The sequence below is a fragment of the Paenibacillus sp. LHD-38 genome (assembly GCF_031157315.1).
Lineage (GTDB): Bacteria > Bacillota > Bacilli > Paenibacillales > Paenibacillaceae > Pristimantibacillus.
Window position 1 is genome coordinate 173,015 of the sequence record NZ_JAVIFU010000006.1, and the last position, 57,671, is coordinate 230,685.

Below are 57,671 nucleotides of genomic sequence, written 5' to 3' on the forward strand. Positions count from 1 at the left end.
TATCGCGAACTTTCATATTGAGGGAATATTGGCAAGCGAGAGTGCAGAACTATGGGCGATTTGCGACTGTAATCCAGCAGCGCTTTTGGCCAAAGGAGAGGAACTGAATATTTCTCCTGAACGGCGTTATGAGGATCATTTGGAAATGTTAAAGGATCCGGAGCTGGACGCCGTTACAATCGGCACGCCAAACAGCAATCATTTTCAAATCGCGTTTGATGCCATTACGTATCGCAAGCCGTTTGCGCTGGAGAAACCAATTGCCCTTCATGCTAATGAAGCGAGTATATTGCGGGAAAAATTAGCGGGTGATCCCATCCCTCATATGGTTTGTTTCACGTATCGCTACAAGTCTGCGGTTCGGTATGCCAAGCATTTGATTGAGCAAGGAGCACTCGGCAAAATCAATCATGTATACAGCCAGTATTTACAAAGCTGGAGCATTAATGAGGAGATTCCGCTCTTTTGGCGTTTCCGTAAGGAACTGTCCGGATCGGGTGCGCTCGGTGATTTGGGCTCTCATATTTTGGATCTCAAACGCTTCCTCGTAGGAGAAACGGTCCGGGTCTTCGCCGATGCGGGAACGATTGTGAAGGAGCGCAGCCTGCTGAGCGGCGAGGGGAAAGGGCTTGTGGATGTAGATGATTTCTGTCATGTGCTGGCACGCTTCGAGGATGGCGCCTCCTCCTCCATGAGCATATCCCGGTTTGCTTTTGGCCGCGGAAATTATCAACAGGTCGAGATTTTCGGTACGCGGGGAGCTCTCGTCTACAACCTTGAAGAAGAGGACAGCCTTCACGTTAAGCTTGGCGAGGATCAAAAATTCCAAAAAATTGAAATTCCAGACGCGTTCGCAGCGAATCAAATGCAGTCTTTTTTTGATATGTTGAACGGCAGGGGAGATGGACTCGATGCCACCATCGAGGATGGTTACCGTAATCAAGTAACGCTGGATGCAATTATACAATCCTCTGTGGAAGAACGCTGGATTAGGATCGAACAGGAGGCTTCTAAAAATGGCTGATCATATAAAAGTGACGGTTTGGAACGAATATCGGCATGAAAAGCAAAACGAACGGGTTGCAAGCATTTATCCCGAGGGTATCCATAACGCCATAGGCGGATACTTGAAGACAGTGGACGGCTTTGAGGTGAAGACTGCTGTCCTTGATGAGCCTGAGCACGGATTAACTGACGATGTGCTGAGCAATACGGATGTCCTTATCTGGTGGGGACATCTGGCTCACGCGGAGGTGCGGGATGATATTGTCGAGAAGGTACGCGCACGCGTCATGGAAGGCATGGGGCTTATCGTTCTGCACTCCGGCCATGGCTCCAAAATATTCGAGCGTCTGCTCGGAACGAAAACGGGCGATCTCAAATGGCGAGACGACGGTGAGAAAGAGCGGATTTGGGTCATTGAGCACGGCCATCCGATTGCTGACGGCCTAAATGATTATATTGAAATTCCAATGGAAGAAATGTATGGCGAGCGCTTTGATATTCCGGCTCCCGATGAGCTGGTGTTCATCTCGTGGTTCGAGGGCGGGGAAGTGTTTCGAAGCGGCTGCTGCTATCGAAGAGGGAAAGGAAAGCTGTTTTATTTCCGTCCCGGACATGAGACATTCCCGATCTACCATCATCAAGATGTCCTGCGCGTCATTGCGAACAGCGTGAAATGGGCAGCTCCCGTTCAAGGAGCCCAAATATCATTAGGGAGGGTAGCGCCTCTCGAGGCGATTAGAAAGTAAAATGACGGCATAGGCGATTTGCGGAAATCATGAGTAAACCGGATTATCTATTATGAAGCGAGAGTGTTTATGCTTGCTTAACCGTGCAAAAAGGTGTCTTATTTTTCTGGATTTACAGAAAAATAAGACACCTTTTTTTTCGTTCCAATCGTTTAACAATAAAAAAGGAGTAAAATACGACACCATCATCGCAATGAAAACGGTTTCTTGGCGAACCCGTTATCCGCATAATGAAGGAGCAGCACAAATAAAAGGAGGGTCAAAGACATGAAATGGTACAAATCAATTTCTTATGGGGTTCTAGCAGCTGTGATGGCTTTTACGATTACGGCTTGCTCAGGCGGCAATAACGCACCTGCAAATAACGGAGTTAATGCTCCGGCAAATGAAAGCGGTAACGCTCCGGCGGCTGACGGCAAGAAAGTGTCGATCGAGTACTGGCATACCTACAGCGACCAAGAGGAGAAGGTGCTCACGGAAGAGATTAAGCCTCTCTTTGAGAAAGAAAATCCGGGTATCGAGCTGAAGCTGACGAGAATGCCTTATGAGGGCTTGAAAGAGCAGGTTATTGCCGGGGTAGCGGGCGATGCAGCACCTGATCTCATGCGTATGGACATTATCTGGGTTCCTGAATTCGCAAAAATGGGAGCGCTTCAAGATATCAGCAAGAACGATGGCTTTGATGAATTGAAAGCCAATATGTTCGAAGCGCCGATGGAAACGAATGCCTATAACGGCGGCTACTATGGCGTACCGGTTAACACGAATACAAAAATCGCGATTTACAACAAAGCGGTATTGGATGAAATCGGAGTAAAAGAAGCTCCAGCGACAATGGATGAGCTTGTAGCTGCTGCGAAGCTAGCCGTCGCAAAAGGCAAGCCAGGCGGCATTAGCATCGGCGGAGCAAACGTATGGGCAGCATCTCCATACTTCTGGAGCCTTGGCGGGTCTTTAACGAACGAGGATTATACAAAGGTAGAAGGCTATCTGAACAGCCCGGAGAGCGTAAAGGCACTTGAAACCATCGTGCAATGGAACAAAGAAGGAATTGTAACGCCTACGATTCTCGGCGGCGAGCCAGGCGCTTGGGACGGCATGAAAAACAATGAGTACATGATGATTGATGACGGGCCTTGGTTCTACAGCATTCTTATGAACGAAGCAGAATCCGCATTCAAGCCGCTCGAGCAAACGGTTCGCGGCTTGATTCCGGCAGGCGCGGGCGGCAGCCGTTCCGTTGTAGGCGGCGAGGATCTTGTTATCTTTACAAATTCAAAGCACCCGCAAGAAGCCTGGACATTCGCGAAATGGATGCTTGGCGACGAGCCGCAGAAGATTATGAGCAAGCTTGGTCTTATCCCTACGAACAAAAATGCAGCAAACGACCCTGCATTCCTTGCGCAGCCATTCGTTGCCGAGTACGTGAAACAGCTTGAAACGGCATTGCCGCGTACACCGATTCCGCAATACGGCGAAATGGAAGGCATCGTTAACCTTGCTTTTGAGAAAGCGATTCGCGGAGAACTTGAGCCCAAAGCGGCGCTTGACGAAGCAGCCAAAAACATTGAAGCCATTTTAACGAAGTAAACATTATACCGAGGCCTTCTTCCTTTTATCTTTATTGGAAGGAGGCCTCCCAAATGAAAGATTGGGAAGGAGCATGAACATGTCTATACCAGTGGCGGGACAACCGGAACCCAGGCAGAAGCCTCGGGCGGGTTTGCAGTTAAAAAAGGGCATGCAGCAGTGGATCAAGGTGCTGCCTTTTATCTTCCTCGGCGTTGTGGGTACGGCTGTATTCGTCATTTACCCGATGATTAAAAACATCATCATCAGCTTCCAGGATTACAGTATCATGCCGAATGCGGAAAATCCTTTTGTCGGATTCGAGAACTACGTTACGGCTTTTACCGATCCAAATAATAAGGTACTGATGGCCATTCGCAATACATTTTTGAACGTCGCGGTAACCGTGCCGATCAACTGGTTCCTCGCGATCATCTTTGCCGTACTGATCAATTTGCACTTCGTGAAGCACAAGATCGTGTTCCGAACGGTGTATTACCTGCCGATCATCACCTCTTGGATCGTTGTAGCGTTTCTGTTCCGCTTCTTGTTTGCCGGAGGCGAATACGGCCTAATCAATTTTATTTTCTATAAGCAGCTTGGCCTATTCCATGAACCGATCAACTTTCTCTCGAATTATTGGTCAGCTATGATCGTCATTTGGTTATTTCATATTTGGAAAACAGTAGGCTGGGGCGTCGTGATTTATTTGGCAGCGCTGCAGGGCATTTCGAAGGAATATTACGAAGCGGCATCTATCGACGGCGCGAACGGCACGAGACAGTTTTGGAGCATCACGGTACCGATGCTGGGACCGGTAACCGCATTCGTCATTATTAACCTGGTAAACGGCGCATTTAACTTTTTCCCGCAGGTTTACTTCATTACACGCGGCGGTCCGATGGATCAGACGCAAACGCTTCCGAGCCTTATGTATTTGCAGGCATTTAAGAACTTTAACTTTGGTTATGCATCCGCGGTCGCTGTCATGATGGGAATTGCAGTGTTTCTGCTGACGTATTCCCAGATGAAAAAATTCGGCAACCAGCGGTTTTTGTAGGAGGGGGACGCAATGAAAACGAAATGGCATCTTCAGCTTCTGGTCTACAGCATTATCGTGCTTGGAGCATTGGCTTTCCTATTCCCCTTCGTATATATGATAATGACCAGCTTTATCAAGGGAGCGTATTCACTGCCAAGGCCTAAGGAAGTATTTTCAGTGGTACCCAATCTTTACAACTATCAGCTCGTATGGGGCAAAAACAACTTTGCGAGGTACTTTCTAAACAGCTCGCTCGTTACGCTCGTATCGATGGCGGGAAGCCTGTTTCTCGGCTGCTTGACCGCATACGGCTTTGCCAGGTTCACGTTCCCGGGCAAGGAATTTCTGTTCCGAATGTTTCTGCTTACGATGATGATTCCCGGCGTGATCAACATTATTCCGCAGTTCCTGATCATCAAATCATTCGGTCTGGTTAACACGTACTGGGGCCTATGGTTGATTTATATCGGCGGCGGCGTCGTCGGAAGCACGTTTTTTCTACGCGGCTTCTTCCAGAGCATTCCGAAGGAATACGAGGAGTCCGTGCTGATCGACGGCGGCGGCAATTGGCGCATTTTCTGGAATATTTACCTGCCGCAATCAATGCCGGCTATCGCGACGCTTGCGGTTCTATCCTTCCAAGGGACATGGGAAGAGTATTTTACGGCGCTCGTTATTATTAAAGACGAGGCGCTGCGCACGCTGCCGGTCGCGCTGCTTATGTTTAACGACAAGTATGCAACAAACTATTCTTGGGTATTTGCAGCATCCATTATCGCGCTTATACCGACCGTGCTGCTCTATATTGTTTTCCAGAAGAGATTCGTACAGGGCGGCTTTAACGAGGGCGGAGTAAAAGGATAACTAGACGACTTGGGAAGGAAAGATGTCGTGATACACCAAAAAGTAAAGTCGACTGCGCTTGCAGCGATGAGCTGCCTGCTTATTTTGGCAGCAGGCTGCAGCAAAGAGAGGGAGATTGCGGCAGAATCGGTGGTCAGCCAAGGCATTATGAGCGGACTGTCCACCGACAAAGCGGCTTATCGTCCCGGCGAGAAAGTTAGCTTTAAGCTCGATTTGAGCACGGCGGAGCCGAAAGCGAAGGTCATCGTCCAGTATCGTCATCTCGGTGAGATAGTCAGCGAGCAGGAGCTAAAGGCCGAGGGCGAACAAATCGCTTGGAGCTGGACGCCTCCGCAGGAAGACGGCAAGGGTTATATGGCTGAAGTATTCTTAACGGCTAAGGGAGAGATTAAGGATCATCAGAACATAGCGGTCGATGTATCCGCCGACTGGAGCAAGTTCCCGCGATACGGTTATTTAGCCGATTTCCACAAGATGGGCGAGGAAGAATTAGCGGCCGTCATTGAACGGCTGAATCGCTTCCACATTAACGGCATCCAATTTTATGATTGGCAATATAAGCATCATGATCCGCTAAAAATGGATGGAAACAAACCGGCTTCAGTGTGGCCGGATATTGCAAACCGCGAGGTCTCTTACGATACGATTAAAGGTTATATCGACCTCGCGCACAGCAAGAACATGATGGCGATGAACTATAACTTGCTGTTCGGCGCCTATGAGGGCGCGGAAGCGGACGGCGTGAAGAAAGAGTGGGCGCTGTACAAGGACCCCGCGCAAACGAATCAGGATAAACATCCGCTGCCAGACAGCTGGGCCAGCGACATTATGTTGTATGACCCAAACAATACGGAGTGGCAGAACTATTTGATTAATAAAGAAATCGACGTATTTAAGCAGCTTCCGTTTGATGGCTGGCATGTCGACCAATTGGGCGATCGCGGCTCGTTGTGGAATGCCAAGGGAGAAAGCGCGAAGCTGGCGCAAGGTTACGTGTCCTTCCTGAAAGCAGCTAAGGAGAAGCTGGATGTCGACTATGTGATGAACGCGGTTGGACAGTATGGGCAGGCCTTTATGGCGCCTCAGGCTCCGCTCGAGTTCCTTTATACAGAAGTATGGGACGGGCATCCGAAGTATGGAAACCTGAAGGATATCATCGACCAGAACAGCAAATATAGCAAAAACAAGTTAAATACGGTGCTTGCAGCTTATATGAACTATGATTTGGCTAACGCGAGCGGAGAGTTTAATACGCCGGGCGTTCTGCTTACGGATGCCGTTATTTTTGCCTCGGGCGGCTCTCACTTAGAGCTAGGCGAGAACATGCTTGCCAAAGAGTATTTTCCGAATAAAAATCTTGCGATTCCAGCAGAGCTCGAGGAACAGCTTACCCGCTATTACGACTTCCTTGTCGCGTACCAAAACATTTTGCGGGATGGACTTGAAGAAACGGAAGCCGTCGTCTCCGGCACGGGAGCAACATCCGTTAGCGCAGATCCAGAGCAAGGCAAGATCTGGTCCTTTGCGAAGCACAAGAACGGAAGCGACATCGTTCATTTCATTAATTTCTCGGATGCGAAGACAATGAATTGGAACGACAGCAAAGGTGAGCAGGCGACGCCGGCAGAGCGCGAGGATGTAGAGATTTCTATTCAAACGGACCGCGAGGCAGCCAGCATAATGTTCGCTTCGCCGGACTACTATAACGGCTCGCCCGTTAAGCTGAGCTTTGAGCAGAAGGACGGCAAGATCACGCTTAAGCTTCCAAGCCTGAAGTACTGGGATCTTCTCATGATCGATTACAAATAGAACAGCAAGAGATAGGCAGACAAACCAGAGCGATACGAAAGGACATTTTCGTTCGCTTTGGTTTTTATGCAAGCCTGAAAGCGCTTGCCTATTGGTTGGCATACTTACAGCTTAGATTCCGGCACCAAGAATTTAGGGATTGCGTCTACATTTTAAAACCCATTAAAAAGGAGATTTGGAATGCCGAAATTTAAACGTTCATTGACGCGAAAGTTTTTTATGATGTCCTTTTCTTGTTTGATCCTGCTTGGGCCTTCGCTGTCTGCTGCTGGCACACCGTACGTCGTTCATGCTGAGGTATCCAACCAGCAGGCGGCCATTCCTGCCGAACCGATTCAGAAAATGACGATTGGCAAAGCGAGATATTCGCCGGGCGAAAAAGCGGAATTTACGCTCTCCTTCAACGAGACGGCAAATTTTGGCGGCAAGCTTGTTCTTGAATTTTATCTCGTTAATCAGTTAGCAGGAAAGGTTACCCGCGACATTACGGTGCTGCAGGGCGCGGGCTCTGACCTTACCGTATCGTGGCAGCCGCCCCAAACTGATTTCCGCGGATATGTGGTGAAGGCTTATATGGATGGCCGTTCAAACGATTTCAAAACGGCGGCTGTCGATGTATCAAGCGATTGGACGCATTTTCCGCGCTATGGCTATACATCAGACTTTCCAAGCGAGACCGCCGAGGAGAGCGAAGCGAAGATCAAGCAGCTGTCTCAGGATTATTATTTGAACGGCTATCAGTTTTATGACTGGATGTGGCGGCATGACGTGTCCGTATACTCTCAAACGGATGCAAACGGAAAACCGCTAAAGGATGCGGACGGCAATTTTATTTCTGCTCCTTATGATGCAAGCACCTCCTACGCGGATCTGCTCGGCCGGCATCTGTACCCGATAGCGGTCAAGCAGCAGGTAGAAGCCGCTCAAAAATACGGCTCGGCCGCGATGGCTTACCAGATGAACTATGCGGCCCGGGAAAATTACGAGGATTTCGGCGTGAAACGGGAATGGGGATTATTCAATAAAAATGCAGTATTCCCGAATCCAGATCCGCTAAAATACCAGAACGGCTTTTATTTCGACTGGGTTCCTTCATCCTTGTATTTGCAGGACCCGGGCAACCCGGAGTGGCAGTCCTATATTACCGAAGAGTACAACCGCTCCGTCAATGAATTTGGATTTGACGGCATCCACTTGGACCAATGGGGCGCTGCGGACAATGATTTCCTGTACGATTATGAAGGAAACGAACGCTTTTACTCTAGAAGCTATGACGAGCTCGTTAATGCCGTTAAGGACTCTTTAACGGTAAACAACGCGAAGAAAAACCATGTTGCGTTCAACATGGTCGGCGGCAACGCGGGGTATTCCGAGGTTCCGGATCCGGATACGAAGACGGACTTTGATTACAGCGAGCTTTGGACGGATAAAGACAATTACCGCGATATCAAGAAGGTCATCGAGGATACGAGGGCAGCAAACGGCGGCAAGGCGATGGTCATCGCAGGCTATATGAACTACAAGCAGGCGGTGGGCGATACGGTTGCGGCTGCCGATATTCCGAATGTAGCTAAGACGGTAGAATTCCTATCCCGCCTGAATAAATCGGCAGGGTGGGTAGGTGATTTCGGCAAAAAAGACGAGGACCAAATCATTTGGACAATCAACGCCGAAACGGCGGGAAGCTATGATTTGACCTTGAAATACGGACATGATAACGGCTCTGGAAGCCCGATCGGCAGATTGACCGTTAACGGACAAACCGTGGAAACGCCGGTAAATTTCGACGAGAAGACGGGCTGGGGCAATCCGATCGCAGAGAAGACGGTGCAGGCTGATCTTCAGGCAGGCGAGAACAAAATCATGCTTCAGTTAAATACGAATGACTTGTGGCTGAACGTAGACAGCCTTACCGTAGCCGGGCAAGGAATCGAGAAGGAATACGAGGCGGAATACGCCGAGCTGATCAGCTCGAAGGTGGATAAGTACGGCCATGTCTATTTCTTTGAAACCGAAGGCGATTATGTCACGTTTCATGTGGAGGCCAAAGAAAGCGGGATTTATCCGATACAATTCGGTTACAGTGCCGGAACAGCGAATATTACAAGGGACTTAGTCGTTAACGGGGCACTCATTCGGGAAGACGCTGCTTTTGCAAAAACAGGAAATTGGGATTCGTTCAAGAGCAGCGGCGCTTTCGAAGTTCCTCTTCAAGCAGGAGACAATACGGTCACGCTCAAGCTTAACGGCGAGACGGATACGGGAATGAAGCTTGATTATTTGCAAGCAGGCGGCGAACGCTACGAAGCCGAGAAGGCGGAATTTGGCTGGAAGCCGGCAAAAGCCGCACAAATAGAAAGGCATGAGGGCAAGGCTGCCGGCGCTTATGTAACCCATCTTAATAATGCGCAGGATTCGGTAGAGTTCGAAGTGGATGCCGCTGAAGCGGGTATCCAAACGATTGTATTCCAATATGCGAGCGACAATTCGCCTGAAGCAGAGCTTTACGTTAACGATGTGCTGCAGCCTGCTCTAACGTTCCCGGACACGAATGGCTGGGGCATAGACGGCAAGTGGGCATGGCGCACGGCCTCGATTCCGGTAAACGCAGGAACGAATACCGTTCGGCTCGCGCTTGCCTCAAGCGGGCAATTTATGAATTTGGATGGAATGATGACGAGCAGCGATATGATCTTGATGGACGATGCTGAGAGGGTCGAACTCTCGGGCGGCATAACCGCAGGCGGCGCAGGCAATACCGTCAAAACAGATAATCATAACGGCGCTGCGGATAAGTCCGTGAAGGTAAAGGTGAACGCTCCATCAGCAGGCGATTATAAGCTGGGCTTATGGTACCGTTCCGGCACGGACAACACACACGCAGACATTACGGTCGGACAGACGGCATACAAGCTGGCGCTTTCGAATAATAACTGGTTTAACAATGACTGGTGGGGCTTAGCTGAAACCGAAGTCCATTTGGATGCGGGTGAGAATACGGTTACCGTTAAGCTCGATAACGAATCTACGTATATCAATTTACACGCGGTATCTTACGGCATGAAGCTGGAAGCGGAAGGCACCGAAACAAGAACGAACGGTGTGACCAAGGGAGCGCAGTGGCTCGATGATTTCGGCCAAGCTGGAGACAGCCTCTCCTGGAGCAATAGCCAAACGGGCGACCAAGAGGTACCGGTCACCATTACGTACCGTGCGGAGGAGGATTTAGCCTACGCGCTCAAGGTACACGGCATTGTGCATCCCATCGTATTTGAAGGCACATCGGGTGAATGGAAGCCGTATACGCTGAGCGTATCGCTTTTGTCTCGCGAGAACGAGTTCAAGCTGCTCCCGCTGATGAATCAAGATCATTCGATTCAGGTGGACCGCGTGAAAGTAGGAGCAGACGAGCGGGAAGCCGAGCACAGCTCGGTTCAGAAAGCAGGCTCCGCTTCCGTCGCTGCCGACAACGAGGAAATCGGCTACTTGGGCAGCTTTAAGCAAAAAGGCGATTTTTTAAAGCTGACGCTCGGTGCTGTCGCAGCAAGCAAGTCCTATGATATGAAAGTGTATTACCGCAATGCGGGCGAGGCAGCAGCTCGAAGCATTTATGTAAACGGGAAGAAAGCAGGTGCTTTTACGTTCTTAAACACGGGCGAGGAATGGTCGTTTATTACGGTACCAACCTATTTATCGAGCAGTCAGGCCGCAAACACGGTGCTCATGAAAATGGAACAGGAGACGGAGCCGGAAGGCATTGCAATCGACCGGGTCGAGCTGGACGGCGTTGCCTATGAAGCGGAAGCGGCAGAACTGGGCTGGGAGCCCGTCGTTGCAAAGACAGGCGGAGTAACCTATACATTAGGCAAAACCGACGATCACGGTAAAGCCGGCCAAACCGTCATTTTCAACGTAAACATGGAGCAAGCGGCCGAGGAGCTGGTCTTCAAGTATAGATCGGGTAATAATCCTGCCTTCGATATCCTTGTCGACGGTGAAGAGGTCGCGAGTGATATTGTATTTGGCGCTACGCCCGGGGGCTGGGACGGCGGCATGGCTGACAAAGCGATCGCGGCTCCGCTCTCAGCCGGCGAGCATACCATTGCGCTCGTCGTCGCCTCGGACGGACAATATATTAATTTGGATAGTCTCGCTGCCGGAGGCGTGGAGTATGAAGCAGAGGCGGCCGAGTATGCTCCGGCAGCCCATGGCATAAAGACGACAACCGGAACGGTGTCTGGCTTTGGCGATGAGAATGACTTCCTGACCTTTGATTTAAATCTGAAAGAAGCAAAGGAGCTGGCGCTTGAAATCAGCTATAAGAATGCAGCTGTTTCAAAGCAGTCCGCTGTAAGAGCTTTGTATATCAATGATGTAAAGCAAACGGAGCTTAACTTTGGCTATACCGGTGATACATGGTCAACGCTAGCTGTGCCGGCGGTTAACTTGGCTGAAGGCACGAACAAAATCAAGCTTGTGCTTGAGGAAAAAGACGACGAGGGAATTGAGCTGGATTACCTGCTTGCTGGCGACAGAAGGCTGGATGCGGAGAAAGCGGATTCGACGCCTGCTCTCGTTATTTATAAGGATTTACTGCTTAACTTCGGCCACACGGGCGACGAAGCGGCATTCCCGATCGAGGTGGAGCAAGCCGGCGAAACCTCATTGATTTTCACATATTCAAATGAGGGCTCTACGGCGACCAAGACGTTATACATTGACGATGAGCCCGTTCTTGATGAGAAGGGCAAGCCGGTTCAAATTCATTTTACGCCAACGTCCAATCGGGATACGTTCAACGAGGATGTATACTTTATCGTTCCTTATCTGAGCGAGGGTAAGCATACCGTCACGCTTAAGCATGAAGCGACGGATAAAGGCACGATCATCATGCGCAGCCTGACTTTAGGTTTTTTCAATGAACCGTCTGTTCGATTGATGGATGCAGCGCTTGCCGCGATGGGTGCGACGCATATTGAGCTTGGCACGGCGGAATCCATGGAAGAAGGGCCGAACATGCTGGCGCATGAATATTACCCGAATCGCAGTAAGAAGATGAAGGCTTCGCTGAAAGAGTCGATGAAGGAATATTACAAGTTTATTACGGCCTACGAGAACCTATTGTTTGACAGCAAAGAGGATGCTGGCAGGAAGATAACCATCACGGCAGCAAACGGCTCAGAAATCAAGACGAGCAAGGATGGGGCGGCGAATACGCTTATGGCGATCGCTCGCGATAACAGCGGGAACAAGGGCTTTGAGCAGTACGATACCATTCAATTGGTTAACCTGCTTAATAATGATGAGAACTGGAGAAATGCGGCTGCCGAGCCGGAACAGCTCAAGGCGCTCAAGGTTACCTATGGACTGGGGTTAAATCAATCGGATGCTCCGAATCTTAAAGTGTATTCGGCTACTCCCGACCGGAACGGCGGGATGTTCGAGGAATTAAGTTATACATGGAACGGTACGGATCTCATCATTTCAATACCGTCCATGACCTATTGGAATATGATTATTATTGATCAGGAGGGTAACGGCTCGAAGGAGGAGATTCCGTCCTCAGTCGGAGGCTCACTGCCTAGCGGCACGAACGAGAGAATCGTAACGGAGGCGGAGCTGACAGCCGAAGGCAAACAAGCGGCGGTTACACTTCAAGCCGGGGAGGATACAATTCTGCTGCCGGCCGATGCGATTGCGGGACTAGGTAAACGAACGCTTGAAATAACGAAAGGGACAGCGAAGCTGACCTTTCCGGCAGCGTTGCTCGCACAAGCGAAAGAGAAGGTTCCGGGAGGCCAAGCTAAGTATGTGGCTATTTCCATGAAGGAAGCAGCTGCTTCGGTGAAGCAGAAAATGACAGAAGCGCTTCAGAAGGTGAAGGGACTTGAGGCTAAAGCGGCTGGCAGCGTGTTCGCCTTCGAGATCGGGGTCATTCATTCGGAAGGAACAACCTATTTGAAGGAACACTTTAAGCAGCCTGTTAAGCTGGATATCGAGCTCGAGCAAGGCGCGGACGCAGAGCTCGCAGGTATTTATTACTATAATGAAGGTACATCGGAATGGATGTACATGGGTGGAACCATTGCAGGCAGTGGTCGCTCGCTGCATGCCGCATTATCCCATTTCAGTATCTACGCACCGCTTGTTTGGAATCAAGCCTATGAGGATGTTAATGCCGCACATTGGGCAAATCAGGCGATCAAGATGCTTACGGCAAAGCATATCGTTGGCGGAAAAGGCAACGGCAGATTCGAACCCTCCGCAGCGATAACTAGAGCGGAACTCGCAGCTTTGCTATCTCGCGCTTATGGGTTGAGTGCCTCCGCCGATGCTGGTTTTAAAGATGTGAAAGCATCGGAATGGTATGCGGAAGCAGTGAGCGCCGTATATGAGAAGGGCTGGATGGCCGGCAAAGGAGCAGGCACATTTGCTCCGCAAGCCGCGATCACACGAGAGGAGCTGGCGGTAATCGTTGCCCGCATCTTCTCGGAGGAAGAGGCATCGCAGCAAGGAAACGGCAGCCAATCATTCACGGATGCCGCGCAGACGGCTCCTTGGGCAAAGCAAGCCGTGGAGCATGTCATTGAAAATGGGTTTATGAATGGAATAGGCGATGGACGTTTTGCGCCAAAACGGACAACAAGCCGCGCGGAAACCGCGTTGCTGCTCTATCGGCTTTTGAAAGTATAACTAAGGTAACGGAAGTGATGCAGCGCAGCCGAGTCGGCTGCGCTGCTCGGCTTTCGAATTTGCTGGGCATTCTATTTAAAACACGATAAATTAGGTAAACTATTAGTATCTCTTCTAGCAAGGTGGGCAGCCTATGGCTCGTTTCGAAAAATGGACCAACCGTTTCGCATCAAAAATGATTTTAGCATTTCTATTGATCATCTTAATTCCGACCACTTTATCGGGGTTTTCTTTCTATTTGGAATCTTCTGCGCTTGTGAAACGGAATGTCAGAGCATCTGCCGTTCAGGTTACGAAACAAACCGCCGATGCGCTGTCTTCTATATTTAATGCCGGAAGCGATACCTCTGATTTGATATACAGCGATTTGAAGGTGCAGAAAGCGGCGATGCAGTACAGCACGAGCCCGCTTAACACACAAATTGAGATGTCGCAATCGCTCAGCACCCTGCTGAACAACGTCGTGTATTCCAGTTCGTTTGTCCGAATAGTTTATATCATTAAGAGCGGGGGAATCGGTTGGGGGAGCGGCACGTTCTCTACGCCCAAGCTTCGCAAGATTGATTTGAACCAGCAAAAATGGGTGGTCGATTCCAAAAAACAGGATGGGGGCCTCGTATGGCAAACCCTGCGCAAGGATCCTTTCAGCGGCGGCGGTGAAAATACCGATCTCGTGCTTCCGATCAGCCGGACGCTGAAAGATTTTGATTCGCTTCAGCAGATTGGACTGCTCGTCGTTAATTTAAACGGCAAGGCGATTATTAATACCATTAATCAGGTTAAGCTTGGCGAGACCGGCCGCTATATGGTCGTCAATCCGGAAGGCCAAATTATGATCGATGCGGATCTCTCGCAAATTGGCCGGGTTGTCGAGGATGCGAAGCTGCATGAGCTCATTGTGCATAACGATGCGGTTGAATTCGAATATTCCAATAATGGTATCCGTTATTATGGCGTAAAACAGCTGCTGAGCAATGGATGGCTTCTGGTTGGCACGGTGCCTACGGTCGAAATAACAGGTGTGCTGGATAAGCTTCATACGCGTATTTTGATCACCTCGGTTTGCTTCGCTTTACTCGCGGTGCTCATTGGCTTTCTTATCGCGAATCGGGTTACCAAACCGATTAAGCAGTTAACGCTGGAAATGAGGCGGGTGCAGCAGGGGGACTTATCTGTACGCACGGCATTGACCTCTTCCGATGAAATCGGGCTGATGAGCAAGCATTTTAATAAAATGCTGGATGAAATCGAACAGCTCATGGGACGGGTGGAGCAGGAGCAGAACGAGAAGCTGGAGGCCGAGGTGCGAGCGGTCACATATCGGATTCACCCGCATTTTCTCTATAATACGCTCAGTACGCTGCGGTGGCTTATTCGCGCAGGCGAGATGGAGCGGGCGGATCAAGGCCTAGCGGCGCTGACTCGGCTGCTCCAAGCCAATATGGGCAAGAACGGCCAGATGATTACGCTCGAGGAAGAGCTGGAAATTATTCAGAAATATATCGTTATCTTAGAAATGCGGTACGAGCAAAAATATGTCCTAACCATCGAGGCTCAGCCGGGTACGGACAAGGTGAAAGTTCCGAGAATGCTGCTTCAGCCGCTTGTGGAGAACGCGGTTTTCCATGGCTTTGTACCGCTTAATCGCGGAGGTGAGATTACGGTAAAGGTGACGGTGCACCAGAGTGAACTCCATATTCTGCTGCAGGATAATGGCCTCGGAATGACGGCCGAGAAGCTGGCGCAATTGAATGCCAAGGAGGGGAAGACCGGAACCGGTATTGGACTTCAGCATATCCATGATTCCTTAAGGCTTTATTTTGGAGCGGGCTCGAGCATGTCTGTAACAAGCGTAAGAGGGAGCGGAACGCAGATTCATATCGTCATACGTCTTCAAACCTGAACCCTGTCCAACTATAACTTGCTGCTCACTTCTTGAGGAGGGAATAACATGAACGACCATGTGTTGATCGTAGACGACGAGCCGATTATTCGAAATGGACTAAAAAACTTTATCGATTGGGAGAAGGTGGGACTCACCTTAGCGGGAGGCTGCGCAAATGGCGCAGAAGCCTTAGAGCTGCTGCGCTCCCGTCCGATTGACATTCTGATAACGGATATTAAAATGCCGGTGATGGATGGTTTGGAGCTTACGCGCCATGCCCTTCAGCTTAACCCGCAAATGAAGATCGTTCTAATTAGCAGCTACAATGAGTTTGAATATGTGCGCGAGGGCATGAAGAACGGGGCAGTCGATTATTTGCTCAAACCGTCGCTGGAAGCAGAGGAGCTCCTTGCCGTGTTAGCGAGATGCAAAGAAATGCTGGCGAACAGCCGAAGGCAAGCGCTGCAGAGAAAACAGTATGATCAGCAATTGACCATGATGGAACGCAGACGCTCCGAGCAGGAAATCATCCGGCTGCTCGCAGCCAGCCAGCCGGAGTTTACTTTTAATGATATTTTCGGCCGGCAAAATGAAAGGTATTTATGTGCCTTTATCGTATCGGACGGATTAAACGAATGGCAGGAGCAGTACGGGGATTTGCACATTAGTATTATGTACGAGGATATGCAGGCGATATTTTACGAGGAGTTTCAGGAGGGAAGCGCACCGATCTTATCACGAGACGGTCTCTTGCTCATCTATCCCTATGAGGAGGGCGGAGAAACGAAGCTTCAACGCTTTAAAGCTAGAATCGCTGCAGAATTGTCCATCTCCATTTCAATAGGCTACAGTATAGAGCAGGCAGCGGAGCGGGTTGAAACCGGACTGAAACGAAGCCAAGCAGCAGGGCAAAGGCGGTTTTTTGAAGGCACAGATAAGCTGTTTCCGTGGGATCAGCGCTCAAATTTGCATGATGGCGAGCCAGTATACGAGGAACAGAACATGCATGCCATGGTCGAATGGATACGAGCCGAGAACAGCACGAAGAAAGTCATCGATTCCTTTGTCTCGAAATGGTCGAAGGGCAGTATGAAACCCGAGCAGGTAAGGAGAGAGGCATATGAGCTGCTCTCTGCGCATGCGTATTTGAACGGAGATTCCAAAACGCTGTCGGATTACCGGGATCACATTTGGCGCTGCGATACGGTCGTTCAGCTTGAGGCGGCTTTACGTCATTTCTTTGAGGAGATGGAGCATCCTAATCAGCTTCGCCTGCAAGACAAGGGGCATGGCGGACAATTAATTACGAAAGCTATTTCGTACATTAAGCTTCATTTCCGTGAAGAGCTTACGCTGCAGGAAGTAGCGGACACCATTCATGTGAGCAAGAGTTATTTATCGAATTTATTCAAAAAACAGTCGGGCCAAAATTTTATTGATTATTTGATCGATTTGAGGCTGCATGAGGCCAAACGGATGCTGGTTCAGCATGAATATAAAATTTACGAGGTTGCGGAAAAATCGGGCTTTAACGACGTGAAATATTTTAGCAAGCTGTTCAAGAAAATGACGCAAATGACACCGGTCGAGTACCGGGAGAAGCATCAGCAATAGTTGACGGGGGAGGAGTGTATACTTGTGAAAAAGCTGCTGATGATCATAGGCTTGCTTCTCATCGCCACGGGCTGCGGACAGCAGTCCATTTTAACGAAAGACAGCAAGGTTGAGAAGATGAGCAATCCGGATGATTATGAGATCGAATTCTGGCATACGTACAGCGATGAGGAGACTCGGATTTTGGAAGATACCCTCATTCCGGCTTTTGAAGAAGCGTATCCCCATATTCATGTCGTCCCTGTTCGGCAAAGCAATAATGCGGAGCTGAAGTATACACTTATTTCCAAGTCATCCGCGAACAAAGCGCCTGATGTGGTCCGGATGGATATCGTATGGGTGCCGGAGTTTTCCCAGAGCGGGCTTTTGCTTCCTCTGAGCGATTACGAGGATTTCGATAAGGCCACGCAAAGGCTGCAGAGCAATACGGGCTCGGCAGGTTATTACGCGGGTGCCTATTATTCGCTGCCCGTGAATATGAACACGAAGGTTGCTATCTTTAGCCGCGCGCTGCTGAAGCAGGCCGGTTTATCGGAGCCGCCTGCCACCTTTCAGGAGGTCATTGCGCTTGCGAGGGAGCATCGCTTCAAGATTGGAATGGGCGGGCTGGAGTCTTGGGAAAGCCTGCCTTACATCTATGCGCTTGGCGGGCGCATGACGGATGAGGCGTATACGAGAGCTTCGGGTTATCTAGACGGCGAAGGGACAGTCAAAGCGGTAGAGCAGCTGTTTATGCTTTACAAGGAGCATCTGATCGACCGGACCTTGATTAACGGCGGCGCTGACAACTGGGAAGGCGTGAAATCCGGCAAAATTCTGGTGATGGACGACGGGCCTTGGTTTTACAGCGTCTTTCGAGGCAAGGAGCTAGAGAGAGCCATAAACACGACATGGGCGGTTCCTTTTCCGACTACTTATGGACCTGCATCGATCATGGGCGGAGAACATCTTGTCAGCATGAAGGGCTCCAAGCATCCGCTGCAGGCATGGACCTTCATGAAGTGGATGATCAATACAGAGTCGCAGGTGGCCATGTCGCAGACGGGCTTGATTCCGACTAATTTGGAAGCGAAGGAAATTAAGGTGCAGGGCGAGTCGTTTATTCATCCGTTTGCCGATGCGCTCGATCATACGTTCCTGCGCCCGCCAGTGAAAAACTACAGCCGAATCGATGCCATCTATGTTTCGTATATGATCAAAATTTTTCAAGAGGAGCTGTCCGTGCAAGAGGGCTTAACGGCAGCAGCCGCGCAGATTGATCATCTATTGAAGCCATAAATGCGTTTGTCCAGATGAAAAAAAAGCTGGCGACAGCCGCCAGCTTTTTTTTTGCTGCTAATGCCTTACGCGTTAAAACGTAATGCACACCTTTCCGAAATGCGCCCCCTTGGATAAGTAACGCAGCGCATCAACGGATTGTTCAAACGGGAATACGCGGTCAATGACCGGGTGCAGCGCATTTTGCGCTATGGCGCGGTTCATGGACTCGAACATGTCCCGGCTGCCCACATTAATGGCTTGCAGCCGCGCCTTTCGGAGAATGGCGGCAATAATATCGAAGTTCTCTACGCTGGCTCCCGACAAGATGCCAATGATACTAATTTGTCCGCCTACCCGAAGAGCCTGGAGCGATCGGTTCAGCGTAGCCGCTCCGCCGAGGTCGACAACCAGATCGGCGCCTCGGCCATGGGTAAGCTCAAGCGCCACTTTATCCCATTCCGGTGTCTTTTTGTAATTGATGACCTGATCGGCTCCCAGCGCTTTCGCGCGCTCAAGCTTATCGTCGCTGCTCGATGTTAAAATGACGTTAGCCCCGTGAAGCTTAGCGAATTGGAGGGCGAATAGGGAGACGCCGCCTGTACCTTGCACGAGCACCGTGTCGCCGGATTTGACTTTGCCTTCCTCTACGACGGCATGCCATGCCGTAACTCCGGCACAAGCAAGCGCGGCAGCTTCCTCATCGCTCAAATGATCAGGCACGTGAACCAGTCCCTGCTCGGGTAAGACGACATATTCAGCGAGAAGTCCATCCAGCGGATTGCCCAGCGTGCTTACCCAGCCTTCTTGCGTAGGTTCGCCGGAAATCCAGCTCTGCGTAAAGATGCCGCTCACCCGCTGACCCAGCTTGAAACGGGTCACGTTTTCCCCTAAACCGATCACCTCGCCAACCCCGTCGGATACGGGGATGAAAGGAAGCTTCAGATGGGGATTATAAAAGCCGTCAATAACTCCCAGGTCACGGGAGTTGAGTGAAACGGCACGCATTTTGATCAGCAGCTCGCCTGTGCCGGGAACCGGAATTTGCCTCTCCAATGGTCTTACATGATCCAATCCGAAACCGTTTTGTATTGCATATACTTTCATGGTCATCTCTCCTTTTAGTTGGTGTAGACATACATTAATGCATATACTAATATTTAGTAAGTAGGCACTTTATTGTTCGTTATGAACCTTTAGGTGCGTAAGGAGGAGGAGTGGGGATAGGTATGACCGATGACATTGAAAAGAAGCCAGCCGATATATCAATTGCCGAATGCAGCTACCGCAGGGTGCTTGAAATCATTTCGAGCAAATGGTCTGCGTTAGTCCTCTATGCCTTAGAGGACGGCAGCCTGCGGTACGGAGAAGTAAGGAGACGAATTGAGGGCATATCGCAAAAAATGCTGACCCAAACGTTGCGGCAGCTGGAGCGGGACGGCTTGGTCAGACGCGAAGTTACGCCGTCTGTACCTCCTGTAGTTGATTATTCGTTAACCCCGCTTGGTGAGACGCTCATCCAAACGATGCGGCATTTAAAGCTGTGGACGGCCGAATATTTTCCGCTAGTCGAGAAGGCTAGACAGGAATATGACCAAAAGAGCGGCGAGGATGTCATATAGCGCGCACATAAAAAAGCGGGAATCGATTCGATTCCCGCTTTGCTTATTGCTTACTCTGTACCTTGTATCGAGCTATTGAATCATTAGAATCTCGCGAATGTCTTGCTCGCTGAGGGAAGACAGTTCCTCTTGGCCAGGCTGGATGACCTCATCGATGAGATTTTTCTTTTTTTGCTGGAGCTCGTACATTTTATCCTCAACCGTTCCTTGCGTAACGAGACGGATGACCTGCACAACGTTTTTCTGGCCAATCCGGTGAGCGCGGTCCGCGGCTTGCTGCTCAACCGCAGGGTTCCACCATAAGTCATAAAGTATAACCGTATCGGCGCCCGTCAGGTTTAGCCCCGTACCGCCGGCCTTTAAGGAGAGCAGAAAAAGCTCGCGCTCGCCGTCATTGAATCGGTTGCAGAGCTCGACGCGCTCGGAGGCCTTCGTTTGCCCATCCAAATAGAAGTAGCTGATGCCCCGGTAACCAAGCTCGCGGCCGATTAAACCGAGCATTTCGGTAAACTGGGAAAAAATAAGCAGACGCTTGCCAGCGCTCTGGCATTCCTCGATAATCTCGAGGAGCTGCTCGAATTTGGCGGAGCTGCCCTTATAGTCCTCGACAAAGAGCACGGGATGGCAGCAGAGCTGGCGAAGCCTTGTAATGCCTGCCAAAATCCTGATCCGATTTTGATGGAAGCTTTCCTCGTTCAAATGCTTCACCGTTTCCTGCTGCAGCTTCGCCAAGAAGCCGACATACAGCTGCTTCTGCTCCGGCAGCAGCTCGGATGCCTGTATCGATTCGATTTTCTCTGGCAGCTCTTGCAGTACGTCGCTTTTCAGCCTGCGCAGCAGGAAGGGGCGGACACGCTTCGCGACAGTCTCCCGGGTAAGCTCGTTAAACGCTTGCCTGCTCGGGAATAACTCGGGAAATACGGCGCCAAATATCGACCAAAGCTCTTCCAGCTTATTTTCGACGGGCGTTCCAGTCAAAGCAAAGCGATATCCTGCTTCGAGAGACTTGACCGCTTGCGCGGTCTGGGTCGTATGATTTTTGAAATACTGCGCTTCGTCCATAATCAGCGTATGGAAGCTTTGCTTCGCATACTGCGTGATATCCCTTCGAAGCAAAGGGTAGGAGGTGATGATGACATCCGCCTCCAAGCCGCCCGCCAGCACGCCGCTGCGTTCCGCTTTGGTTCCGTCCGCAATTACGGCGCGAATTTCGGGAGCGAATTTTTTGATCTCGTTCAACCAGTTGTAGACGAGAGAAGCGGGAGAAACGATCAAAGCGGGCTGATCACGCTTTCGGATCTCGGGCAGAACAGAGACGATAAAAGCGATTGCCTGTACCGTTTTTCCAAGTCCCATATCGTCTGCGAGAATCCCGCCAAAATGATAATGCGCGAGTGTCTTCATCCATTGATAGCCGTATATCTGATAATCGCGAAGCACGGGGGCAAGGCTGCCAGGAAGCGAGAATTCCAGATTATCCGGGTTTCGCATATTTTCCAGCAGCCGCCGGAATGATTTGCCCAGCTTTATTGCTTTACTGTTCTCGCTCGAATCGATGAGATGCAGGCCGCGAACGGCAGGCACGCGGAATTCTGCGCCTTGGATATCACCTTTGCGAAGCCCTACATCATTTAAGAAGCGAATAATTTCCTGAAATTCGGCGCCTTCAAGCGGTAATAACGAGCCGTCCGGCAGACGGTGATATTTGCGCTTTACCTCCAGGGACTTTAAGAGATTGCGGATTTCAGATTCCGGAATACCGTCCATCGCGAATTTGAATTCAAGCCAATCGGTTCGCTCATCCACATTAACCGTCACGGTAGGAGGAGCGTGCTTGGTCACGATCCGTACCTTCACAGCGGAGGTAGCGTATACGGTCAGCAGCTTCTCGAGCAGCGGGATGACGTTGTGAAGAAATTCAAATTCGGTATCCTCGTCGTCCAGAAAATAACCAGCTTCAGTCTTCGCGAAGGGTACCAGCTCCATCAGCTCCAATATTTGACGCTCCTGTTCCCCGTCGCGCATCAGGATCCGGTCGGTGCCGCGGCTCTTATCGCTGCCTTCTAACGGATTAATTATGATATCGCCGTATTGGAATTCAAGACCGGCAACCAGCCGGTCTCTGATCCGATCCAGATAAAGCTTTGCTTTAAGCTGCGTATGCAGGACGCGGTCGGAGATGGTTTCCGCGATCCGTACGCTCCCAAGCTTCATTAAGCCGGGTATGACCCTCTCCATGAAAGGCTCCATTTGCTCAGGCGCAATTTGGATTTTGGGCTTGCGCGAGGTGTCCATCAGCTGCTTGAGCTCTGCAAGCCGTTTGCAGGAATCCGGTTTCAGCTGAAGCAGCTTGCCTTCTGTTATGACAAGCTCATACTCCTCCATTAAGGTCATCTGCTCGAGGCCTTGAATCTCCAATTGAAACCCTTCACCCGCCGCTTGATCGAACGCAAAGTGAAGCGGAATCGCTTCATCGCTTACCGTTATCCCATGAAAATTTTGATTGCCAATATGCAGCTGGACCGTTGGAGCGGCCATCAGCAGGGGGAGCAGCTCCCCCCAAGAAAATGGAGGAATAAGCAGCAGCCGTTCGCCGCCAGCAGGCGTTTCTGCTTGGTAGAACCGATTTGAGGATTGGCGAAACAGCATTTCATGACGATAGATTTGATAGAGCTGCCGAATAACGGCATCGGTCTCGAGTTGGAAGCTGTGAATGCTCGGGTCATACGTAAAATGCTTCGAAAAAACGTACGGCTCCCGGCGCTCCGCCTTCTCCAGAAACTCCCGGATTCGCTGAACGATATATAACCGCTTAGGCCCGATCCTCAGCTCGATGCCAAACATATACTTCCGGTAGCCGTAAGGGTGCAGCTTGCACGAAATCTCTACTTCAAGGGGAGTACGTGTGTCAAAAAGCGAACTTCTGCCGCTCGAGCGGGCAGGCCTGCCTCCGAATAGACCCAGCATGCTGGCGGCTAGACGAGTATCGGCTGCTTCGAGCCCTGCGGAATTAGCAAAGCGCGGTTGAAGCTGCAAGGAATCGGATTCCTCCGCGTCTTCGTCATCCTCGTAGGGCCTATCCTCCGGATGCAAGAGGGAGGGGTAGACGCGAGCGGGCTTGTCGCCTTGCTCCTGAGCATCAAGGATTTGGAGAAGCGCAGCAGCCACATGCATGCAATATTTATCGTAGCTGCTGAAAGCGAGGCAGGTGCATGCCGCTTCGACGTCTCCGTTACGGTCTACTTCAATGGTAACCTCATAGCGTTTATTGCCGTGTATGATAGCCGAATAGCTGCCCGCCTGCGGAGTGGAGCTTGTTAACGTTACATTTCCATCTCTATTGAATGCTTCCCCTCGCTCATAGAAGGAGTCGCCGCAAAGTAATTTAATGATTCGCCGGGACAAGTGAGTACTCATTACCTAATTCCTTTCCGCAAACGGAAACGTTTGTTCCGATTTTATAAGTTAGTCCTATCATATCAGAATTAATGGGCGAGGTCATAATCGAAAGCACATAAGCTGTATGTAACAGCCTTTTTTCTCCAGGTCATGGTCCCGATGACTTTTGGGGCAGTCCCTTTTACATTCATAGTTCGACTTGGGTAGGGATAAAGTCCAATTTTTGTTCAATCTATCCATTTTTATGTGTCTATGACAGAATTATCGGGTATGATTTGGGAAGTCGGAAAGCTGGTTTAAGGAGGGAACAATACGAATAAGATATGGCGGATCCGAAGTGAGGTCAGAGACTACGCTGAAGCAGCGTACCACTTTGTAAGGGAAGTACCCAAGCGCTATCCGTGGCTCAAAACCATTTACACGATATGGTGCTGGCTCTCGCTGCTGCTGTTTATTGTAGGCCTGTTCCTGTACCGGGATTCGAGAACGATGCTGGTGCAGTATTTGTGGTCGTTCTATGTGATGCTGCAGTTCTGGCTGTTATGCCGGAGTAAGACATTTACCTGGAAGCAGACCGCGATATTCATGCTGCTCGGCATCGTCCTCGTGATCCCGATTACGGCAGGGACTCTTATGGCGGTACACGGCTTGTTTGGCGGACGGACATCAGATACCTGGTCGATCGCGGTACTCACTCCGATCGTGGAGGAGGTGTGGAAGCTGCTTCCACTAGGGCTGTATCTGCTCTTCTCGCGCCGGGCATCGGCGATGAGCCTAGCTGACTATACGCTGGCGGGAGCAGCCGCAGGAGTCGGCTTCCAGCTCATGGAGGAGCTGAGCCGCAGGTGGCTGAACTCCGGTTTGATCGGGCGGACTTTCGGTTACAGCACGACGATGCTGGGAGGAGAGACGATCCACTGGGATTTCTGGACTTTATTTCCCGGGCGGTTCGAAGAGAGTTTTTTTCCTACCCTCATGACGGTCAGCCATCCCGTACACACGGCGTTGATCGCTTTGGGACTGGGGATGGCCGTACGCGGCCGCAGGAGGCTGACGAATGCTATCTTCGCCCTGCCTGCCCTGCTGCTGGCTTGGTCAATCCTGGACCATGCCGCTTATAACGGACAGAACTCTCTGCCGGACTGGATCATGAAGTTCCACGAATGGACCGGGAGCGGCTATCAGACGAAGAGTATCTTTCTCTGGATGTTAGTCGCGGGGCTCATCTTGGATTATATCGCACTTAACCGGGTAAGGAGCCAGCTCCCGAGGATGGGGGGCGAGCGGTTTATTGACCCGATCACGGAACTGAGGCATATGATGGCAGCTTTTCTGCAGAAGAGGGAGAGGTTCACAAGCGTAATGGCCTGGACGAGAGAGCGCCGGGAGATGGGTTTCTCTTTGCTGTACGGCAATGCCGAAGCGGCTTCTGTGCAGGATGATCTGAACGGCCGGATGAATTTGCATTACCGGCTGGCAGCTGGACTGATTGCGCTGCTGGTCGGGGCAGGTCTGCTTGCAGGATGCGCGGCGTATTGGCATTCTGCCGTTCATCCTGCCGACACCGCCTGCTTCTCCTGCATGTTCGACTCGCTCCAAAATTGGTGGGACCGTCTTAGCTTCGGGGAAAAGGGAGCAATCGTGCTCGGGGCGTTCGCACTCTCCCTGTTGTTCGTCGGCTTCTGGCCGGCGCTTGGAATCGCATTGACTGCGGCGAGCATTCCGGGCAGCGGACACGAGATCGCACAGAACATCCGGGATCCCAAGCGGCTGCTCACGCCTGAGAATGCCATCGCGGCTTTACTGGCTCTTGCGCTCAGCCGCGTACCGTTTGGGCGTTTGGCAGACCGGTTAGTCAAGAAAGGCGGAGACCGGCTTCAAGATTGGCTGGATAAGCTGCTCAAACGCCGGACCAAGCCGGATCCAGACGTACCCGATAAACCGGATCCAGTGGGTCCCCGCAAGCCGGATGGGGAGGAGCCCGGCAAGAAACCCGATGCCGAAGAGCAGGCCCCACCGAAGGAATCAGACGATTATGTACACTGGAGTCATGCGAAGTACAAAGGCGTAGAGCTTTACGACAGCCGTAATGGAGCACTTGGAGAGTTCGACGGTATCGATATCGAGAACGGTATTTTCTATGAAGCCAAGTCAGCTGAAGGATTGGATCGCATACATCCCAAAACCGGTAAGCCGCAGCAGACGCCGCAGCAGTTTACGGATAAACAGCTCTATCAGAAAACAAGGACGCGGATCAACAATCTGATGGAAAAGGCGGTGGGAACGCGGACGACGCCGGATGGAACAACGGAAATTCCGACCCTGGATGAGATCAAAGGGATTCGCGACTTCGAGTTCCAGCTGGATGGAGACTCGCCGGCGCTGCGCGCCGCGGCAGAGAATAGTCTAAACCGTCTGCGTCAGGAATTCCCGGATTATACATTTAAAATTCGATTTGGAGTGAAGTAAGATGTCGATTAGTGCCATTATCATAGATCCCGAAGATGAGTTCGAACGCTCATTCATGCTGCCGATCGCGACAGAGGCTTTCTATAAAAAGTATTGGGAGCCGGCGGTTGAGGAGCTGGGTCTCCAGTGGGCCGCTTTATTCCAAGGCGGTACGGATGTGGAGAAAGAGGATGCACCCGAAGTTCTGGAAGAGATTGCGAAATTGAAGGACTGGGTACGCGCCAACATGAGCGGTGACAATCAGGAGCATATGCTGCACAGGCTGGAGCTGCTGGAGAGCAAGCTGCCGAGCGCGTATCGGCGCGGGGGCGCGGTCGTTTATATCGGTTGACGCGGCACAAAGCGGCAGTCTAGGACTTTTTTCTCGTCCAAGGCTGCCGCTTTTATTACATAACAAGCGAGCGATAAATGGTTTACGGAGAGTGCTTGTCCAGTCGATTTATTATGGATGTGACATGATGGGGGGATGGTGTGGGCCTTTTCATCAGGTTTAGTTCGGGGCTGTAGCGATGTGAGGAGTAGGAGCTCTCTTTGGAGAAGTCGTTTGAAATAACGGTAAAATGTGGCGCTAATTTCATGAATAATCATAATTTTACCTATTTATCGGTAAAAAACGGCGTTATATCGGGCTGTGAGCTTGTTAATGCAAGTTAACGCGAGAAAATAGCTCCAAAAATTACTGTTAATTGGTTGGTGAGCCCGAAATCAACGAGATTAACGCCATATTTTACCGCTATTTGGTTAGTAAGTTCGAAACAGGATGATTAACGCCATGTTCTACCGCTGTTGTTTATCGGAATGTGAAATAGCAGCTGCATAAAAGAATAGAATAATAAGCGCTTGGAAGAAACGAAGGAGCGGTTTGGTGCTGATGGAGGGTTTTTGAACGGATGGAGCGGTTTGGTACTGGTGGAGCGGTATGGAGCTGGAGGAGCGACAGCGTTCGCCTTTGTCTCCCTATTTCTGCCGCAGGCAGCGGTATATTCAAAGAAATAGGGAGACAAGAACAGCGACTGGTAGTCCAAACCCTCTTCGTAGTGATGGCATTCGTTATATGCTACATTTTTAAGTTCGAATTCTACTGCTATAATATAGCTAATAAACATGATCATGATAGAAAGAAGGAGCTGAATGATATGCAATATCGCCGCCTTGGCAATAGCGGCCTCAAAGTGTCCGCGCTCGGTTTAGGCACCAATGCTTTCGGTAAAAGAGCCGATTATGAGGCTTCGAAGAAAATCATCGATTACGCGATAGATAGCGGAATTAACTTTATGGATACGGCTAATATTTATGCCGGGACGGAATCGGAGAAAATCATTGGACAGGCTTTGCAGGGGAAGCGCCAAAATGTTGTGTTAGCGACTAAGGCGGGATTAGTGCGTGGAGCAGGAGTGAACGAGCGGGGCTCATCCCGGTTTCATTTGCAGACGGAGCTGGAAAACAGTCTGAAGCGATTAAAAACCGACTATGTTGATCTTTATCAGATTCATACGTTTGATCCGGAAACGCCGCTGGAGGAAACGCTACGGACGCTTGAGGACATGGTGCGTTCAGGCAAGGTGCGCTATATAGGCGCTTCGAATTATTTTGCATGGGAGCTTATGAAGTCGCTTGGCATCAGTGATCGGTTAGGGCTAAACCGGTTCGTATCGACCCAAGTCAGCTATTCTTTGGCGGATCGGACGCCGGAGCAGGAGCTTATCCCGATGTGTTTGGATCAAGGCGTGGGCATCATCCCTTATTTCCCGCTGGCAGGTGGTATCTTGTCGGGGAAATACAGGTCAGCGGATTTGGCGCCGCAGGGCTCGCGCGCGCAGACCGATCCCAATTTCAAGAGATTTATTAATAGTCAAACGATTGCGTTAGGGGAAAAGGTAACCGATCTTGCGAGCCAGTTCGATACGACGCCAAGTGTGTTGTCGCTGTCTTGGCTGATCCAGCAGCCTGTCGTATCCACGGTGATCGTTGGCGCGACAAAGATGGAGCAGCTTGAAGAAAATCTGAAAAGCGTATCCCTCGAGCTTAACGCTGAAACCAAAAAGGAGCTGGACCTCATCAGCAGCCCCTATCGGTACGGAGAACCTTTCGCTTTATACCGACTGCCCGTTTAAGCACCCGTATTTCGCTCAAAAGCAACGATCCATTCGCCTTGGACAACAGCGAAGCCGGTATCGCCCTCTACGACCAAGCCGTATAAGTTTTTAACGTCGACATACTCCTTGCGCTCGCCGTTATCGAACTCAAGCGTGACGTAATAATAAGTGCGGGATGAAAAGTAGTTAAGTTTACTATTTATATGAATGAGCGGCTAGTGCTAAATGTAGATGCATGGAGGAGGCTGACAAATGACAGTGGGTTCAAAGAAGGACATAGACGGTCTGAAAGAGATTGGACGGATCGTCGCTTTGACGATGAATGAAATGAAGAGGCAAACAAAGGCGGGCATGACGACAAAGGAGCTTGACGAGCTAGGGGGACGTATATTGTCGAGCCATGGAGCGTTTTCTGCGCCTCATATCGCTTTTCAATTCCCTGGACATACATGCATCAGTGTCAATGACGAGGTTGCCCACGGCATTCCCGGCAATCGGGTATTAAAGCCTGGTGATTTAATCAATATCGATGTGTGCGCAGAAAAAGACGGCTTCGTAGCCGATACGGGCCACTCCTTTCAAATCGCTCCTTACAACGAGACCGTAACCCGGCTGTGCCGTTATACGCACTATACGATGATGAAGGTTATTTCCTCTTTGAAGCATGGCGTGAAAGTCAACGAGATCGGTAGGATCATTCAGAGCGAAGCGGAGCGGGGCGGATATAAGGTCATCAATGATTTATGCAGCCACGGCGTAGGCAGATCCGTTCATGAATGGCCGCAAATACCGCCAACGTATAATAAGCATGATAAACGTACGCTGAAGGAAGGCCTGGTTATTACGATTGAGCCGTTTCTCTCCATGGGCGCGGATTACGTTGTCGAGCAGCAGGATGGCTGGACGCTGCGCACGCCGGACAGAAGCTTCGCAGCTCAGCATGAGCATACGATTATTATAACGAAGGATAAGCCGATTATTTTGACGGTGGCTTAGGCACTTACTTATGTTTAGATGGGCCGAGAGGCGGCAGGAACAACGAACCTGCTGATTCTCGGCTCTTTTTGTATAGTGCAACGCTGGTGGGGAATAATGGAACCAACTGAAACAAGGTGGTTTCTTCATGTCGAACAGTACTTCAGGAGTAACGCAATCCGGAACATCCAGTTCAAGCGGAACAATGGCGATGAACAGTAATAATACGACTAACACGCCGGAAAAAGTCATTTCCGAACAGCTGCAGGAAAATCTTGATTATTTAGAAAAAACTTTTTCTAATAGCACGGATATTATTTTCAGGCATTGGAACTACGGTCCTGATCTGAAATATGCCGCATGTTCGGTATATTATGAATCGCTCGTTCAGGAAGATACCGTTAATTACATGAAAATTTCGCTGCAGGACCTAGCCACGCATGAGATTGGTCCAGGCATGGATGTTACGCCGCAGGATATCCGTACATTTTTTGAGCATGATGGCGTATCATCGAAAAAAGCAGTCGTTCTTAATGATTTGGAGCTGGTCGTTGAGGAGATCTCGAACGGCCGTCTCCTCATTTTGTTTGATCAATGGGATAAAGGGTTGGGCTTTAAAGCGGAATCCGTTGAGACGAGACAAGTCAATGAGTCAGTAAATGAATCCGTCGTACAGGGTCCAAGGGAAAGTACGGTAGAAAATTTACAGAAAAACCTAGGATTGCTGCGTCTGCGTCTAAAAACGCCAAAATTCAAATTGGAAAGAATTACTTCGGGCGGAGATACCAAAACGACAGTCGTCTATGGCTATATTGAAGATGCCGTCGATGCCGAAGTGCTGGCGGAGTTCAAAAAAAGGATCGAGCAAATCAAGGAGCTTGAAATATTGGAAACCTCCTATATCGAGCAGCTGATTGAAGACTCTACTTATTCGCCATTTCCGCAGCACCGCTACACGGAGAGGACCGATATGGCAGTAGCCGGTCTGCTCGCTGGAAAAATTGCGGTGCTCAGCCAAGGCACGGGAGGCATTTTGTTATGCCCGGGCCTATTTACCGAATTTTTTCAATCCAGCGAGGATTATTACCAGCGCACGCTCATTGCAACTTTGGTGCGCTGGCTTCGAATCGTGGCCTTCCTTATTGCCTTGACCCTGCCAAGCATCTATATTGCGCTTTCGACCTTTCATCCGGAGCTGATCCCTACGGTTTTGCTTCTGGCGGTTCTTAACGCACGTGAGGGCATACCTTTGCCTGCATTTTTTGAGGCGCTGCTCATGGAGTTTTTTTTCGAGCTGATGCGCGAGGCGGGCGTGAGGCTGCCTAAGCCGGTAGGTTCCGCCGTTAGTATCGTAGGTGCTCTTGTTATTGGGGATGCTGCGATTAGCGCAGGGATCGCTTCGCCGATTATGGTTGTCGTTGTGGCATTAACGGGCATTGCCTCCTTTGCAATTCCGCAATATAACATTGCGATCGCATTGCGAATTATGAGGTTTCCGCTCATGATAAGCGCGGCTCTCATGGGCGGGTTCGGCATGATGATTTGTTTATTGTTCCTTCTGCTCCATGTTTGCAAGCTGCGCTCGCTTGGGCAGCCTTACATGGCTCCGCTGGCGCCGTTCCGGTTAAAGGAGCTGAGGGATGTCATCATGAGAGCGCCGCTCAAGACGCTGCTTCGTAATCCTCGAAATCATCTTAAGCACAAACCGCTTTTTAACCAAAAGAATGAGGATTGAGGAAGCATGAAAAAAGGAATTCTTTGTCTAGCTTTGCTGCTTAGCTTATTCATGGTCTCCGGTTGCTGGAGTAAATTTGAGCTGACCGAACGGGGATTTGTAATGGGCGTCGCTCTCGACCAAGGCGAGGATGGAAAGATTGAATTAACGACACAAATTTACCGCCCAACCTCTATGCAGACGACGGTATCTTCTGTCACAACAAGCGCCTCCAGCATTAATATTAAAACCAGAGACGATTCGGTAATGGAAGCGATTCGCGATATTCCCATCCACTTGGGAAGGAAAGCGCAATGGAGCCATCTTCGTGTCATTATTGTGGGGGAGAAGCTGGCTAGGTCTAACCATCTCGGCCATCTTCTTGATCTGTTCTATCGGGATCATGAACCAAGAAGCAGTGTATCCCTCATGATCTCGAAGGGAGCTGCCGGCAAGCTATTTGAGAAGAAACCGTTAATCGAGCAGACTACTGCGCAGCAGGTTTTAAGAGCGAAAGAATCCTCATACATCACCTCAGCCAAAACGGTAGATTTTAATCTGCTGGATTTGATGCTCCAGCTGCGAAGCGCCAACGGCGATGCTATTGTTCCCTTTGTGTATGAGGACAAAAAATTTAAGGATATATTTTCAGCGGCAGGACTTGCCCTCTTAAAAGATGGGAAAATGAAGGCAGTTCTGCCTTCTACCAAAGTGGAAGGGCTGCTTATGCTTCGCAATTCTTATCAATCTGGTGTCATTGAGATCAAATGTCCCGGAAAGAAAGGAGAATATGAAACGGCGGAGGTTCTCTCGCTTAATGTAAAAACTAAGCCTCAAATGCAAGGGGATCAAATTTCAGTCAAAAGCACGCTGGTTGGCGATATCGCGATCGGAGAGCTTAAATGCAGCAAGATAATCGATGCCAAAGCTGAAATGGAATTCATTAAGAAAGTAGAGGATAAACTTTCGGAGCAGATTAAAAGCACGATTCAATTCCTTCAGTCGAACAAGATTGAAGTGCTTGGACTTGCAGATGCGATCTATCGCTCGAATCCTCGGAAATGGGAGCAGTTAAAACAGAATTGGGATACACAATTCTCTGAACTCCCGTTTACGGTTAAGGTGAAATTGAGACTCGTCACAAGCGGAACGTTATCCAGTAAACCGGCGGGTTAAATAGAGAAAGGTGAGTTGGCATGGCGGAGCGAATCACAGTCATCGTTGTAGCTTTTGGCGTTATGCTGCTGTACGACTTGTTGACTTTGAAAAAAGTCAACAAGCTTGAGAAAGGCATATATACCATTGCCTGCTTCATTTGCTTATACATGGGCATGGACTTCGCCGTAGGTAAGGATTGGTTTGATTATATCGATTTGATGATTCCTATTTATGATAATATATCCAAAGCAATTGATGATTTCTTAAATGTAAATGCATGACAGCGGATAAGGGAGGAGAAAGGCATCGATAAGCAAACGGTAAGTGCATACCAGATGGGCGTACTGTTTTTCGTATTTATGACTGGTTCTTCCATTATCAATATTCCAGGTCCGCTGATCAGCAAGGCAAATAACGGAGCTTGGCTCTCTCTGCTCCTATCCGGAGGCATAGGTTTTCTTATTTTAGTCTGTATTCTATTCTTGCACAGGCGATATCCAAAAATGACCTTTGTAGAATATAGCCGCCATTTAATAGGGACACCGCTTACGATCCTCTTTTCTGTTTTTACGGTATCCTTTCTCATTCAAATGCAATCGGCCATCGTAACCGACGTAGGCCTGTTTATGGTCAGCTCCATGTTAAGAGGAACACCGATGTATGCTTTTACTTTCCTCATATTCGCAATATCGGCTGTAACGGTACGCGCGGGACTTGAGGTCATGGCGAGAATGTTTACTTTGACGATGATTTTGACAGCCATAAGTATCCTTGCTGTACTAATCATTGCGATCCCAGACTATAATCCTTCTTTTTTGCTCCCGATCATGCCGAAAGGGATCAAGCCCGTGCTGCATGGGGCATTTTTCACCTTCGGCTTTCCCTATGTGGAAGTATTCTTGTTCTCCATGCTGCTGCCGTTTGTCAACGAAGGCCCGACCAAGAAGCTGGCGAAGACGATTCTGTTTGCGCTGGGTACTAATATTTTTGTGCTTTGTTTGTCTACCCTTTGCGCCATCATGATTTTTGGCAGCTTCGCTGGCGAGAAGCCTTATGTGCTTTTTTCGCTGGCTCGGATCGTTGAATTCCAGGAAATCATACAACGAATAGAGTCGATTATAGGGATGTCTCTGATTTTGGGCTCATTCATGAAAACAACCATAACGCTATATGTGCTTAATTTATATTTGAGTCAGCTGTTTCGTTTTCAAAATTATCAGACCTTAGTTATGCCTTTAGCATTGATCGGTTTCATCATGGGACTGGTAACCATTGATGGGGCGACGGAGTGGGGACGCGTCGTTACGACGATCCATCCCGTGTGGACGTTTGCGGCATTTGTAATTCCCTTGCTGCTGCTGACGGTTATTGCCTTATTCAAAAAAAAGGACAGCTAACAGCAAGCCGTCGGGCGGATGCATTAATGGCTAGTCAAAGGAAAGCTGCCGATAATCTCATACATGGGTGATGCATGCATATGGGTGCGCATGAGCACGAAACCATCAGCCTCCCAATTGTACACGGCGGGAGCGGAGGGCAGCGCTTCTATGTACTTGCCTTCTCCGCCGCCGGCGAAACCTCTGGCAAGGGTGATATGAGGCGAATAGGGACGATCTTCCGGTTCGAAGCCCGCTTTGCGGGTTTCCGCAATGATCATGCCGTAAAGCGCGGATAATCCTTCGAGATCTCCGGATACTGCACCCCAAAGCACGCGTGGAGATTTTGGGGGACCGAAGGTGCCTATGCCATCCCAAGCTAACGAAAGCGGCAGCGAACGGACTTCCTTCAATGTCGACTGCAGCTCTTGAAACTGGGCAGCGGTCGTTTCACCCAGAAATTGCAGCGTAATGTGATAATCACGCGGTTGGGTCCATTTTCGAAAGGGGAGCTTGTCCTTATGGGCCAAAGTCCATTTCTCCAGTTCCTCTGCAACGGGGCGAGGGACGGAGATGGCGACGAACAAGCGCATCGTATTTTCTTTTAATGATTGTTCCCTCATAGGAAGATCCTCCGTTCTTTTTCACAAATTCACAGACAATATAGCTTTAGCACAAAGCAGAATCTTATGCGATCCGATGTGAATGCTTAAGTAAACCATATGTCGCGGAACCGAACCCAGCCCAGCGATTCAAGCGCGATCCCCCGTACCGAAGGGTGGAATGCGGTTTTTAAATGCTTGCGGTAAAGGAAGATCAGGCTGCTCCTCGCTTTGAGCTCCGCTTCAATATCTTTGAATATGGCTGCCCGCAGCGTTCGACCCGGCTCGCTCAAAATCAATTGAATGCTGCGCTCCAGCATATCATGCACCTCTGGCAGCGCATGCTGCTGCATGCTTTTGTACAAGTCGATAAGCCTGAGCTCGCGGTGCTCATCCAGCATGACGGCGAAGAGCAGCAGATCGGCCGACATGCGCGCGGTCCCCTTGAATTGCTCGGCAGGGATAAGGCTGATTTGCAGTGAAATGCCGGATTTCTCACATACCTGCCGGATCATTTCCGCGTCGGACGCGTATTGCGGAATCGTAGCCAGCACAAGGGTTTCTCCTTGATAACCGGAGCGTGCAAGGCTGCTTTTGATGGCAGCCCAATCCGGCTCAGCTGACTCATCCTGCTGTGTAGCCTCCAAATCCGGCCAAAAGCTGTTCACGCCTTCTATAACATCCCCAGACAGCAGCTTCAGAAGCTCCGTCCGCTCGATGGCGAAATCAATGGCCGCTCTAATGGTTGGATTTCCAAGCAACCCTTCCTTTAGCTCGTTTACGGTAATGAACTTGCAGGTCATGCCTGATTGCCGGACCTGCTGCCACCGTTCGGCTGCCATATCGGAGAGTCTCGCATTGTGCATAATCTGGAACGATTGCAGCTCTGCATGATTCTCCTGCGTTGCCTCCTCCGCAAGTGTCCATACCTCGACCCGGTCCAGAAAGGCCCTGCCCTGAAAATAAGGCGCAAAAGCCTCTAAAATCCAAACCCCTTGCTCATTGCCGCCGAATCGAAACGGCCCGGTGCCTATCGGCTTCGTGCCAAAAAGCTCACCTGCCGAAGCGCAAGCATCTTGCGGGACGATGGAGGCGCGATTCGTCGTTAGAAAGGCGAGGAACGCTTCGTTAGGCTCGGATAATTGAATGCGGATCGTGGTGTCATCGGGTGTATCCATCGCGATGATATCGGAGTACACCCAGCTGTAGAGTCCTTGCGGCGCGAGCCGTTTGAGCCGCTCCAGCGAATATTTGACGTCGGAGGAATCCAGCTCCCGTCCATGATGAAAGAGAACGCCTTTACGCAAATAAAACGTCCAGCGCGTACGCGATTCATCAACCTCCCACGCATGCGCAAGCTGCGGCAAAATCTGCTCGCCCCTCGGGTCGATGCGGACAAGCCCGTCGAAGAGCTGATTGACGAGATGAGACTCCCCCGTATAATGGATCGCTGCCGGATCAAGCGAGTAGATCGTCTGCGGAAGCGGAAACCGTAAAATATCGGTGCGCCGTTTGCCCTGCACCTCGGAATGAAAGCCGAATTGGCCGGAGAGCCAATCCTGAAATTGATCGCGCAGCTGAGGGGACTCTTCGATCTGCTGCAGCAGCTCAAGCGCGGAATGCAAATCCTGCTTTTGCATCATTTCCTGTGCTTCCTGCAGCGCGATCTGCTCCTTGCTCACAAGGAAGGAGAGCGCGGAGCGATTACCGCGCCCTCGCTTCGGTTCCCAGATCAGCCATTCTTCTTGCTGCATTCGCTTAAGTAGAAGTACCATATTCCGATGTGTGCAATCCAGCAAATCTGCAAGCTCCTGCGTGGTCACTTCAAAGGGGATATTCTCTTGAATACTCGGGTAAGAGCGCCTAAGCGCTATATAATGCCGACGTATTTTCATGCAAAAGACTCCTTTTGTAAAACATGAAATTTTCCAATTATAACTTACACTTTTTGTTCTTGTTTTCTAGGTTACAATAAAAGGAGGAAATTAACAAATTAAGTTTGAAAATGGAGTGTGTAACATGGGAGATTCGGCGCCATGGCAAAAAAGGTATGAAAAAATGCTTATCCTTGCCCTTTTTTTCGGTCTAGTTAGTCAGTATTTGTTTGTAGGCGCGTCTGCCGGCATTTCGGTTATGGTGTTCGTGCTTGGTTTTTACGGCTTGTTTTTCTATTCCATTAAGGGGAGAATGGGCGGCTTTGAGAAATGGCAGGGGCAGGCAAGCTCGGGTTGGCTGTTGTTCATTCCTATTTTTCTGCTTACGCTAACCTATTCGTTGTATAATAACCAGCTGTTTCGGCAGCTTAATCTATTCGCGTTGTTTGCTTTAATCGTTTCTCAAACTGTGCTTATGACGAGCAGCAGCGTGAAGCCCTGGTATAGGGGAGTTTTTTACACAGAGTTGTTATTTCTAGCCCTCATTAAGCCTTTTGCATTTATAGGCGTGCCTTTCAGCCTGCTTAACGAGCGCTGGAAAGGGAAAGAGGATGGGGAAACCGGGACGAGTAGCAAGCTTCGCAAAATATCACTGGGGCTTTTGCTCTCGGCGCCCATCCTGATTGTCGTCATCGCTTTGCTGGCGTCAGCGGATGAAATTTTTCTGTCGTGGCTGCTTGAAATCCCAAATGTGATGGCACGGTTCTCCTTAGGAAACGGGCTCTGGCGGATTATCGTAGCTTTGTTTTTCGCTTTTTATGCTTTTTGCTACATATGGGGCTTGCTGTTCAATAAAGCCGCTGCCGCAATTAATAAGGGAGCCGAAGATTCGACTTCGACGCAGGGCACCACAGGCTCAATTCAGCCAAGAGGTCGAATTGAGCTTGATCCGATTACGGCAGGTACGCTGCTAATAAGCATTAATTTGGTTTACGTTCTTTTTGTCGTCATCCAGTTCTCGTATTTATTCGGTGCAGCGAACGGGCTGCTTCCGGACGGGGCTGCATATGCCGAATATGCGCGCAGAGGGTTTGCAGAGTTAATTATGGTTGCGCTTATCAATTTGGTATTGCTCATGTGCGGACTGCATCTGATTCGGCGATCCGGCGCAGCGGCGGAGCGGATTCGCAAGCTGTCGCTTACCGTGCTGATTGGCTGTACGATCGTCATGCTTGTGTCGGCGTATAGCAGGCTCTCATTATATGAAGAAGCCTACGGATTCACGCAAACGAGATTGCTGGTGCACGGGTTTATGCTGTACCTGGGCGTACTGCTCGTCATTGCGATGATTCGGATATGGAAAGATCGTTTCTCCATGGGCAAGGCTTATATCTGCGTCTCCATCATTGCATTCGTCCTCATGAACTACGTCAACTTGGATGCCCGGATTGCCGCAAACAACAGCGAACGGTACGAGCGGACGCGGAAAATCGATGTCGCTTACCTCGGCACGTTATCAACGGATGCGATGCCGGCGCTGCGCAAGCTGCACACGGAACATCCGAAGCTAGCGGGACTTCAAGAAGTGATTGAACAACTGCAGGATCAAGCGCACCGGCATACAAAGTGGCAATCCTGGAATTTATCGAAGCAGAGAGCGAAGTAAGTGGATGAAGAGAGGTCATTCATAATGATATGGCAGCTTAGCCAGCAGAAGCTGGTTCATTTGACCCGTCGCATGAATCAGATTATAGTCGAGGATAGATGGCATTCTATCCATATTCATGAGCCGGAGGCAGTCATTGCTGCCATTAAAAGTTTATTATCTAGAATAGAAGATCAATAGATGAACAGCAAGGAGCTATGAATTCATGCGTATGACCAAAAAACGATGGCTGATCCTTATACCGGTGATTATTTTAGCCGTCATTGCCTTCCTCTATTATGAGAACAACGCCATTGGCATTACGAGATATCAGCTGAGCTCGGATAAGCTGCCGGACGGATTTGACACCTACCGCATCGTTCAGTTAACGGATTTGCACAGCAAGTCCTTTGGCAAGGAGCAGAGCGTAATTACGCGTAAGGTCAAAAAGCTGAAGCCGGATCTTATCGTAATGACCGGCGATTTGGTTGACAGCAGAAGATACAACGCGGAAATCAGCCTTACGCTCATGCGCAAAATGACCGAGCTTGCGCCTGTGTATTACGTGACAGGAAATCATGAATGGGGCTCCAGGTTCCCGGCATTAGCGAAAGGGCTCAAGGAGCTAGGCGTCCATGTCATGCGCAACACAAGCGAGCTCGTGAAGCTCGGAGACGGGGAAATTCGCATCACAGGCGTAGACGATCCGACCTTTAATCATGAGGCGGATGGGGATGTGGAAAGAATAAATGAACATATCGGGGCTGCTCTTGAAGAGGCGGACCTTTCCAAAGAGCGGTATTCGATTTTATTGTCCCATCGTCCAGAGCTGTTTTCGGAATATGTCCGAAACCAATTCGATTTGACCTTCTCCGGCCATGCCCACGGCGGACAGGTTCGCCTGCCGTTCCTCGGGGGATTGGTTGCGCCGGGCCAAGGTTTCCTGCCGAGATATGACGGTGGCAAATATACAGAGGGCGAAACCACGATGATCGTTAGCCGCGGACTCGGCAATAGTATCATTCCGCAGCGGTTGTTTAACCGGCCGGAGGTTGTGCTGGTTGAGCTCACGGCTGCGAGAGGCGCTGCTTCTATTACCCAATAGATTGGTTTTAACTTGTCCGATGTGTTAAGATTTAGTCCTATATCGAAAGAGGACGTGAATGACAGTGATCAATATTACGATTCCGGAACCGGATGTAACCATTACCAAGCAGAGAAATCCCCAGCTAAGCCATATCTATGGTTTTACTGATTTTATCCTGATTTCCAGAGACAAAGGCGGTTTCTTTATGTTTTACAATGACAAGGACGAATTGCTCTTTGTCGGCAAAGCGAGAAAGCTGAGACCAAGAATCAAGAAACATTTTGAGGACAGCGTTTCGGTCATGAAGAACTACCGGGACGAGGTAGCCAAAATTGAGATTTATCTCAATGAGGATCCTGTCGAACGGGAGATTTACGAAACCTACATCATCAATAAATTCAGAGCGAAGTACAATGTGGAAAAGGTTTTATACAAATAACAAACAGCGGCAAAACAGAACATTCGTTGAGCGGTGAGGAAGCCTAGTGCCAAATTACCGCTCAACGAATGTTTTTTTTCGATATATAAGAATTTATATGTTTTCACATATAAATGTGCTTATATATCTCCGCGAAACGACTGCTTTTGCCACAGAGGACGGCGACAGCCGTTTACGCTTGTTATTTTGCATCAGATGATTTCATGTTCAACAATCCTTCGGTTGTGATATATTTTGGGGGTAAGCGGCGGCTAAGGAGGTGCAGGGATGAACAACAGATTAATTATTTTTATTCTCATTCTGGCAGGTGCCATGCTCCTGAACGGATGTACGGCAAAGATCGTTGATACGAATACGGAACAAAAAATATCTGAGCTGGAGAACCCTGACCCATCATACATAAAAGAAGAAATAAAAACAGACGGCATGCTGGCCGATATCGATTATGGCGGGCAGCATCCTTTTAGCATGGGAAATGAAGTAGAGGATTCCACATCCGCGAAAAATGATTCTATGGCTAAGCCGTTACAATTAAGCGAGGAGGAGTACTTTATTTTGGCGGATGTGCGCTGGAGAGGGTTTTATGACAGTCAATCGGAGTCGGCTGCATTTGTTAAAGATGAAATCGTCGGCAAAGTAGTTGGCTACGAGAAAAGTGAATAGGATGTGATTGGAATCGAGCATTTTTATGGGGACTATCTCATTAGCGATAATAAAGAACTTTTAAAGCTGGATACGATATGCGCTTTTCTTTCCCGCAGCTATTGGGCCAATCAAAGATCCGTAGAGACCATAGTTAAGTCCATTAATCATTCGGTTACCTATGGTGTTTATCATGGGGATAAGCAGATTGGCTATGCTCGTGCCGTAACGGATTGGGCAACGGTTTATTACTTATGCGATGTTTTTATAGATGAGGAATATCGGGGCACAGGCGTCGGGAAGAAGTTAATCCAATTAATAACCGAAGAATATGAAGGGATTTTGGGCTTGCTCGGCACGCTGGATGCTCACGGCTTGTATGAAAAATACGGCTTTAAGCATAATGCGGAGCGTTTTATGGTAAGAAGGCCGAATTAATATTGGAGTTTTAAATAAAAAAACCGCTGACATGTTTCAAATCGCAAGCAATATGAATTAAATAGCTCCTCATTAGATCAATCATGGTGTATTTTTGCGGCTAAAGCTCTGCCTTGTTCATCCTGTATTTTCGTTTCATAAAGCGCAAATGTCTTTTCATCGAATTTATAACGGTAATAGCTATGTACGGTAAAAACGGATGCTGGATGTGAAAAAGCGAAAACCCATTGTACCGTTTCAATTCCGCAGCCAATGTTTTCATAATGAATGGCATACTCAGAAATCGGATCGGTTTGAAATTTCATCTTGCTTAAACGTTCTTCAGAAAAGTGAAACCCAGACATATCAAGTACACCGGATAACCTTGTTCGTTTGTCATAAAAGCGGAGACTTCCGTGTCCGATATATTCGCTGCTAAATCGATCGTAATCATCATTTGCTAATGTTCTGCTTGGGTCGGTGAAAATGGGTATCCATTTATTTTTGACCAGACTGTAAACGTTAAGCCCCATGGCTCCTGCGCTTCCAGTTGAATATTGGTAAAAGAAAACCTCATCCATATGGTCTTCTGTCACATCACCAAGCATGATTCTGCTCGTCTCATATTGATTCTCATCCACTACCATACTATCGATTTTTAAGATTCTACCCCGTGGAAAACCGATGATAGGACCAAAGAGCTCTGCTTTATGCATTACTCTGGTATTTGGCGCAGTAAAGGCAATAGATTGAATTAAGGGGTAAGTTTCCCTCTGTGGCGACATCATTTCTGCGCTGCATGGCATTTGTATAATAATCATCATTGTCATAGTCAAAGAAGTAGCGATTGAAGTTCTTCTCATGTTGTACCTCCTTAGAGTTAACCCATCATATAGAGTTTTCCAAAGGATTCCACTTTCGATACAAACTCAGGATTTAAACTACGTCACACGGACATCGTTTTTTCGGACTGCGCCTCGGGACCTGCGGCCTTCGGCTCATTTTTGGCAATTTACACGAACTTATCACGACGAAAACATTTTAATAGATTTTAACGACTAAGATGGAATGGTGGTGAACAATTTTTTCGGGAGGTATTCATTTGAGCAGCGGTAATGAACAGAAGGGTATGAATCGAAAGGAATTTTTGAAAATCGGCGGATTGAGCGCGCTGGCATTAACGGCAGGAGCGGCAGGAGTTCCCGGGGATCTATTTACCGGAACAGTTTTCGCGAAAGAGAATGACAAACCGAATGCTAAGCCGAATGGAGAAGCCAAGCTTCATTTTAATTCTGACGGCACGTTCAAAATTGTTCAGTTCAACGACACGCAGGACGACGAGGATATCGACCCGCGCACGGTGCAGCTTATGGAACGGGTGCTGGATGAGGAAAAACCGGGGTTTGTCGTTTTAAACGGGGATAACATTACCGGCGGAACCGATACGCCAGCGGAAGTAAAGAAAGCGATTAATAATATAGCGGTGCCAATGGAGGAACGCGGAATCCCTTGGGCAATCACCTTTGGTAACCATGATGAGGATTCCACGCCAAACAGCGGCATAAATGAAGAAGCGATGCTTCAAATTTACCGCTCTTATAAATACAATCGGAATGAGATCGGAGAGAAAGGCCTCACCGGTACTGGGAATATGAATCTGCTGATCGGCGGACATGGCAGTAAAAAGCCCGTATTTAACATGTGGCTGCTGGACAGCGGCCGATACGCGCCGAAGGAAATCGCCGGTCAAGATTTTGAAGGATATCCAACTTGGGATTGGCTGAAACAAAACCAAGTCAACTGGTATTACGAAACGTCCGAGGCACTCGAGAAGCAGTACGGACGGAAGATTCCGTCACTCATGTTCATCCATATCCCGCTGTGGGAATACCGGTTTATGTGGTTTGCCAGCGTAGATGGCAGAACGGAAGCCGATCATGCCAGAGCCGTAGCCAAACATAGCATCGTAGGCGAGAGGAACGAGGAAGAGTGCCCGGGTCCGATTAACAGCGGCATGTTCTCCGCGATTCTCGAACGCGGCGACGTCAAAGGCGTATTTTGCGGACATGACCATGTCAATACGTATTCCGGCAATTATTACGGCGTTATGCTCGGTTACTGCGGAAGTACAGGTTTCGGTGCTTACGGACTTGAAGGGGCTGAGCGCAATAGACTGCGCGGTGCCCGGGTGTACAATTTGCAGGCTGCCGGTAACGATGTTAAGGTCGACACCCATTTGGTATTCGCGAAAGATTACGGCATTGATTTAACAGCGAATTAATACATGCATCGAATCTAGGAACTGCTTAGCTCGATCGAAACAATTAATTTATTTAGACCCGTCGGAGCATCGGCGGGTCTTATTTAGATCATTTTATTGAGCGGGTATATAGATATCAATTAGACCTTCTTCACTTTCTAGCGTATGAATATCGTTCCAATATTCGATATCAATCGGTCTGCCGCCATACGTATTATTTATAAAATTATAAGTAGCAGCAATCTGTGATTCTAAGCCTTTATGTACAATTTTGATGAAACGGCCGGGTGGTACGGTATGATTGATCATGCCAGTAGGAATTTTATCAATCGAGGACACTTCGAAGGCGATTACATGTTGAAAGGGCACATCGGGAGTCCATTGGCCGTCTTGCGGATAGATTTGAATTAAATAAATTCCTGTTCCTATCCTATTTTCTATTTCATTCAATCGCTGCGCCAAGCCTTCGCGTAAAGCTCCTACGATTTTCGATTGCAAAACATGGTTTAAACTTTCAATTATCGAAAAACCAATCAGCTTGAGCTCTTCTCTTTCTATTACAGCGGTTTGGTAAGCTTTCAAATTTATACGCCTCCTCGTTATATGGAAAATATACCCATGTTTATGATAGCGAATATATGTTCGCTTGTAAAGATATGATTTTTTAAATATTTCGCATGCCTTTCGGAACCCTGACATAATGCTGTCAGGGTGGATGCTTTATTATAAGAAATGTAGAGAAGAACAACGAAGCAACCCAAAATCGAGGAGGCTATTTAAATGACAACCTTTAAAACAAAACCATCCGCTAACGCTATAGATACAGAAATCCGCTCCTTTCGCATCGACATTCCGCAGACTGAGCTAGATGACCTGCAGTATCGCTTAAAGCATACCCGCTGGCCGGATGCGTTACAGGAAGCTGGCTGGAAATACGGGATATCTTCCGCATATGTGAAAGAGCTGACTAACTATTGGATAAACGAATATGACTGGCGCAAGCATGAAGCTCGCTTGAATGAATTCCCGCAGTTCGCAACGACCATTGACGGAGCTAATATTCATTTCATGCATGTTCGTTCACCTGAGCCCGATGCTTTTCCGCTTATACTTACGCATGGCTGGCCGAGCTCGATCGTAGAGTTCTGGGATCTCATTGGTCCGCTTACCGATCCGCGCGCTCACGGAGGCGATCCGGCAAACGCCTTTCATCTCGTCATTCCTTCTGTTCCGGGCTTCGGGTTCTCAGGCTCAGCGCTTGAGCCGGGCTGGAATATTAACCGCATCGCTAAAGCTTGGGCAGAGCTTATGAGCCGACTAGGCTATGACAAATACGGCGCCCACGGCAGCGATTGCGGCGCCCTGGTATCCCGTGAGATGGGCATTCAAAAGCCGGAGGGGCTTCTCGCTATTCAAGTGCTGCAATTGTTCTCCTTCCCGTCCGGCGATCCGGCAGAAATGGCAGACCTGTCTGAAGATGATCAAAGCCGTCTACAATTTCTAGCTAATTTCCATGAGCGCGCGGGCTTCAACGCCATACAGCAAACGCGCCCGCAGACGCTCTCTTACGGTCTTGCTGATTCCCCGACAGGCCAGCTCGCTTGGATTGCCGAGCTGTTTAATGGTTTCGGCGACCATATCGATCATATCGACCGTGATGCGCTGCTCACGAATGTGATGATTTACTGGCTGACCAATACGGCAGAATCCTCCGCCCGCCTCTATTATGAGAATGTCCATAATCAGGAGCAAGCTTCGCAAGACGTGAATGGGACGGCGACGGGAGTAGCGGTGTTTGGCCATGATTTTAAATCCATGAAGCGTTTTGCCAATCGTGATAACACGAATATTGTGCAGTGGTCGGAGTTTGAGCGCGGCACCCATTTTGCCGCTTTGGACGCACCGGATCTACTTGCTCCCGAGCTGCAAGCTTTTTTCCGCCGCTTCCGATAAGAATCAGCGAAAAAGGATTCAGACAGCTAAACGTAGAAAGTATTGGAATAAAGTTAAGAATATTTTGGCAGGGAGGAACCTCGACTGAAGCTGGATCGGCTGCTTTCCATTACCATGACATTACTGAATCAACCCCGCGTCAGTGCGACCGAGCTGGCCGAGCGCTTCGAGGTTTCCCTGCGAACCATCTATCGGGACATGGAATCGATCAACCAAGCAGGCATTCCGATCGTTTCGTTTCCCGGCTCAGACGGAGGGTATGAGATTATGTCGGGCTACCGCATAGACAAACAAATCTTATTCCTTGATGATTTTTCATCCATTATTACAGCGCTGAGGGGAGCACAATCGGCTACGGACAGCTCGGATATCAATGGGCTGCTGGAGCGAATAGGCGCTTTAATGCCAGCTTCGTCAAGTACAAACGGCACGGGGAATGTAGATTTGGACTTTACTCCCGTACCTAATGAAAAGGAAAAGATTGAACCGCTGCAAAAGGCGATTAAGGAACTGCATTTGGTTCGCTTTGAATATCTGGACAACAAGGGAAATGAAACAGAGCGGATGATTGAGCCGATGGGGCTTTTTCTAAAAGGTTATGTATGGTATCTATACGGCTATTGCCTTACCCGGTCCGACATTCGCGTGTTCAGGCTGTCGCGTATGGTCAATCTGGGCAGCTTGCCTCATACGTTTGTTAGACGCCCCTATACGCTGCAGGATGTCGAACAGCAGTTCATGGGGAAGGCTAATTTTACAAAGGTGAGGACAGTGCTGAATTTTGATCCAGAGGTGAAGACCAGGGTAAGAGATGAATTCGGCTATGACAAAGTGATTGATAATCCGGATGGCACCATGTCGGTCATCACTCATTATTCCTCAACGGAGCGGGCGATTCGAAATATTTTAAGCTATAGCAGCTTTGTCACGGTTATAGAGCCTTCCGATTTAATTGAAGAGCTGACCCGTCATATTAAAAATATGGCTAGGCTCTACGGCATAAAGTAACCGTCCATTTGGACAAAAAGAGACCCACAGCATTCGGTGCTGTGGGTCTTCATTATATATATTACAAAAGGGGGTTGTTTTTATTATAGGCGGTTTTCATTAAAACGAGATGAAAATTAGATTTCATGTTTATTACAAATGATTGGAAATGCCTGTAAAATTCGCATACATATCACGAACAGGCGCGGAATAGACTTATTATAAGCAGAAAACTTGTCCGAACATGTTTATCAGAGAGGATGAAGGATGACGATATGAAAAATTCACAATCGGGAATTGCGATTTTGGGAATAGGCACCGCGGTGCCGCCTTATTTGGTCGATCAAGCCGATACGGCGCGGAGACTGGTCGATGCGCTGAGCGATAAGCCGGATTCCGCCCGCTGGGGCAGAAGGATTTTTAAGCAATGCGGCGTGCAAAGCCGCTATACCTGTGAGCCGAACCTGCTGGCGGAAGCCGCCGAATGCCGCTATCTGCCAAGCGCTTCGACCGAGGCTGCTCCTTCGACGGCCGAACGAATGGGCGTCTATAAGCGGGAATCCGTTCCGCTCGGTCTGCATGCGGCGAGACAAGCTTTGTCTGATGGCGAGGTTGAGCCGGCTGACGTGACGCATCTCATAACGGTCAGCTGCACGGGACAGTTTTTGCCCGGAATGGATGCAGCGATTATCCGCGAATTGGGGTTATCACCTGTGATAACGCGTATACCGCTTAACTTTCTCGGCTGCGCTGCCGGTCTCAAAGCCATCGGCTTATCCCGCCAAATCGTGGCAAACGACAGCGCCGCCCATGTATTAATCGTTTGCGTCGAGCTGTGTACGCTGCATATCCAGCCTTCAGGCGACAGAGAGTCGTTATTTGCCGCCTCCTTCTTTGGAGACGGGGCATCTGCCTGTGTCATAGGGGCGTCCAAGCCTTTCCATAAGCCTATGTTCACCCTCGGGCAGGAACGGTCTGTCCTGCTGCCTGATTGTGCCGAAGAGATGGTATGGGAGGTAGGCAATCATGGCTTTGACCTCTATCTTTCTCCGAATATTCCGAAGCTGATCGGCGATTTTATTCCTGCCGAGGTGGAGCGGCTATGCAGCGAGGAAGAGTTGGAGCTGTGGGCGATTCATCCGGGCGGTAAGGGCATTATTGATATTTTGCAAAATAAATTCGGGCTTACGGATGAGCAAACGGCGCACAGCCTTGGGGTGCTGCGCGATTATGGCAACGTATCCTCGGCAACGATTCTTTTTGTGCTAAACGCCATGAGGCTTCATCTTGAGGAGACAGGCTCAGGACCGGCCAGCGGCATCGCTTTGGCTTTTGGTCCTGGCCTTACGGCGGAGATGATCAAGATTGCTTACGTCCCCGCCGTTCTTGAGAAGGGGCAGGAGCAGGCTGCGGATGGGGCGTATGTCTAGCGGGCTGCGCAATAGGGCAGCGGATGCGGAATTAATGGATGATTTTTCGGAAGGAGGCCCAGAGCTTCGGGAAGCGCTGCGGCACCTTCGCCGGCTAAATCGAATATTTGCAGCTTCTGCACCGACGGTGCATGGCGTCAAGAAGTTATGGATACAAGCCGGTAAGCCGGGAGGCTTAACCATTTTGGATATCGGCGCCGGCTCCGGCGATGTGAATAAGCAGCTGTTAAAGTGGGCGGATGAGCAGCGGATTGAGCTCACGATTCGGCTCGTGGATATAACCGAGGAGGCCTGCGAGGAAGCGAGGCTCATTTTTCAGGATGAGCCGCGAGTACAGGTAAAGCGTGGAGACTTGTTCGGCATGCCGGGGGAAAGCTCGGATATCGTGACAGGAACGCAGTTTCTCCATCATTTTGACGAAGAGGAGCTGCCGATTGCCGTCCGAAGCATGCTGAATGCTTCGAGGCTGGGCATTGTCATTAATGATATCCATCGCCACTGGATCGCGTGGACGGCAGTGTGGCTGACGACTCGGCTGATTTCTTCCAATCGTTATATCTTAAATGACGGCCCGCTTTCGGTGGCCAAAGGATTTCGCGGGAAGGATTGGCAGAAACTTGGCCGTACGCTTGGAATTCCTGATCTTTCTTACAAGTGGAGGCCTTTGTTTCGTTATGCAGTCGTCATTAGCAAGGAGCAGGCAAACAGAGCCGATGGAGTTGAGCGGAATGACAACGATTCATGACGCAGCTGTACTCGGCGCGGGCTTGGCTGGGAGCAGCATAGCGAAGTCGCTCGCGGATAAGGGATGGGACACGCTGCTGCTTGACCGTCAGCATTTCCCAAGGCATAAAGTATGCGGCGAGTTTCTGTCTCCGGAGTCGCAAAGCACGCTGCAAGCGCTGGGCATAAGCGACTCTATTAAGGCATTGGGGCCCAGCAGCATAGAGCGGATACGGTTAATTTTTGAAAATGGGGCCGAGGTGGAAATACCGCTGCCCGGGAAAGCGTCGGGACTGAGCCGCTTCACCATGGATTCCGCTATTCACCTGGCTGCCCAGCAAGCAGGAGCGAGGCTGGAGACGGGGACAACGGTAACAGCAGTTCGTCCCGCAAAGCATGGATTTAGCATCGATATCAAGCAGAATGGGAAGATTGGCACGGTTGAGGCAAGGACTGTTATTGCTGCATGGGGAGCGAGCCAGCGGGCGGGGCTGCCTGGCTTTCGGCAAGCAAAATCGGCCAAGCCTTCATACATAGGGGTAAAAACCCATTTTCAGGGTTTGGTTATGGAGCCTGTCATTGAGCTGTATTTTTTTCGGGGCGGATATTTGGGGTTATGTCCGATCGAAGGAGGGCTGGTAAATGCGTCGGCGCTGCTGCAGCGGGATGCTTTTGTCAATGCGGGCAAAACGATTCTAATGATTATTCAAGCCGCGGCGAGGCGTAACCCGAAGCTGCAGCGGAAGCTGGCGCATGCGCAGCCTATATCAGGGTCGCAGGCAGCTGTCTCGCCGATCTATTTGAACCGCAAGCCGCTGGCATGGGATCAGCTGCCGCTGCTCGGCGACGCGGCTTCGATGATTCCGCCGCTTTGCGGGGATGGGATGTCGATGGCGCTGCGGTCGGCTGCCCTATGTGCGCCGCTTGTGGATCGCTTCCTGCGCGGGGAGCTGTCTATGACGGGGTGGCAGCAGGCTTACACGAAGCTGATTAATCGGGAGTTTGCTGGTGTGATGCGCTGGGGCGGCCTTTTGCAATGGCTGTTCAGCATGCCGAATGCAGAAAGCTGGATGCCGCATGCCGCAAGGCTTGCTCCCGGAATAGCGCAGGCGCTTGTACGCGCAACCAGACTAAAGCCATACCGTCAATAAAGGGACATGATCAACGCCGGAAGGAGCAGGTTTATGGGGATGCATCGCTTAGCGCTACTTTCCTTCCGGTTTCCGAAGGTAATCATTTTCATCTGGGCGGCCGTACTTTTGTTCATGGGCACTTATGCATTGAAGCTGGATGCTGTCGTTCAGGATCACGGCTTATATCCGCAGGGCGGCTCCTATGCGCAGGTGCAGCAGGTGCTGGCAGCTGACTTCAATATCCCCAATGCTCCCGTCCTGCTGCTCTTTGAGAAGGAAAACGGCATTTCTAAGTCTCGTTTTCTTCGGTTTATCGAGCAAGCGCTGCTGCGGGTTGAAGGGCTTGAAGGGCTAAAGGAGCTGGTGTCTCCGCTAGAGCAGCGCGGGATGCTGGAAGAAAACCATGCGTACGCGCTCCTTTCTTTCTCATATCCGGCTTATCGGATGAATGCCGTACTGAAGCAGCTGGAGGGGCGTCTACCGACATATAGCGGAATTTCAATCAAGATTACCGGAAAATCCGTCATCCAAGCGGATGTGAATGAAGCAAGCCATAAAGACCTGGCTAAAGCTGAGCTTGTCGGCATACCGCTGGCATTTCTGGTTTTGTGGTTCGTATTTCGAAGAATCGCGACAGCGCTGCTCCCTATTGCGATTGGAGTGACGGGCGTGCCCATTGCGATGGGGCTCCTATACGGAATGGGTACGAAGCTGGCATTATCTAACTTTGTCTTAAATGTCATTCCGATGGTAGGTCTCGCTTTGAGCATTGATTTTGCGATTATGCTTGTCAGCCGGTTCCGCTCGGAGCTGCAAGGAAACGCTGTCCCAGTCGAGGCGCTAACGGTAACGATGAAGACTGCGGGAAGGGCGGTTTTCGTATCGGCGGCCAGCGTGTTATTGGGTCTGCTTAGCTTCATCTGGATTCCGCTGCCGATGTTTTCTTCCATTGCGCTCAGCGCGATGACCGTGGTTGCCGTATCTCTGCTGCTGGCCTTTTCACTGCTGCCGGCTCTTTTTGCCGTAAGCCTGCCCGCTTTGTATAAAGTAAACAGAAGCAAGAGAAAATCCATCCAAATTGGATTTTGGGAGAGGGTTGCACGCTTTGTCATGAAACGGCCAGCTGTTACGGGCTTGTTTGCAGGAGGCTTGCTTATGTTATGCTTACTGCCTTTGAGCAGCATGAAGGTTTCTATTCCTGATGAGACCTCATTGCCTCAAAGCTACGATTCACGGTTGGCCGCGGAAGCCTACGCGGCCATCTTTGAGCAGCCGTCCCATTCGAGGGTATGGGTTGTCGTCGAGGGAAACGCTATGTTTCTGAAACAATCGGATTGGACGGAAGCCTTTGCCCTAACGGAAAGATTTCAGCGTGACCCGGAAGTGCTAAAGGTCAACTCTGTATTCTCGGAGCTTAAGCTCTCCCCGGAGCAGTTATCGACAATTGTCCAGAGGCCGCTGCAGAAGTGGAAATACGAAGCGGAGCTCCAGCCTTTTCTTAGCGGGAACCTGCTGCTGATGCAGGTTGTCCTTGCGGACGAGCCGTCCTCGGATGCAGCCATGAAGTGGGTGAGGGAATGGGAGCAAAGAGCGCCGTCATTACCGCTGGATTTTACGCTGGGCGGCGAAGCGAAATACCAGCAGGAGGTTAACGACCTTGTTTTTGGCAGCTTGGGCAACGTACTTCTATTTTTGCTGCTTTCAAATTTTATTGTCCTTTTCTTCGCCTTTCGTTCCGTGTTGATTGCGGTTAAGACGATTCTGCTGAATCTTCTAAGCATAGGGGCTTCCTTCGGTATATTGTCGTGGATTTTCACCAATGGACGATGGGGTATGGAGCCGAGCAGTATCGCGATTATGATTCCGGTGTTTATTTTTGGCTTAGTATTTGGCATCAGTATGGATTACGGCGTGTTCCTCTTCTCGCGGATTAGAGAGGAATATGACAGAACGGGCAGTAATGAACAGGCTGTTCGTAAGGGGCTGGCATCCGTAAGCAGCATTATTACAGCAGCCGCAGCCATTATGATTGCCGTTACCGCTCCCTTCGCATTCGGTGAGGTAGTTGGGGTGAAGCAGCTGGGTATCGGCATCGCAGCTGCTATCTTCATTGATGCTACCATTGTCCGAATGGTACTCGTGCCGTCCTTAATGATGCTGCTCGGAAAATGGAACTGGTGGGCGCCGAGGTGGTTGAAGTAGCAGCCTAGTGAAACATATAGGAAGAAACACCGTCTAATAGGTTATCTAACCTTAAGGCGGTGTTATTTTGCTCGTAGTCAGGTATTCGATCATGTGGATTCCCTTTATCCTTTTATTTACTGCTGCGGCATGGGGCTTGGAATTATGGGAGGGCAATAAAATAACGACAACCGAATATTACGGCCTCCGCAATTTAGGCTTTGCTTTCATTGCTATGATGTTTCTCGGCGCAACTTCTGTATACCCCATTGCGGTGGCGCCTTTTTCAATGCTTGTTTATAAATTTGTATCCTCTTTGCTTGTCCGCATTGTTATTTATTCCGTTGCTGGGGGAGCGAGCGGCATTTGGATTTTCCACCGTCTATATGATGATTACTTCGTCCGGGGGTACGGTCCTCAACTAAGCAGCTCAGTCCTGATCTTCGCGTCGGCCGGACTGCTCTATGCTCTGATTGATCATTTCTTTGATGTGAAAAAGGAGGCGGGCCGATGGAGAATAGGACGAGGGTAAAGAGAGTTATCATTGGAATAGCGATTGTTTTGGTGCTGTCATGCGCCTACATTTATGCATCGAAAAACGAAAAAAACCTTGAAACATCCAAAGAAGGCGATATTACTACCGAGGATCCAGGCATGGCTCTCTCGAATGTCAATCAACTAGACCGCTTTATCGATGATATAAATGCTAAGAGGGAGAGCGAGGTAAGAATGCTATCCAACACGGACGAGGGAGATCTCCTTATTACGGAGCTAATCTATGACGGCCATAAAATCATTCATCGCTACGATAATTCACGAGACGACTTAGCGGGCGGTTTTATGGGCGTGAGGGATACCGTTTGTACGGGATTCGGCAAAGAGGAATTAGAAACGGATATTCGCTATTATATCGAGGGCTGTAAATGGAAGGATGCAGGAACGGCGGGCACGGGGCAGAAGTATTACTTATTAGCCTTCCCGAAGAGCTGAGTAGAGTCGTTCTTGAAAGGGCTGATCATGATGGCAATAAAAGCGATACTCTTTGATTTAGACGGTACGTTGTTAGACCGGGATGCTTCACTTGCCTTATTTGTTAACGATCAATATGATCGTATTCCTCAGCTGCAAGCCGTAAGAAAAGAAATTTTTGTTCAGCGCTTTATCGAGCTCGATAATCACGGATATGTCTGGAAAGGCAAGGTTTACCAGCAGCTTATCGAAGAGTTTTCTATCACGGGACTGGAATGGCAGACGCTTTTGAGTGATTATTTGAATGGCTTCAAAAGGTTTTGTATCGGTTTTCCGAATTTAATGCGTATGCTTACAGAGCTAAAAAGCCGCGAACTAAAGATCGCGCTAATCTCCAACGGCTATGGACAATTTCAATTTGATAATTTCGAGTCGCTGGGCATCAACCATTTATTTGACGAGGTGCTGATATCGGAGTGGGAGGAGCTGCGAAAGCCCGACCCGGCGATTTTTTTGCGGGCCCTGTCCAGACTCGGAGTGGAAGCCGAAGAAGCTATTTTTGTTGGCGACCATCTGGATAACGACATCAAAGCCAGCCGTGCCGTAGGAATGAAAGCCGTATGGAAACGGAATTCGCCTGTTGATTCTTTTGATGCTGCTGTAGCAGATGGAATCATCGATGATTTAGGAGAACTTGCTAAAATTGCGTTAAGTTAACCGGATACGTCAATCCATCCGTGGCAGCAAATAACCGATGAAGGAGAACGAAAATGAACGATCTCATGCAAATCCGTCAAATGATTCAATCGGATGTTGAATTGGTTTTTCAGGCTCTTGAGGCGCACGGAATTGGAAAACCGCTGGAGTACATAAAGCGCTGCTGGGAGCAGAACATAACCGGTGAGCGAATTACGCTAATCGCTTTATACGATAGCCACTTTGCCGGTTGGCTGCATCTTTTATCCAAATCCAGCTATCCTTATTTTGCAGAACAGGCGATACCCGAGATTAACAATTTCGATGTTGTGCCTACGCTCCGCCGGCGCGGTATCGGAAACGCGCTGATGGATGCCGTGGAACAAATTGCGTTGGATAAGCATGGAATTGTCGGAATCGGTGTTGGGCTGTTTTATGATTACGGCAACGCGCAGCGGCTCTACGCGAAAAGGGGCTACATACCTGACGGTAGGGGAGTTATGTATGAGGATAAGCAGGCCGAGCCCGGCAGCTATGTACGGGTTGGTCATGATTTAGTTTTGTATTTGACGAAAGAGCGAGCGGAAAGTGACTAGGCCGTTGAACCGGTATTTGAACAGGGATGAGAAAGGTGTGTTTATGTTTTATGCCGCTGCCGATGGTACATATGTTTGTCACAGAGACCATGTTTAAAGAGAAGAATTTGGAAGTGAATGCTCATTTTTTGCTGGGGAGCATTTCTCCGGATGCCATTCATATGAGGGAAAACACGAATAGGGAAGATAAACGGAAGACTCACTTTCATTTGGAGGAGGATATGACTGTAGAGCATATTTTTCAAAGCAGGTTGCTTCCTTTTATCGAGAGCTGCCGTAATGACGCTGAAAGATACTGGTTTGCAAAAGGATATGCCGCCCATGTGCTAACCGACCTCATTTGGACTCAAACCGTGTACCAAGACTTCACAAGAAAAATAACCGAAGAGCAAATCGGAAATGCACGTCAGTTGTATTATTCCGATACGGATCAAATCGATTTTAATTTTTATAAAAATGAATCTTGGAGGCCGCAGTATTGGAAGCTTCTCGAGAATTCCAAATCCTTTGAAGTTCTAGAAATGATCCAAGCGGAAGAGACGGAAAAATGGAAAATAAGAATCCTCCATTGGTTTGGCGATAATGCCAAAGAACCAGGCATTGAACCTAGGTACATTACAGAAAAGCAGGTTCGTCAATTTGTTCAAGACACTTCATGCCGGCTCGTAAACTTGTATGAACATGCCTCATTCCTATAATAAGGCCATATCAGCTGCCTATGAACGTTAAAAGACCAGTCCACTGCGGCATGCCCGCGTCGGACTGGTCTTACTATTTTGGTGCGAAGAATCTTTAACCGGTCATTCGTTTATTCGGACGAAGCGACCGTTTGCAAGCGGCTGCTTGCAAATTCGCGTACGCTTTTCCACTCGGCCAAATGGCTCTCGAGCTGCTGGATTAATCCATTTACGCCTTGGATAAAAGGAACCTGTCCGCCCGCTTGTATTAAGGCAACGGATTGAAGTGTATCCGCTGTTAGCGCACTGTGAGCGGGAAGAGCGGCAGCGAGCCGATAAAGAGCATCCTCAACGGGAGTAGCTGGAGCGGCAGACGGGCTTGGCTTCTGCGTTTCGGCAGCTTCCGGCTTAGCTGGCTTCTCAACCTTTGGGGCAGCGGGTTTGGATTCAGCGGCTGGTTTGGCACGCTCTGCTTTGTTCTGCTCATGGGTCGACCAGGTCTCTATGAGTCCGCTTCCTGTTTTGAAGAGCAGCTTGTCCTTGGTGCTGTCAGAAATGGTTTTGTCTTTAAACAGTTTGGCTATTTTCTTCACGTCGCTTACAGGCAGCTCGTCCCGTGCTGCAATCAGGGCAAGCGGATCGCGATGCTCCATCGGCAGATCCTTCAGCGGAAGCAATTGATCCTCGGTCAGCTTATCTTTCTTAATCTCTGTGCCGCTGACAATCAGCTTCTTCACCGCATTGCTGAATTTCAACAACTCGCATTTGTTCTTGATATAGGATTCGGGCTTGCCCAGCTTTCCGGACAAAAATTTAGTTGAGCTTCTGAATTTCGAATCATTCAGCAGTTTATTGAATGCTTCGGCTTCCTCAATCGGCGAGAAGCCTTCGCGCGTCAAATTTTCCGCTATCTGCTCCAAATAAATCTCCATCTCGTCCGTCACGGTAGAGACAATACAGGGGATGGTCGGCTTTCCAAGCATTTTGCTAGCTTTATATCGGCGGTTGCCGTAAATGATTTTATATCGTCCGTTGCTCGTCGTTCTTACTTTAATGGGGGAGAGCAGGCCGATTTCGTCGATGCTTTTCATTAATTCCTGCAATGCTTCCTCGTCGAACTGATACCTGGGCTGATCGGTATCCTCGTCTATTAAATCCGTTACAATTTCAATAATATCCATATGATTTCTCCTTAAGGTTTTGCTGCATTTTCATTGTTCTAGGTCGGTTGCTGACTTCCTCTATTATATAGCAAGGGCGGAAATGAGGAAACGATTGGCGCAGGATGCGAAATGTTTTGCATTTTTAGAAGAGATTGAAACAAATGCTGGGCGCTAAACGTTTTTAGTAGTAATAAGGGGAGATGGAAAATGATACGAATGAGGAGAGCAGCGTTCATCCTTTTACTGACTGCTGAAATGCTTCTAACCGCCTGCAGCAATAAGCCGTACGGTCATTATCGGGATGATCAAATGATCGGTTTCATAGACACTTTGAACGAGCAGGAGCAGATAGTCGGCTTTAATATCTCGGAATGGTCGAAACGCGATGAACCGGGTCCGGATATAGCTGATTGGGGAGCGGGTTACGAGGCGCGCGTGCTCCCAAGCACGAAAATTACCAATGAAGCAGGCGAGAAGCTGAGCTGGGAAGATTTGAAGCAAGGGCAGAAGGTGCAAATCAATCCTTCGAAAACCGAGAAGAAAACGGAAACGCCGGATGAGCTCATTATTTTGACCATGCCGAACGAAGAGCTGCTTGCGAGAGCGGGATTGCTTGCCAGCAAAAATGGCAGCTACAAAACGACGGTTGTTTACGAGAAAGGCAAGCCTCAGCCTTACCCTGTGGAAGAGATCGAGAAGGATGCCAGTATTGTTCTTAATGGGGGCTACGGCTGGATGGAGCATAACCCGGGCTACGTGATGGATGTGAAAAAAGCTTTTAGTCTCGAAGCCCTCCCTGTCTTTCTCGTATTCGACACAGAGAAGCTTGTACTGAAGACGGAGCGTTTGGAAGAAGCAGCGGCGTTCATCAGCTCGATGGAAAAATAGTTCTGTTATAGTTGTCTATTGTACAAACGGCGGTGTAGAGTGTAGAGAAGCAGCCCCGGTTTGCAGGAGCGCCGATACCAGCCCATATTTGTGTGTTTTTCAATGCTGGCGCTCATGGTAGTTAAGCCCCTTAACTACCGCGTGTTCCGTGCTGCCGCTCCAGTTGTTAAGTCCCTTAACTACCATTATGTGTTCTGTGCTGTCGCTCCGGGTAGTTAAATCCATTAACTACCATTATGTGTTCCGTGCTGTCGCTCCAGATAGTTAAATCCTTTAACTACCATTCCGTGTTTCAAGTCTACGCTGCATATTGTACAACGGAAACCTTACATATGAGGTACAATGGTGGGCTAGATTGCAGTTTGTACAATGGGATAGCTCCATTAGCGCCGTAGGAGCCCACTAGCTGCTGATTCTATTGCACAAACTGCTGCGTAGCGCGGTACTTTTCACTCAATATGGCATTCTATTGCACAAACTGCAGTGTAGGATGAGGACAGCGGTTTTTATGATAAAATGATTTGTTAAACGGGTAGTTGAATCTATTAACTACCATTCCGTGTTTCAAGTCTACGCTGCATATTGTACAACAGAAACCTTACATATGAGGTCCAATGGTGGGCTAGATTGCAGTTTGTACAATGGGATAGCTCCATAAGCGCCGTCGGAGCCCATTAGCTGCTGATTCTATTGCACAAACTGCAGCGTAGCGCGGTACTTTTCACTCAATATGGCATTCTATTGTACAAACTGCAGTGTAGGATGAGGACAGCGGTTTTTATGATAAAATGATTTGTTAAACGAAATTTTAAATGATTGGTTAAACGAACTGTTAAATGAATGGTTAAACGATTAAGAACGAATATGAAGGTGTGATACATATGGAAGAAATTCAAGGAGAGCTTTGGACGTCCGAATCATTGAAGGAAGATTTCAAAAAGCTGGGCATCAAGCCAGAGATGACGGTCATCATGCACAGCTCGATGAAGTCGCTCGGCGGTTATGTTGCCGGAGGGCCGGTTGCCGTCATTTTGGCGATAGAAGAGTGTCTGGGCGAGAGCGGAACGCTCGTTATGCCGACCCATACGGGAGATTTATCCGACCCGGAGCACTGGCGCTATCCTCCCGTCCGGGAGTCATGGTGGCAACCCCTAAGAGATTCGATGCCGGCCTTTTCCGCGGACCTTACTCCGTGCAGAAGTATGGGGATTATAAACGAAAGCTTTAGAAAACAAAACGGGGTTGTGCGCAGCAACCATCCCCAAGTATCCTTTGCTGCTTGGGGTGCCAAAAAAGAGAGCATTACAGCCAATCATAGCCTGGCATACAGCCTGAGTGAACAATCTCCCATCGCTAGACTATATGAGGCGGAGGGCTGGGTACTCCTGCTCGGCGTGGGCCATAACCGCAATACATCCCTGCATTTGGCGGAGTATCGCGCGCAGTATGTGGGCAAGTCCGAAATGACAAACCATGCCCCTATACTTGAAGAAGGCGTGCGAAAATGGGCTGGTTTTCAAGACATTGATTTTAATTCGGATGATTTTGAACAGCTGGGCGAAGCATTTGAACGGGATACCGGAAAAGTACGGAGAGGTACGGTTGGCCATGCTGCCGCGCTGCTCATGCCGGTAAAGGAATTAGTCGATTACGCGGTAAGTTGGATGGAACGGCATAGAGGGCACAAAGGAGAGCATGATGATTGATACGTTAGTTTTCGAAGAAATTCAGGAACAGCATCTGCCTGCGATTATGCGCACCTACAATTATTACGTTGAACATACAACGATCTCTTTTCATACGGAGCCGCTAACCCTTGAGGAGATTAGGAACAATGTGATACATCAAAGTCCCAAATACAAATCCTTCGTTATTTTAGACGAGGGCATGTTCAAGGGGTATGTTCTCATCACCCAGCACAAAAATAAGCAAGCCTACGATGTCACCGCCGAGGTGACGATCTATTTGGACCCGGAACAGCTAGGTCACGGCATTGGAAGTAAGGCAATCGCTTTT

General features: G+C 49.3%; 48 protein-coding genes and 1 pseudogene (2 of these 49 running past the window's edge). 41 read left to right on the forward strand and 8 right to left on the reverse strand.

Annotation, left to right across the window (positions count from 1 at the left end):
* The 10 genes from RCO25_RS07515 to RCO25_RS07560 form a co-directional block, all read left to right on the forward strand.
* A protein-coding gene (locus RCO25_RS07515; protein WP_308995519.1) for a Gfo/Idh/MocA family protein crosses the window boundary here: on the forward strand, window positions 1-1,024 show its 3' portion. Its footprint begins 38 nt before the window's first position; 1,024 of the gene's 1,062 nt are visible here — the last part of the coding sequence; its start codon lies off the left edge, out of view; it ends in the stop codon at window positions 1,022-1,024.
* Window positions 1,017-1,751, forward strand: coding sequence for a ThuA domain-containing protein (locus RCO25_RS07520; RefSeq protein WP_308995520.1), 735 nt, complete (start codon window positions 1,017-1,019; stop codon window positions 1,749-1,751). Before RCO25_RS07515 ends, RCO25_RS07520 begins: the two co-directional genes overlap by 8 nt.
* Window positions 1,752-2,018: 267 nt before the next feature.
* Complete coding sequence (locus tag RCO25_RS07525) at window positions 2,019-3,341, forward strand: extracellular solute-binding protein (RefSeq protein WP_308995521.1); 1,323 nt, start codon at window positions 2,019-2,021, stop codon at window positions 3,339-3,341.
* Between the two features lie 79 nt (window positions 3,342-3,420).
* Window positions 3,421-4,380 (forward strand): carbohydrate ABC transporter permease, encoded by a 960-nt coding sequence (locus RCO25_RS07530; RefSeq protein ID WP_308995522.1) that lies wholly within the window; start codon window positions 3,421-3,423, stop codon window positions 4,378-4,380.
* A gap of 12 nt (window positions 4,381-4,392) precedes the next feature.
* Window positions 4,393-5,226, forward strand: coding sequence for a carbohydrate ABC transporter permease (locus RCO25_RS07535; protein ID WP_308995523.1), 834 nt, complete (start codon window positions 4,393-4,395; stop codon window positions 5,224-5,226).
* 27 nt (window positions 5,227-5,253) lie between these two features.
* A complete protein-coding gene (locus RCO25_RS07540; protein WP_308995524.1) occupies window positions 5,254-7,035 on the forward strand; it encodes a glycoside hydrolase family 66 protein in 1,782 nt (593 codons plus the stop codon).
* A gap of 180 nt (window positions 7,036-7,215) precedes the next feature.
* Window positions 7,216-13,728: a glycoside hydrolase family 66 protein gene (locus tag RCO25_RS07545; protein WP_308995525.1), complete on the forward strand. Its 6,513-nt coding sequence runs from the start codon at window positions 7,216-7,218 to the stop codon at window positions 13,726-13,728.
* 133 nt (window positions 13,729-13,861) lie between these two features.
* Window positions 13,862-15,631, forward strand: a complete 1,770-nt coding sequence (locus RCO25_RS07550; RefSeq protein ID WP_308995526.1) for a cache domain-containing sensor histidine kinase — start codon at window positions 13,862-13,864, stop codon at window positions 15,629-15,631.
* 48 nt (window positions 15,632-15,679) lie between these two features.
* On the forward strand, window positions 15,680-17,227 hold the full coding sequence (locus tag RCO25_RS07555) for a response regulator transcription factor (RefSeq protein ID WP_308995527.1): 1,548 nt from the start codon (window positions 15,680-15,682) through the stop codon (window positions 17,225-17,227).
* 24 nt (window positions 17,228-17,251) lie between these two features.
* The gene (locus RCO25_RS07560; protein ID WP_308995528.1) at window positions 17,252-18,505 is read left to right on the forward strand and encodes an extracellular solute-binding protein; all 1,254 of its coding nucleotides are present in this window, start codon (window positions 17,252-17,254) and stop codon (window positions 18,503-18,505) included.
* Between the two features lie 72 nt (window positions 18,506-18,577).
* On the opposite strand, the gene RCO25_RS07565 is transcribed toward RCO25_RS07560, so the two are convergent.
* Complete coding sequence (locus RCO25_RS07565; protein WP_308995529.1) at window positions 18,578-19,591, reverse strand: zinc-dependent alcohol dehydrogenase family protein; 1,014 nt, start codon at window positions 19,589-19,591, stop codon at window positions 18,578-18,580.
* Between the two features lie 122 nt (window positions 19,592-19,713).
* Here RCO25_RS07565 and RCO25_RS07570 point away from each other — a divergent pair, with 122 nt between their 5' ends.
* Window positions 19,714-20,106: a winged helix-turn-helix transcriptional regulator gene (locus tag RCO25_RS07570; protein ID WP_308995530.1), complete on the forward strand. Its 393-nt coding sequence runs from the start codon at window positions 19,714-19,716 to the stop codon at window positions 20,104-20,106.
* 72 nt (window positions 20,107-20,178) lie between these two features.
* Here the strand turns inward: RCO25_RS07570 and RCO25_RS07575 are convergent, their stop codons facing one another.
* Window positions 20,179-23,523 carry a DEAD/DEAH box helicase gene (locus RCO25_RS07575; RefSeq protein ID WP_308995531.1) on the reverse strand — a complete coding sequence of 1,115 codons (3,345 nt, stop codon included), beginning with the start codon at window positions 23,521-23,523 and terminating at the stop codon, window positions 20,179-20,181.
* A gap of 471 nt (window positions 23,524-23,994) precedes the next feature.
* On the opposite strand from RCO25_RS07575, the gene RCO25_RS07580 reads away from it, so the two are divergent.
* The 4 genes from RCO25_RS07580 (at window position 23,995) to RCO25_RS07595 (ending at window position 28,088) form a co-directional block, all read left to right on the forward strand.
* The gene (locus tag RCO25_RS07580; protein ID WP_308995532.1) at window positions 23,995-25,974 is read left to right on the forward strand and encodes a PrsW family glutamic-type intramembrane protease; all 1,980 of its coding nucleotides are present in this window, start codon (window positions 23,995-23,997) and stop codon (window positions 25,972-25,974) included.
* 1 nt (window position 25,975) lies between these two features.
* Window positions 25,976-26,305 carry a hypothetical protein gene (locus tag RCO25_RS07585; protein WP_308995533.1) on the forward strand — a complete coding sequence of 110 codons (330 nt, stop codon included), beginning with the start codon at window positions 25,976-25,978 and terminating at the stop codon, window positions 26,303-26,305.
* Window positions 26,306-26,814: 509 nt separating this feature from the next.
* A complete protein-coding gene (locus RCO25_RS07590) occupies window positions 26,815-26,970 on the forward strand; it encodes a hypothetical protein (protein ID WP_308995534.1) in 156 nt (51 codons plus the stop codon).
* A gap of 140 nt (window positions 26,971-27,110) precedes the next feature.
* Window positions 27,111-28,088, forward strand: coding sequence for an aldo/keto reductase (locus tag RCO25_RS07595; protein ID WP_308995535.1), 978 nt, complete (start codon window positions 27,111-27,113; stop codon window positions 28,086-28,088).
* Here RCO25_RS07595 and RCO25_RS07600 read toward each other — a convergent pair.
* Window positions 28,085-28,249: pseudogene (locus tag RCO25_RS07600) on the reverse strand (DUF2500 family protein); the annotation flags it as partial. The gene RCO25_RS07595 and the pseudogene RCO25_RS07600 sit on opposite strands and share 4 nt — an antisense overlap.
* A 73-nt stretch (window positions 28,250-28,322) precedes the next feature.
* Here RCO25_RS07600 and map point away from each other — a divergent pair.
* From map to RCO25_RS07625, 5 genes are all read left to right on the forward strand, one after another.
* Window positions 28,323-29,066 (forward strand): type I methionyl aminopeptidase, encoded by a 744-nt coding sequence (gene map, locus RCO25_RS07605; protein ID WP_308995536.1) that lies wholly within the window; start codon window positions 28,323-28,325, stop codon window positions 29,064-29,066.
* 127 nt (window positions 29,067-29,193) lie between these two features.
* Window positions 29,194-30,780: a spore germination protein gene (locus RCO25_RS07610; RefSeq protein ID WP_308995537.1), complete on the forward strand. Its 1,587-nt coding sequence runs from the start codon at window positions 29,194-29,196 to the stop codon at window positions 30,778-30,780.
* A gap of 6 nt (window positions 30,781-30,786) precedes the next feature.
* Window positions 30,787-31,935 (forward strand): Ger(x)C family spore germination protein, encoded by a 1,149-nt coding sequence (locus RCO25_RS07615; RefSeq protein ID WP_308995538.1) that lies wholly within the window; start codon window positions 30,787-30,789, stop codon window positions 31,933-31,935.
* 20 nt (window positions 31,936-31,955) lie between these two features.
* Window positions 31,956-32,198, forward strand: coding sequence for a hypothetical protein (locus RCO25_RS07620; protein ID WP_308995539.1), 243 nt, complete (start codon window positions 31,956-31,958; stop codon window positions 32,196-32,198).
* A 24-nt stretch (window positions 32,199-32,222) separates the two neighbouring features.
* Window positions 32,223-33,314 carry a GerAB/ArcD/ProY family transporter gene (locus RCO25_RS07625; protein ID WP_308995574.1) on the forward strand — a complete coding sequence of 364 codons (1,092 nt, stop codon included), beginning with the start codon at window positions 32,223-32,225 and terminating at the stop codon, window positions 33,312-33,314.
* Between the two features lie 23 nt (window positions 33,315-33,337).
* On the opposite strand, the gene thpR is transcribed toward RCO25_RS07625, so the two are convergent.
* Window positions 33,338-33,916, reverse strand: coding sequence for an RNA 2',3'-cyclic phosphodiesterase (gene thpR, locus RCO25_RS07630; protein WP_308995540.1), 579 nt, complete (start codon window positions 33,914-33,916; stop codon window positions 33,338-33,340).
* 86 nt (window positions 33,917-34,002) lie between these two features.
* Window positions 34,003-35,790: an ABC transporter substrate-binding protein gene (locus tag RCO25_RS07635; RefSeq protein WP_308995541.1), complete on the reverse strand. Its 1,788-nt coding sequence runs from the start codon at window positions 35,788-35,790 to the stop codon at window positions 34,003-34,005.
* A gap of 124 nt (window positions 35,791-35,914) precedes the next feature.
* Here RCO25_RS07635 and RCO25_RS07640 point away from each other — a divergent pair, with 124 nt between their 5' ends.
* From RCO25_RS07640 to RCO25_RS07665, 6 genes are all read left to right on the forward strand, one after another.
* Window positions 35,915-37,435, forward strand: a complete 1,521-nt coding sequence (locus RCO25_RS07640) for a DUF4153 domain-containing protein (RefSeq protein WP_308995542.1) — start codon at window positions 35,915-35,917, stop codon at window positions 37,433-37,435.
* A 24-nt stretch (window positions 37,436-37,459) separates the two neighbouring features.
* Complete coding sequence (locus RCO25_RS07645) at window positions 37,460-37,615, forward strand: hypothetical protein (protein WP_308995543.1); 156 nt, start codon at window positions 37,460-37,462, stop codon at window positions 37,613-37,615.
* A 31-nt stretch (window positions 37,616-37,646) separates the two neighbouring features.
* A complete protein-coding gene (locus tag RCO25_RS07650; protein WP_308995575.1) occupies window positions 37,647-38,519 on the forward strand; it encodes a metallophosphoesterase in 873 nt (290 codons plus the stop codon).
* Window positions 38,520-38,583: 64 nt separating this feature from the next.
* Window positions 38,584-38,940, forward strand: coding sequence for a nucleotide excision repair endonuclease (locus RCO25_RS07655; protein ID WP_308995576.1), 357 nt, complete (start codon window positions 38,584-38,586; stop codon window positions 38,938-38,940).
* A gap of 267 nt (window positions 38,941-39,207) precedes the next feature.
* The gene (locus tag RCO25_RS07660) at window positions 39,208-39,603 is read left to right on the forward strand and encodes a hypothetical protein (protein WP_308995544.1); all 396 of its coding nucleotides are present in this window, start codon (window positions 39,208-39,210) and stop codon (window positions 39,601-39,603) included.
* Between the two features lie 3 nt (window positions 39,604-39,606).
* A complete protein-coding gene (locus RCO25_RS07665; protein ID WP_374992074.1) occupies window positions 39,607-40,020 on the forward strand; it encodes a GNAT family N-acetyltransferase in 414 nt (137 codons plus the stop codon).
* 77 nt (window positions 40,021-40,097) lie between these two features.
* Here RCO25_RS07665 and RCO25_RS07670 read toward each other — a convergent pair whose 3' ends face one another.
* Window positions 40,098-40,862, reverse strand: coding sequence for a hypothetical protein (locus RCO25_RS07670; RefSeq protein WP_308995545.1), 765 nt, complete (start codon window positions 40,860-40,862; stop codon window positions 40,098-40,100).
* A gap of 239 nt (window positions 40,863-41,101) precedes the next feature.
* Here RCO25_RS07670 and RCO25_RS07675 point away from each other — a divergent pair, with 239 nt between their 5' ends.
* Window positions 41,102-42,280: a metallophosphoesterase family protein gene (locus RCO25_RS07675; RefSeq protein WP_308995546.1), complete on the forward strand. Its 1,179-nt coding sequence runs from the start codon at window positions 41,102-41,104 to the stop codon at window positions 42,278-42,280.
* Between the two features lie 93 nt (window positions 42,281-42,373).
* Here the strand turns inward: RCO25_RS07675 and RCO25_RS07680 are convergent, their stop codons facing one another.
* Entirely contained in the window at window positions 42,374-42,841 is a 468-nt protein-coding gene (locus RCO25_RS07680; protein ID WP_308995547.1) for a GyrI-like domain-containing protein, read from the reverse strand.
* A 198-nt stretch (window positions 42,842-43,039) separates the two neighbouring features.
* On the opposite strand from RCO25_RS07680, the gene RCO25_RS07685 reads away from it, so the two are divergent.
* From RCO25_RS07685 to RCO25_RS07735, 11 genes are all read left to right on the forward strand, one after another.
* Entirely contained in the window at window positions 43,040-44,212 is a 1,173-nt protein-coding gene (locus RCO25_RS07685) for an epoxide hydrolase family protein (RefSeq protein ID WP_308995548.1), read from the forward strand.
* A 99-nt stretch (window positions 44,213-44,311) separates the two neighbouring features.
* Window positions 44,312-45,220 carry a helix-turn-helix transcriptional regulator gene (locus RCO25_RS07690; protein ID WP_308995578.1) on the forward strand — a complete coding sequence of 303 codons (909 nt, stop codon included), beginning with the start codon at window positions 44,312-44,314 and terminating at the stop codon, window positions 45,218-45,220.
* 254 nt (window positions 45,221-45,474) lie between these two features.
* The gene (locus RCO25_RS07695) at window positions 45,475-46,629 is read left to right on the forward strand and encodes a type III polyketide synthase (protein ID WP_308995549.1); all 1,155 of its coding nucleotides are present in this window, start codon (window positions 45,475-45,477) and stop codon (window positions 46,627-46,629) included.
* The gene (locus RCO25_RS07700; RefSeq protein ID WP_308995579.1) at window positions 46,622-47,374 is read left to right on the forward strand and encodes a methyltransferase domain-containing protein; all 753 of its coding nucleotides are present in this window, start codon (window positions 46,622-46,624) and stop codon (window positions 47,372-47,374) included. The genes RCO25_RS07695 and RCO25_RS07700 overlap by 8 nt, the downstream gene beginning before the upstream one ends.
* Window positions 47,358-48,503 carry an NAD(P)/FAD-dependent oxidoreductase gene (locus tag RCO25_RS07705; RefSeq protein ID WP_308995550.1) on the forward strand — a complete coding sequence of 382 codons (1,146 nt, stop codon included), beginning with the start codon at window positions 47,358-47,360 and terminating at the stop codon, window positions 48,501-48,503. The genes RCO25_RS07700 and RCO25_RS07705 overlap by 17 nt, the downstream gene beginning before the upstream one ends.
* 33 nt (window positions 48,504-48,536) lie before the next feature.
* Window positions 48,537-50,687 (forward strand): MMPL family transporter, encoded by a 2,151-nt coding sequence (locus RCO25_RS07710; RefSeq protein ID WP_308995551.1) that lies wholly within the window; start codon window positions 48,537-48,539, stop codon window positions 50,685-50,687.
* Window positions 50,688-50,754: 67 nt separating this feature from the next.
* Window positions 50,755-51,198: a hypothetical protein gene (locus RCO25_RS07715; RefSeq protein WP_308995552.1), complete on the forward strand. Its 444-nt coding sequence runs from the start codon at window positions 50,755-50,757 to the stop codon at window positions 51,196-51,198.
* Window positions 51,177-51,656: a DUF4362 domain-containing protein gene (locus RCO25_RS07720; RefSeq protein WP_308995553.1), complete on the forward strand. Its 480-nt coding sequence runs from the start codon at window positions 51,177-51,179 to the stop codon at window positions 51,654-51,656. Before RCO25_RS07715 ends, RCO25_RS07720 begins: the two co-directional genes overlap by 22 nt.
* A 30-nt stretch (window positions 51,657-51,686) precedes the next feature.
* Window positions 51,687-52,352: an HAD family hydrolase gene (locus RCO25_RS07725; RefSeq protein ID WP_374992077.1), complete on the forward strand. Its 666-nt coding sequence runs from the start codon at window positions 51,687-51,689 to the stop codon at window positions 52,350-52,352.
* 53 nt (window positions 52,353-52,405) lie between these two features.
* Complete coding sequence (locus RCO25_RS07730) at window positions 52,406-52,927, forward strand: GNAT family N-acetyltransferase (RefSeq protein WP_308995555.1); 522 nt, start codon at window positions 52,406-52,408, stop codon at window positions 52,925-52,927.
* Window positions 52,928-52,977: 50 nt separating this feature from the next.
* A complete protein-coding gene (locus RCO25_RS07735) occupies window positions 52,978-53,625 on the forward strand; it encodes a zinc dependent phospholipase C family protein (protein WP_308995556.1) in 648 nt (215 codons plus the stop codon).
* A 110-nt stretch (window positions 53,626-53,735) separates the two neighbouring features.
* Here RCO25_RS07735 and RCO25_RS07740 read toward each other — a convergent pair whose 3' ends face one another.
* The gene (locus RCO25_RS07740) at window positions 53,736-54,785 is read right to left on the reverse strand and encodes a ParB/RepB/Spo0J family partition protein (protein ID WP_308995557.1); all 1,050 of its coding nucleotides are present in this window, start codon (window positions 54,783-54,785) and stop codon (window positions 53,736-53,738) included.
* Between the two features lie 189 nt (window positions 54,786-54,974).
* Here RCO25_RS07740 and RCO25_RS07745 point away from each other — a divergent pair, with 189 nt between their 5' ends.
* From RCO25_RS07745 to RCO25_RS07755, 3 genes are all read left to right on the forward strand, one after another.
* On the forward strand, window positions 54,975-55,655 hold the full coding sequence (locus RCO25_RS07745; RefSeq protein WP_308995558.1) for a hypothetical protein: 681 nt from the start codon (window positions 54,975-54,977) through the stop codon (window positions 55,653-55,655).
* A gap of 881 nt (window positions 55,656-56,536) precedes the next feature.
* The gene (locus tag RCO25_RS07750; protein WP_308995559.1) at window positions 56,537-57,361 is read left to right on the forward strand and encodes an AAC(3) family N-acetyltransferase; all 825 of its coding nucleotides are present in this window, start codon (window positions 56,537-56,539) and stop codon (window positions 57,359-57,361) included.
* Window positions 57,351-57,671, forward strand: partial view of a GNAT family N-acetyltransferase gene (locus tag RCO25_RS07755; protein WP_308995560.1) — the 5' portion only. Its footprint extends 183 nt past the window's final position; 321 of the gene's 504 nt are visible here — the first part of the coding sequence; it begins with the start codon at window positions 57,351-57,353; its stop codon lies beyond the right edge, outside the window. Before RCO25_RS07750 ends, RCO25_RS07755 begins: the two co-directional genes overlap by 11 nt.

Coding starts and splice junctions, on each gene's coding strand:
- RCO25_RS07520 (WP_308995520.1), top strand. CDS start 1,017: ATGGCTGATCATATAAAAGTGACGGTTTGGAACGAATATCGGCATGAA.
- RCO25_RS07525 (WP_308995521.1), top strand. CDS start 2,019: ATGAAATGGTACAAATCAATTTCTTATGGGGTTCTAGCAGCTGTGATG.
- RCO25_RS07530 (WP_308995522.1), top strand. CDS start 3,421: ATGTCTATACCAGTGGCGGGACAACCGGAACCCAGGCAGAAGCCTCGG.
- RCO25_RS07535 (WP_308995523.1), top strand. CDS start 4,393: ATGAAAACGAAATGGCATCTTCAGCTTCTGGTCTACAGCATTATCGTG.
- RCO25_RS07545 (WP_308995525.1), top strand. CDS start 7,216: ATGCCGAAATTTAAACGTTCATTGACGCGAAAGTTTTTTATGATGTCC.
- RCO25_RS07550 (WP_308995526.1), top strand. CDS start 13,862: ATGGCTCGTTTCGAAAAATGGACCAACCGTTTCGCATCAAAAATGATT.
- RCO25_RS07555 (WP_308995527.1), top strand. CDS start 15,680: ATGAACGACCATGTGTTGATCGTAGACGACGAGCCGATTATTCGAAAT.
- RCO25_RS07565 (WP_308995529.1), bottom strand. CDS start 19,591: ATGAAAGTATATGCAATACAAAACGGTTTCGGATTGGATCATGTAAGA.
- RCO25_RS07570 (WP_308995530.1), top strand. CDS start 19,714: ATGACCGATGACATTGAAAAGAAGCCAGCCGATATATCAATTGCCGAA.
- RCO25_RS07575 (WP_308995531.1), bottom strand. CDS start 23,523: ATGAGTACTCACTTGTCCCGGCGAATCATTAAATTACTTTGCGGCGAC.
- RCO25_RS07580 (WP_308995532.1), top strand. CDS start 23,995: ATGCTGGTGCAGTATTTGTGGTCGTTCTATGTGATGCTGCAGTTCTGG.
- RCO25_RS07585 (WP_308995533.1), top strand. CDS start 25,976: ATGTCGATTAGTGCCATTATCATAGATCCCGAAGATGAGTTCGAACGC.
- RCO25_RS07595 (WP_308995535.1), top strand. CDS start 27,111: ATGCAATATCGCCGCCTTGGCAATAGCGGCCTCAAAGTGTCCGCGCTC.
- map (WP_308995536.1), top strand. CDS start 28,323: ATGACAGTGGGTTCAAAGAAGGACATAGACGGTCTGAAAGAGATTGGA.
- RCO25_RS07610 (WP_308995537.1), top strand. CDS start 29,194: ATGTCGAACAGTACTTCAGGAGTAACGCAATCCGGAACATCCAGTTCA.
- RCO25_RS07615 (WP_308995538.1), top strand. CDS start 30,787: ATGAAAAAAGGAATTCTTTGTCTAGCTTTGCTGCTTAGCTTATTCATG.
- RCO25_RS07620 (WP_308995539.1), top strand. CDS start 31,956: ATGGCGGAGCGAATCACAGTCATCGTTGTAGCTTTTGGCGTTATGCTG.
- thpR (WP_308995540.1), bottom strand. CDS start 33,916: ATGAGGGAACAATCATTAAAAGAAAATACGATGCGCTTGTTCGTCGCC.
- RCO25_RS07635 (WP_308995541.1), bottom strand. CDS start 35,790: ATGAAAATACGTCGGCATTATATAGCGCTTAGGCGCTCTTACCCGAGT.
- RCO25_RS07640 (WP_308995542.1), top strand. CDS start 35,915: ATGGGAGATTCGGCGCCATGGCAAAAAAGGTATGAAAAAATGCTTATC.
- RCO25_RS07645 (WP_308995543.1), top strand. CDS start 37,460: ATGATATGGCAGCTTAGCCAGCAGAAGCTGGTTCATTTGACCCGTCGC.
- RCO25_RS07650 (WP_308995575.1), top strand. CDS start 37,647: ATGACCAAAAAACGATGGCTGATCCTTATACCGGTGATTATTTTAGCC.
- RCO25_RS07660 (WP_308995544.1), top strand. CDS start 39,208: ATGAACAACAGATTAATTATTTTTATTCTCATTCTGGCAGGTGCCATG.
- RCO25_RS07670 (WP_308995545.1), bottom strand. CDS start 40,862: ATGAGAAGAACTTCAATCGCTACTTCTTTGACTATGACAATGATGATT.
- RCO25_RS07685 (WP_308995548.1), top strand. CDS start 43,040: ATGACAACCTTTAAAACAAAACCATCCGCTAACGCTATAGATACAGAA.
- RCO25_RS07695 (WP_308995549.1), top strand. CDS start 45,475: ATGAAAAATTCACAATCGGGAATTGCGATTTTGGGAATAGGCACCGCG.
- RCO25_RS07700 (WP_308995579.1), top strand. CDS start 46,622: ATGTCTAGCGGGCTGCGCAATAGGGCAGCGGATGCGGAATTAATGGAT.
- RCO25_RS07705 (WP_308995550.1), top strand. CDS start 47,358: ATGACAACGATTCATGACGCAGCTGTACTCGGCGCGGGCTTGGCTGGG.
- RCO25_RS07710 (WP_308995551.1), top strand. CDS start 48,537: ATGGGGATGCATCGCTTAGCGCTACTTTCCTTCCGGTTTCCGAAGGTA.
- RCO25_RS07720 (WP_308995553.1), top strand. CDS start 51,177: ATGGAGAATAGGACGAGGGTAAAGAGAGTTATCATTGGAATAGCGATT.
- RCO25_RS07725 (WP_374992077.1), top strand. CDS start 51,687: ATGGCAATAAAAGCGATACTCTTTGATTTAGACGGTACGTTGTTAGAC.
- RCO25_RS07730 (WP_308995555.1), top strand. CDS start 52,406: ATGAACGATCTCATGCAAATCCGTCAAATGATTCAATCGGATGTTGAA.
- RCO25_RS07735 (WP_308995556.1), top strand. CDS start 52,978: ATGCCGCTGCCGATGGTACATATGTTTGTCACAGAGACCATGTTTAAA.
- RCO25_RS07740 (WP_308995557.1), bottom strand. CDS start 54,785: ATGGATATTATTGAAATTGTAACGGATTTAATAGACGAGGATACCGAT.
- RCO25_RS07745 (WP_308995558.1), top strand. CDS start 54,975: ATGATACGAATGAGGAGAGCAGCGTTCATCCTTTTACTGACTGCTGAA.
- RCO25_RS07750 (WP_308995559.1), top strand. CDS start 56,537: ATGGAAGAAATTCAAGGAGAGCTTTGGACGTCCGAATCATTGAAGGAA.